Here is a 57671-nt window from a genome sequence, read left to right as displayed (position 1 = left end):
GAGTATTTTACCGGTAGGCAGCACGACCGCATTCACGTTTGTCCGGCCGAAGTTCATATCCGCGATGCGCGCCCAGGCCGATCCCGCGATGCCACCGCTGAATTCGATTACTTCTCCCGTAGCATTATTGCGTGCGGTGGGAGGGCCGGACACGCCGCCGCCGAAGACATAGAGGCGCGTGTGTTCGGGACTCACTGTGGTGTCGATCATGAGAAGGCTCATGCCTTCCTGGCGATCGTAAAACTGTTGCTGCCCATAATCGGTCCAGCTCCCGCTGGCGGCGCCGGTCATGGTCAGATAAGCGGTCTGTGTTCCGGTCGCGCCGGCCCAGCCGGCGCGGGTGTAGAAAATTTCCCCCGAGGGGAGGAGATGCATGCCGGGATACAGCTCATCGAATGAACGGTTAGCGCCGGATACCGGCGTCCATGTGCCGCCGTCGAATACCTCCACTTCCGCCGCGATGGGATGTCCGCCGGAAAACGCGAGTATGCGCCCGTCATTCAGGCTCAGTGCTGTCGGATACCAGCGGGCATGCGCCATGCTGGCGGCGGGCGCAAAGGTGCCGCTATCCGGGTTTACCGGATCAGGCGTGAAGATGAAGCAGCGATTATTGGTGTGCCCCGCGCCATTTGTATCGCCGCCAACCACGAGCAGGCGGCCGTCAGCCATGAATATGTGCCCACTGCAGAAAAAGTCTTCCGGCAAAGGAATGACCCCCGGCATGATCTGCTTGGTTGCGGGATCCCAGATTCGGGCTTCGAGCGGATAATTCCTTTCCGCCGCGCCGGAAAAGAGCAATACATGCCCCGTGTTCAATAGTGCGCCATGAACCACGAAAATCGGAGATGGTTCCAGTAATTCCCAACTGTCCTCGCCATCTCCACCGCAAGGATGGTGCTCAACTTCAGGGCACTGGTGCGCGTGCACCGTTGGCAACTGGTAACAAATCTTTTCAAGTTCCTCGTCGCTCAGCTCGACTTCCTGGGTAGCGCGAAGCACCGCGGCCATGCCTTCCATCATGTGCATCTCCACATGGCAGTGAATCAGGAAGTCGCCTTGCAACTGGTATTTCCTGCATTTTTTCTTCGACCGGCCAGGGTAGGGATCGGACTCGTCTTTTGAATGCTCATGTTTACTCTCCGGCTTCGGTGACCCGACGGATGTACCAGGCATGGAGGCATGGAGAGTGTGCGCGTGCGCAACAGAGCCGGACGCACGCGTTTCAGGTTCCTCGCGAGGCCGCCCGTGCGAACCGTGCTCATCCTCATTCTCGTCCCCCTGCATCGGATCATGACCTTCATGCCCATCGCGAGGTTCGCAACCGCACTCAAGCGGCAAGGGTTGCAGAATAACGGGCGGCACGACGGTATCGGCGACAAACGATTCGGCCGGCCCGAGGGAGCGCGTGTCGACCCACTCATTGCCCCACCGCCAGCGTTGCCCATGCAGGTGAAAGTTATGCCATACCATGCTCAAGTCCAGGTTGAAAACGTACCAGCGCACCCGAGTGCCGGACTCGGCCACGATAGTTGGCGTGTTGCCCACGAAGGTGCGCCCATTGATGGCGAATGACTCCAGCCCGGCACCGCTGCGCTCGGTCACGGTATGCGGCTGGTTGCCGGCGTGGTTCCAGGTAACCACCGCGCCGACGCCTACCGTGATATCGTCGAGCTCGAAGCGAGCGGGGGTATCCAGGATATTGATGGTCGCGGTGAGAGGCCCCGCCGCCGTCACGCGCACGCGTCCCTGCATGGGATGAAAACGGCAGTAGTATTCGAAGGTGCCTTCCTCGTTGAAGGTAAAATCAAACAGGTCGCCCGCATTGAGCGAGCCGCTGTCAAAAAGCGCGGCGCCGACCTTTGCCGTAAGACGATGGAAGAAGATGGGTATCTCAAGGCCCGGCTTGTCGCAGTGCGGATCGCGAACCACGATGCCGCCGAAGAGTCCGCGTTTCACGACTTCTTCGATATGCATATGGTGATCGTGGAAAGGCCATGCACCGACGGTGTCCTCCCTGACGTCGAAGACGTAGCACCACTGGTCCCCCGGACAAATCGCATCGCTGCGATTCGGCCCATCATATTCCTGCACGCCAAAAGGCCATGACCCGTCCGAGTCGATACCGTAGTGCAGGCCGTGCACATGGAAGCTGTGCGGTTCATTGTCACCGTTCAATACGTGAATATAAAGCCGCTCGTCCGGTTGGGTGTAAATAACCGTTCCCGGAATTCGCCGCTCCACCCGGGGCTCGTTGATGTCCGCGGCAATGAGGGGAGTGTTGTTCAGGACAGTGTAGGCGGCGTCCAGGTACTCGCGATAGACCAAGGCATCCAGCGAACGCCGGTCGACTTCCGATTGCGGAATGGTCGCGTCCGCATGATCCATGTTTCTCATGCAGTCAAGACGGTGTTTATGATGTTCGGCATCGTCGGGGGCCACAGGGCTGTAATTTGGCACCGCCTCAATTTTCAGGTAGATATGTCTCACTTGCATGATGCCGTCCTCCTCTTCGCTTAAAGACATGCAAACACAGTCGCTTTAAGATATGGATAGCAAAAATTCGCGCGAATGCAAGAAGCGATAAATTTCGTCATTCCGGGCTTGACCCCGAATCCAGTCCGGCGGTATCGATCCGTACGCAAAACATGCGGCTGGGCAGCGAACGCGGAGCTGAAACCGCCTTTCACTGGCAGACGTTCGCGCCATTTCGCTCACCCGAATCAAAATAGCAGCGTGAAAAATAGAATGACTTGTCTTTTCCGTTTCATGGACTATAAATAATAAGAATGTGGGAACTATTGCGCGCGTGACGTACGCAAACCCATCGCGAAATCCCGGAGGATCAGCCATGAAGAAAATTCTGGAAGTTACCGAAGTCGAGCTTGCGGTTCTGGAGAGTTTCCCGCCCCAACTGAGAATCGACGCGTCGGGCACAGTGCCTACCGGAGGCTGGTCCAATCCGCGGCTGGTGCCTTACATCTATATTCAGCCGCCCCCGGACGGAATTTTTGATTTCGATTTCGTTGCCGATCCCCCCGAAGGCATTGCAACCCAGGTCATTTCTCCCATTGATGCGATTTATGTATGGAAAGATTTTCCGGAAAAATTCAGGGGAGTGCGCATACATGCTTCCCAGAATGCAAAAACAGCGCTGCTGGAAGCAGGTGAACCCGAGCCTGAGCTGCCGGACAGGCAACCAAATCGCTTCACCTTGAGCGGCTGCGACGACTCCACGCATATCGTATTTTTTCCGCAGGTTTTCATGCCGCTGGGAGCAAGCGAAACCCCGCCGGATTCCCAGCTTGAATACGACGGCGCTGAAGGCCATCTGGTCTTCCGGGGAAATGATATCAGCCAGGAACAATCCATCCTGGGATTGATTGTCTCGGTGATTCTGCAACCCAATGCCGACGCGGGCGGATTGGATTTTGCGCTGATTCTGCCGCCGGTGAATCTGGGAGATGAGGCCCAGCAGGAATTCGAAACCATAGGGGTCAAGATACGAAGCAGGGGGCGCGTGGTCGATCCCGCCGGTGCGGAACTCACTTATGAAGTATTGAAGCTGAAAGGCGTTGCTGAAGATATTCCTATTCTTTGAGCTGACTTGCAAGAAGGAGTCGGAGGAGGAGGCCGGATCAGCGCAACGATTACCCGGCGGCTTCGCGACGAAAGGCTACGGTAGCAATGGAGAAATACAAGGATGATCATTTCTTCTTTCTGAATTTTTGTGGAGGAACTATTTATGGAAGACAAGAATGCTCCCGGTGCCGGGGGCAAAAAACCAGACGAGCCAATCAGGACGCCGGACACCTCCGTGCTTGAGCGTTATTCGCCAACCGGGGGCGCTCAATCCCATCCCGATTGGGTCAAGAAAAAATTTCCCACGTATATCGCTTCCCATGGCGGAGCTCACGGCGGTGGGCATGAGGCGACAAGCGTGCGGCAGCTCACGCACAAGGGGCATGATATCAAAATCATCACTACCTACCGCATCGAGGTCGATGGAAAACCGGCCGGCATGCATCTTTCGGTAGACCAGGACGGGCAGGTCTACACGCACGCCACACCGTTCGTGACATACGCTTCGGCGGTCGACCTGATGAAACAAGTGATGGATGCTTATCCGGATGCTTTCTCCGATTCCGCTCCGCATGCCGCTCACGATGCTCACGACAACGGCGATAATCATGACCACGAAGGAGGCCGCTCATGATTCGCCGCAATTTTCTCACTGACGCCGCCGCTGCCCGGATGTATATCGAGGGAGTGAAAAGGCTTAAAGATCCGGCGCAGTTCCCGTGGCCCGGGCGGGACGATTTGTCGATGTACGACATGTTCGTCTTCTGGCATCACCAGTCGATGATGATGATGACTCCGCCCGATCAGAATGATCGCAATGCGGCGCATTCCGGTCCGGCATTTTTGCCCTGGCACCGGTATTTCCTGATAACCCTGGAAGGATTCCTGCGGCAGGCGGTCAATAATACGAATTTCAGAATTCCATACTGGGACTGGGCAGCCGATGCGGAGTTGGATGAACCTGCCACATCCCCGATCTGGAGCAACCAGAACCTTGGCCAGTTTGCCCGTGCGGATTGGCGCGTACGCCTGGAAATGAGCTTGAGGACAGGTGACCTGCAAATCGTCGACCGGTCACTGGACCGCGCTCTCGGGGGCGGAAGGCTGCCGACCCGAAATGAGGTACGTGCAGTCATCCGCGACCAGACCGCGTACGACGCGCCGCCGTTCAATTCGTTTTCGTCGAGCGGCGTCAGGAATTATGTGGAGGGATGGGTCGGGAGCGAAGCCATTCACAACAGCGTGCATATCTGGATAGGCGGAGATATGTCTTTATCATCATCCCCGAACGACCCGGTCTTCTTCCTGCATCACTGTAACGTGGATCGCATCTGGGCGGCATGGCAGGAAAGAAATGCGGGCTCTGCCTACGTACCCGATATGAGCGCGCCGGATACGCTCCAGTTTCACCGGATCGACGACCCGCTATATAGCGTCTTCGAGGATACTGTTACACCGGGTGATATGGTCGATTACAAGCGGTATTACGAATACGACACCATATCCGACCTCGCGGACTTGCAGACTTGATGGGTGCAAGGTTTTATGACACTCCGGCTCGAACGAACCCAAGTACTGACAACCTTTACCGCTAGATCAAAAGACGGATGTCATTTTATAGGAGATGAAACGCTGCCGGAGTGCCTGCTTTATCTGCATAAAAAGGGGGTCCCGCCAACGAGGACCAGGACGCTTACGCCGGCTCATCGATCTACTCAGCCGGGGATAGCACACACAACCTCGCAGATGCTGACAGGCTACCGGGTTGCGTTACAACACCGCCCCGGCCAAGGGGCGATTCGACGGATCACATACTATTTTTTATCGCGGATACGATCAGCCTTGTCTTCCAACTTGTCGGCGCGGGATTCAGAGGTGTCGCGCACAGCCTCGGCGGCGCGGTCGGTGGAGGGGGCATCCATTCCGGGATCTTGCCTTTCAATCCGGTCGGCCGCCCTCTCTCCGCTTTCGCGCACGTTTTCCGCTTTCTTTTCCGTCATATCAGCCTTGTTTTCCAGTACATTTTCCCGGCGCTCTTCCTGCTTCGATTCGCAAGCAGTCAGCGCAAATGCCAATGTTACCGCGGTGAGGACAGGTTTCAAGTAACGCATAATAAGTCTCCTCCAGTCGTTGTTGAAAGTGGTGAGAAGGGCGCTTAAGTTCCACTCCCCCCGGCGAGTCTTGTTTTCACCAAGTGAGTACGTAGCATAAACGCCGCGATGGCCAATTTCTGTACGTTGCCGCACCGAGTCGCACAAAAAGCCGAGCCTGTTATTCATTTATTGCGGCGCCGCGCCATGAAGCCGACAAGGCCGAGACCGGCAAGCAACAGGGCATAGGACTCAGGTTCGGGAACAGCGGAAATGTACGAAGCGCCGACTGAAGGGCGTGAATCTGCTATAAAAAAGTGAGGTTAAGGTGCTGCGCGGCTGGTCTTTCGGAAAACTTCTGGAAAATAAATGGAAGAATCAGCTTTGGGTCACTTGTTCGTTTCCTGCAAGCATTATTTATCCATCAGCAAAATACGATGAATTTCATCATTTTCGTCATTCCGGGCTTTGACCCGGCATCCTATCTTGAACGAATCAGTCTTGACCAACATGAGTAGCGTGCATTGCTCACCTCCGAGTAGGGTAGTGGCTTCGGCTGGGAGCTCGATATCGGCATTCGCCGGTTTGGTTATAACACCGCCTGCTGGAACGTTGGGCCGGCTGCCGCTCTCCTGGCTATTTATCTCTTGGCTATTTAAAGGAGGGAAATTCCGATGCGTTGCCTGATCGTAACGATGGTGATGTTCACGCTATTTGCTTATTTCCCCCAAACCGCCGCGCAGGAGGCGCCCAGCGAAATTTCATCTGCCTCCCAGCCCCATGATCCCGCAGTAACGAATGAGATCCAGGATATTCAAAAAGGCCGGCTTTTTATCGTGGGTAAAAATGAAGGAAAAAACAAGGAAGACTTTCTTTTTAAAATGGGCGAAAGGGTGCACATCAAGGCTACCGGCCAGGTTGCCAGGAAGCTGAAATCGGAACTTGAGCAGACCGGCGCGACCCGAACACCCATTCTGCTGTTTGATGGGATAAGGATGGCCAACCTGCCGTCGGCCATATCCCAGCTCGATGACGGAAATACCTTGCGCTTCAGCTTTTATCTCGACCGCAATTCAGCGCTCAAAGATTCGCGCGAAGCATGGGATATGCTCTTCAAAAGCAAGAATGAGTACGTCATGCCAATCGAAGTGACCCTTGCGGTGAGCAATGAGTTGCCTTTGGTAGTGCAATCTGCCCATCCGTTCTGTTTTTATGTCGCGCCAACGTCGGAAATATTGTCCATTATCGCTGGCGCCTTGTTGATTCTATTTGTCTCCTACTATCTGATAGCCAATAAAACGAACATGTTGAGGGACCAGGATACTGGCTATTACAGCCTGGGAAAAAGCCAGATGGCATTCTGGGGATTGCTGGTGGTGCTGGCATTTGTCGGCGTCTGGATACTGACCGGCACGATGGAATACATTCCCCAACAGGCGCTTATCCTGCTGGGCATCAGCGGCGCCACCGGACTGAGCGCCATATTGATTGGCAACAGCAAAAAATCCGGGACCCAGGACGGCACCGTCAAGGAAATCACGGCGCTTCGCCAGGAAGAACAGAATCTCAAGGAGCAAAAGGAAAAAAATCCCGCGGCCATTGCCCAAGATAACGAGAGTCAATTAACCGCTATCTCGCAAAAGATTGCCGAATTGTCCTTACAGCAGGGAAATCCGCCTCAACCAGTACAATCAAGGGGATTCTGGCGGGATATATGCGACGACGGCAACGGCATAAGTTTCCATCGACTCCAAGTCGTCATATGGACGCTTGTCCTGGGAACGGTGTTCATCGGCTATGTCGCGGACGGCATGTCGATCCCGGAGTTTCCCGAAACTTTGCTCATTTTAATGGGGATCAGCAACCTGACTTACTTGGGATTCAAAATTCCCGAGAAATTGTAGGCAGGTTTTACCGGGCAGTATGACGATGGATAGATTGATCCCCTTTCATGAGGTAACAGCCCTGGCGCCTTTATCCTATCCTCCATCTACCGGGGCCGCTCCATCAACAAGCAATCTTCGCCTTAAAAACCCTTTTTGGGCCAATGGAAAGAAGCCGGGCGATGCTACGTTCGGTAGCGCACCGAACGACTCAGGGAGGAGTATTTATTATCGGTGCAACATGACAATTAGCCGGCCGCAAACAAAGCAACCCGGTCATCGGCAACGGCATTACTACTGCTACCGTACTGCTTTTTAATAGCTGCCAGGGAGACCCAAGGAATAACGCGCTATGCTTCCGACGGAATTAGTTAAGCTTCCTGCCTTGATGGAACGCACCAGCGGCATCCCTGAAGTCAGGATCGGACTGATTGATGGGCCTGTTGCGATACAGCATCCCGGCTTGGCGGCGGAACATGTGCGCGAGATTCCCGGCAATAACGGCACCGGCTGTACTCAGGCCAATAGCACGGCGTGCCTTCACGGAACTTTTATCACCGGGATCTTATCCGCAAAACGGAATTCCACCGCGCCTGCTATCTGCCCCAACTGTACCCTCCTCATACGACCAATTTTTACCGAGACAACCTCGGGGCGCGAACACATGCCCAGCGCGACACCGCAGGAATTGGCAGCCGCAATCCTCCAATGCATCAACGCAGGCGCACGGGTCATCAATCTCAGTCTTGCCCTGGCACAACCTTCCACCAGGGGCGAACACGTGCTGGAAGAGGTGCTCACTCTGGCCCTCAAACGCGGCGTATTGATTGTCGCGGCAGCGGGCAATCAGGGCACCCTGGGGAGCTCAGCCATTACCCGCCATTCCTGGGTCATTCCGGTCGTAGCCTGCGACCTGAATGGCCGGCCGAGCAACGAATCGAACCTGGGCAGTTCGATTGGTATGCGGGGGTTAAGCGCACCGGGCGACAACATTACCAGTTTAGGTTCGGAAGGCAAATCGCTTACGCTCGGAGGCACGAGCGTTGCCGTGCCTTTTGTAACCGGTGCCATTGCGCTGCTGTGGTCGGAATTTCCCACAGCGACGGCGGCGCAGATCAAACTCGCGCTTATCCCCGGGGCACGACGAGCCTCGGTGGTTCCTCCTCTGCTGGACGCGAGTGCCGCCTACCAAATTCTGATGATATCGAATGCGAAGAGGCGAATAGCATGACCAGGGCAAGGAAAAGAGACGAACCGGGGGAAATGAGCGAAACGAACAGCTCGCCAGGCAAAGGAGAACAACCCCACCGGGTGCGCCTGCCCGGATTTATCACCGGTGATGAGATCGGGCTTGGCGACGTGGTTAAGCGAACAAGCTCCTATCTCGGAATAAAGCCTTGTGGAGGCTGTGAACGCCGGGCAGCCAAACTCAACCGCTGGCTGGCTTTCACTGGCCGGCGGTCAAGATAGGAAAGTTCGGCTGGAATAGCATGGCAAGGGCCGGCAAAAAAAGGCCAAGCAAACTAAATGGGACGAAATGGACGAAGTGGGCAAAACGAATAACCTTACACTTAGGGAGCAACAATATGACTGAACAAATTGAAACGACCGAACAATCGTCTAATCAGGCAAGTAGTGTAAATGACGTGCGAGCAGCGATGCCTTATTCCGAGGTTCCTTCAAACATGGCAATTTCGCCGCAGGCTGGAGCGGGAAGCTGTAGTAGTTGTGGAGGAGGCGAGGGGATGAGTCCCAATGGTATGGGAACAATCTCGTTTGTCTATGCTATCGGCCGGGTCGAGGCGCGTTTCCCGAACCTTGCGGCGGAAAAGGAATTTGCCCAGGCGACCGGGCGGACAGAAACCACCGGGAAAACCGACCAGCAAGCCTTTCATGCAGTTCTGTCCCAGCGGCAGAACCGCTACCTGGTCCGCCAATTATGCTGGGTGCTGACCATACAAGGCCTGGAAACCTATCTCCTGCAGCCGCGCGATCCGGCGGATACCGACCTGCTGGTGGATGCAATTCGCCCTGCGCCTGCTCCCAGCGACATTGATGTCGTCATCGGTTTGCGCGGCCCTATCGCGCCCCCGCAGATGTGTAATGGATTAATGGTGCCGATCGTGGTCTTCGACCAGATCTACTCTTTCGGCCGCGACGCACTCATCAAGGCTATTCCGAAGCCGGAGAAAATTAATGACAAGCAGTTTGGCCCGGCAGCCGAGGAGTTGTTCGACAGGATTATGCAAATGACGGATAACGCAGGAGCGACAGATGAGCACCGGGCACTGAATTACCTGGCCATGCGTTATCCCGCCATTTATACCAAGGCGGCCGAGAAATACGGTGACGATTATTCAATGACCGGGGTGGAAGTCGTCCCGTCATCACTGAGCAGCACCCGGAAAATCCTTAAAGTCATTTTCTCTTATACCAACCGTAACACTGATTTCGTCGAGAAGTTCTTTGTGCGTGTCGATGTGACTGAGGAATTTCCATTCCTCGTCACCAAGATGTCTCCGTACTACGACCGCTAAATCCAACGGAATCCCCACAAACCCAACGAACTGAAAGGAGATGCGAAATGAATACCATGAATATACCTGGATTTACAGCTGATGCCGCACTACGTCACGCCAGCGACTGCCATTATCTTGCAGCGGGCGCGACTGATGCACCGAGCAGAGGATCAGTTATTCCCCAGCGTATAAAGCTGCGGGACTGGACATGCGAATGCGATGCAGCGACGGATATATGTGTCTGTACATCGGGAGGCGCCATGCGGGTGATTCATGCAGTATTAGGTGAAGTTTAAGGAAATATCTGCATTATACGATCGCCGAAACCATTATTCCCGGACAGTAGTATCTGGTTAAAAGTCTAACAATTTTTTGATTTCAAACCGGCATCAAAATTATTTGCTTGAGAACTCACGCCAGAGCTCGGTCTCTTTGCATTCATTGCTGTTTTAACCGGAGACTGCTGCTTTGGAATATTTAATCAGGAGGATTTTGAAATGAACATCCCACAGTTTAATGCAGAGGCATCACTTGGCCCAACCATGGGCATATACCGGGGAAGGGCCGCTTCCGGCGGAGTTCCTTCAGTCGGCATCGGAGGAGTTATGCCGCAATTTGGTTTCCGGTCGGCTTTTCAGTCGGACCCGGATCTGGGCGCGTACTTGAGATGCAGGGCGAATGGGGGAAGCGAACTCGTATGCCGTTTCTTTGGCGGGCTTCCTCCCTTCACAATCGGTGGCCTCCTGTTTGCCCAGTAAAGACGGCAAATTGAACGTTGCGACACTCGTTTGCCGCAACTTCGCAGGCCACTCCCGGTGCGTGCGGAAATTTATTTGATCGGCATTTCCTTAACGAAATGCCGCCATGTGAGATCATCGAAGCCATTATTTCCGGAGGCAATTAAAATGAATATGCCCAGTTTCACCGCGGAGGCCTCGCTTTATAAAACGGGTGGAAACTACCGTATGCGCGCGGTTTCCGGCTCCCTTGAGAAGGGACTGCAAATGCAGGCATTGGCCGGAATCAGATTTGGACCGACCCTTGAACCATCTGCATGCCAAGTCATATGCGAGAGATTTTTTGAAAATGGAGTCAGTTTTGAACGATGCAGAATTGAATGCCCGACTGTGGAGGACGGTGGTGGTGACGATTCAGATTGCCGGACCCGTTGCAGGAATATGGGCAATTCGGAGCAGTTTTGCATGCGGCTGTGCCTGTTGGGGTGAATGCGGGATAGGTGCATGCCGAGGGAGCGCTGATAAGACGCTGGCGAGATGTTAAACCGGTAACACTAACTAAAAATCATAAATAACGCGCGAGGTAAGCAACCATTCGGTTTTGCTCGTCTCATTCAATTGTGAGGGTCCCCCTCCCAGCTGGATTGATACGCCTTTACCGGCAACGTACTGAATTTGGGGGGTTAAACGATAACGCCAGTCATGCTTTCCGATTTCGGTATTCAATTCGACCCCGAGTATAAAATGCTCCGAATAACTGTAAAACAAGCTGTTATTCATCAAGCCGATAATATCGCCGGATTTGCCGAGCGCGGTATGCCTGGCGCCAACCATATTCATCGTGCTCCACCGATTGGAAAATCGATAATCGTTTAAATAGAGGAGTTCCGCCGCATACACTTTTTCCTCTATCTTCCGGCGGCCGATGGCCTGCCAGCCATGAAGCATCCGCCCTTTTGCCAAATGGCCAAAAGTGCCTTGTAAGGAAACCTTATATTCTTTTCGCGTTGTATTCTCAAGCGGCAGCTCAAATTCGATCGCATGCCCTTTCGCGAACGAATATTCAACTTCCGGCGACCATTCAACCTGGCCTGAGCGCGGCGAATAATCCAGCAAAGTATTGACCTCGAGTTTGCCTTTCGGCGCGCCGAGCGGGTCAACCAAGTCGAAGACCATGGGCTCGGGTCTATTGCCTTGGCTGCCGGGCGCCCTCTCGCCTTTTTCACTGTAAGCATCGTGCGTGAAGCCAAGCCCGGCGACGATAGCCGACATGCTTGCAAGACCGCGAATATGGCCGGGCGTCCATGCGTACTTTCGAAGCCGTAGGAAAAAGCCCATGACTTCACGACCTATGGCCTTGGTTCATGGAGGGCCTTTATTGTTTTTGAGGGAATAAGGAGATAGACAGGGGATTTCCTGTCTATTACACATTTTCAGGACTTACAACCTTGCCGGCTCTTTTGCGGGGCAGGGGTCGCCATTATCAGATTGCTGGGGAACCGCTTGGGCCGCCCTTATTGTATATGGCTGAGTATGAACGCTGCAATTCCTGTTCTCTGTACGTTGCCGCACTTATGATAGCTTGGGCCGAGCCAGGAATCACTGAATGACTACGGCTTGAGATAAGTCAAATCTTTATTTTTTTACCCTTTTTATGGGGTAGCACCAGCAGTGTATCATCGGCTACCATCTGAATCAGTCGGTGCCGTCAAAGTCGGCAGGCTTTCCAGGCACATTCGGTCTTCTGCCAAGGATTACACGCGGCGTCTAGGCTGCGCGCCGGACCCCTCATTCCGGGTGAGTATGCGTTGTGGCGAACGGAGGACTCAACCTCTCCATTCGGAAAGCGACGCACCATGAAGGTGGCGCACTCCAGCACCTGGGGTGGGAACATCCTGCATCGCCGGTTGTCTCCGCCGAGCGCGACATGAACAGGATACTTTGGGAGTGATTTACTGCCGATCGGCAGGCGGGGGCAGTTCCGGCAGACGTGGCCTACGACGAGCTATGAACCCAAGTAGGGATTGTAAGCCGGAACCCTCGGAATTTTGAAGTCCGTTTAATACATGGGTTATTCCAATGTTACGTTGCCCAGCATTGCCTCAGATCCGTCTCGTTAGCTTTTAGAGCCTCAGACAATGGCATACCGGAAATAGCAAAACAATCCTATTGAGACAAAAAAAGCGTCTCATTATGGTGACCCGCTTGGGTATACCCATCTGGGAGCGCGTCAACCCGTATGGTATGAAGCTGTTGTTTTCAAATCGGCCCCAAAATAATTTGCTTGAGAACCCGCGTTAGCGCTTGATCTTTGCGCATGCGTTACTGGTTTAACTATAAACCGGACACTACTGATGTAAGATAGTGAATCTACTTATATCTAATTGCAAATACTGCTCGGGGATAGGGCCACTCAAGTCATGCAGGCAATCGATCACCATGTACAAAGCTTCTTTGTGCAAGCCCTGCAACTTGATGTCACCACCTTGAGGCTGGAAGCCAGGTGAATCAAGTCTTTCAAGGGTGTTCTTGCGGTAGAATGAACTCCGAAACGTTAGTAAAGAAGAACTCTTTAATATACTGGTAGTGTTCTCGGTTCAACACGAACAGGTGAGGAGGGGGAATGACAGTTTTTCAATTTTGTACGTTAAATTCTTGCCGGTTTTGACGTAAATTGGAAAATTCGGATTAATGCATCTTTCTGGGACATATTAACGATATTGATTTAATTCATTTTTGGAGGGCTTAAATATGTCATTAGCATTTTCACCGGGAGTGAGAGCGTTCGAACATCCATCCGGTCTGAGTGTAGTGAGAGGCGCGGTATCGAACCGGCTTCTTGCTATAGGTATGGCAAGAATGGGCCCGGTCGGCGAACCGGTAAGTATTCGAAGTTACAACCAATTCACCGAGCGCTTCGGAGAAGACCTGTCCTATGGCGAATTAGCAGTGCAGATGCGCCAATTCTTTACCGCAGGCGGCAGCGATGCCGTAGTCATACGATCCGCGCGAAATGCGGTGCCTTCGAATCTTGCTTTACGCACCGAATTTGGTTTGGGCCCCGTGCTGACGATAACCGCACGAGATGAAGGTATTCTTGGCAACATGATCCGGACCGTGGTCGACTACAACACGGCCAACCCGGAATTGACCTTCAACCTCACGGTCTATCGTGAAACGGTTGATACACAAGGCCGACTTGGTCGTGAAGACGAAGAGATCTTCTCGAACCTTTCGATGGACCCGGCTTCCTCGAACTACATTGAGAACGTTGTGAATGGAGCGTCCGCGCTGGTGAGCATCGAGGTTGAGACGGCGACGGTGTTACCCATACCGAACGTCAACAATGATGCGTTCAGCCAATCCGGTATCTATTTTGACGATGAAAATGCGTTCCTGACAACGGTCTATGCCCTTACCGATCCGACGATCGTGGTTGAGATCGACGGCGTCCATCAGGCCAACGTCAATCTTGGGCTTGGCATTACCACCCCCGGTGATACTACGGCTACGCTGGCTGGCATTGCCTCCCGCATTAATAATGCGCTGATCGCGCAAAGCCTGTCCGCCCGGGTGAATGTCACTCTTGTGGGTAATGGAACCGATGGAACCTCACCTGGAACCCCAGTCGCCCTGCGCATCGCAGTTAACAGCACTGAAGGGACGCGAATGATCCGTATCCTTCCTGCCCTCAGTAATGATGCGACCGGTGTGTTGGGTCTTGGTGCAGCACGTGGAGGTTTCGAAACCGGGTACTACTCGCAGTTCCGTCCCGCAATGAATGGATTCTACACAAAACCGTTTGCCGCCAGCGGCGACCTCTCCAATATCCATGGTTTACTAACCTTGGTCCCGGGAGCCCCGGGAGTCCCACCCTATACCCTCGATTTTTCAGATGGCACCACCGGTGGTTCAGCCACAGATATCGCTTGGGGAATGGAGGGCGCAGAGGGTCTTCTGGACGATGCCAACCCGGCGACACCTCAGTCAATTGCCAATCTTCAGGCAAATCTCGACAGTCTCGTGGCTGCCATGAATGCTTCGATCGGAACGCACTGGCGATTCTCGCGCATCGGCGTTCGAATCCAGGGGTTCCGCCTTGATGGTGCTGTTGGCGCATCCAATGCGGCCGGTCTGGTCAATATCTCTGCGCCAGTGGCAGCTTACTTCGGCGGAGCCACAGCAAACCGTCCAAGTGGTGCGCTTGGCCAGGACGGTGGTACGCCAGGGTCTGATGGCATTGCGCCTCAATTGGATGATTACAACGACATCTTCCAGACAGTGTCGCGACAAGTCGAAATTTACAACATGCTGATCCTCACCCGCGGCCACAACCAAACCGATGACGACCGATCACTGATTTGGGGGGCGGCAAGCAATGCGGCACGCGATAGCAATGCTTTGCTGATAGTGGATCCGCGCAGCGATAACCATGCCTGGTCGAATGTCGATGAGATAATAGCCGATTTGGCCGACTTCAAAACCGGCATTGTGCCCGAGGTTTCGTGTACGTTCTGGCCACGAACTACCACGGCTATTGGTGCAAGTGAAAGAAATGTCGACCCTTGCGGAACGATTGCCGGTGTGATTGCAGGTACCATTGCACGTTCTGGCGTGTGGCGTGCGGCCGCAGGTCTTTCAGCTCCACTTATTGGTGCCACCGGTTTGGAATATCCGATGTCTAATGCCGATAACGGTGTGATCAATCCGCGGGCTATCAACGCGTTACGCATCAAGTCGACAGGTGCCGTGTGTTGGGGCGCCCGCACATTGGCGGGCGACGACGCCTTCAGCAACCGTGATTTCGCCTACATCAATGTGCGCATGACGACTGATTTCATCAAGAATTCTGTCACGCGCGCGCTCGATGGCTATGTGTTCCAGAACAACAATGCCACCACCTGGGCCAATATCGAGTTGATGGGGAAATCGTTCATGCAGGGGCTATACGAAAAAGGTGCATTCCGCGGCACGACCGCCGACGAGGCCTACGACGTTCAATGTAATGAGTTCACAACATCGCTTGCCGATATCCAGCTTGGTATTTTGAACGTCTGGGTCAAGTTCGCGCCAAATTTCCCGGCAGAATTCATTCATTTGCATATTCAACACAAATTCCAGCAGCCATCAGCATAACAGGAGGCTCACATGGCAATTGTACCAGTTACCGTCCGTTCGGTCCCGCTCACCAATGCTTACTTCGAGATGTACCTTGATCAAGCTCTTGTGGCCGCGATCACGTCGATCGGCGCGATCAAAAGCACCGTTGCGGCGAACCCTTCGAAAAGCGGAACCCAACTTCATTCAGTTTTTAGCCCCGGTGCAGTTACTTATGAGGCATGCGAGATCAAGCAGGCCCAGATCTTGGATGTCGCCCTGATCAACTGGTTTGGATTCGTCCACGACCCAATCAGTGCGGGGAAGGTGTCGATCGACGAGATGAAGAAGAACATTATTATCTACGTGAATGACAGCCAGATGCGTCGACGGATCAAGCACGAGCTTTTTTACTGTCTGCCTACCTCCATTGCCTGGGATGCACTCGATTCCAATGCCGAGGCAAACACGTTTTTGTCGTTCACTATACAGCATGAATACGCGATAACGACGTATCTCGAACCGAAGTGACATAAATGAAGACGGTACGCGGACGGTGCATCTACGGTGCCGATGGGCGTTCGGACTATACGCTGGCACCATTGAACGAGCACCTGCTTTTTGAATTTGGTGCTGACCCCGACCGGGCTCTGGAGGCTGCGGTGCAACCGGGCGTTGGCCTCATCGGGCCCGAGGATCTTGGCGCATTGCCAATTGTCGATTTCGAACTGATGCTTGCGCATTTTTGCATAGGGAATTTTGGCGACGTGGTTGGTCACAACATTACTTGCGGATCTTGCCGGAAGATTTTCGGTGTCGAGTTTTCGCTCCGCACTTTTATCAGCGCACTGACCGCCGAGATTGTGAAACACGACTCACCGGATTTCAACGGCGCACCTTTGGCGCTGCCCACGCGAGACATGATTCGGAATGCGAATGAGAAATCCGATCTCGTGGGTTTGGTCTGGAAGAACGCGATGCCCGAGCCAGGGGATCTGTCCACGCTTGAGAAGTATCTTGAACGGGCTTGCCCAGTCCTGGAAGAAAACATCAGGGCTGCTTGCCCTGCTTGCACCACCGAGCAAAGTTTTCACTTCGCGCTACGCGATTGGATCACCGCGAAGCTCAAAGCGCGGGTCAAGGTACTTCTGGCTCAAATTCATATTCTGGCATCAAGCTATCACTGGCGCTTTGATGAGATTCTCGCGCTTTCACGGCAAACGCGGTCAGCCTTAATCGAAACAATCCGAAACCAGGGCACCCGGTCAATGCCTGGCTGGCGCGAATGAGGTTCTTCGGTATGCAAGGCTATTTTGAGAAACTGATTGAAAACTATGGAGCCCAGGAAAGTTCTTTCCCAGCCGAGATGCCCTTGACGCATGAAGTTGAAGCACCCGAGTCTCCGGTCGCGGCTGCCCAACCGGCAGTTGACACCAAAACGCCTCAATCGCATACCGGGGTCAAGGAAGCTCCAGCGGCAATTGTTTCGCCTGATATCAATCCATCCACGGAGGAATTTGATCAAGATTTATTTATCCCTGACCCTCTCGAAAAAAGTACGCCAGAACGCATTGAGCGCCTTACCGAACGGGTGATAGAACAGGTCCCGGCCAAAGTTGCACAGGCCAAACAAACGAAAATCACTGATGAGCCTGTTATTCAGAAGGCCCAATTCGAACCGGCGCCAGTTAGTGTGACGCATCAGCATGAACACATCCATGTTCACGAAGCATCACCGCCTATACCCGGACCAGTAGCTGAGGGCGTCGAACCCTCAGCCCCGCTCGCGGCTCCTGACAGCCCCGATCCGTTACCCCTGCCGGAATTACATGACCGTAGCGCACTGGTGGATCTTGAAGCACATCTGGCGAAGGCGCTTTCACAAATTCATGGTGTGGAAAAGGATGAGTCCGTGCCACGTATCACAGCCGCGGACTTCGAGCCCGCCGATGAAGGTGCTCCTTTGCTATTGGAATCCGAAACGGTACGTGAAGTCACGCGTGAGGTCGTCAAAGAGATCCATCGTCACCACCACGAAACGCGTATCGAGCAGGTAGCGTTGCGCGCTCCACGCAGTGCCGAAGAAGCGTCGCAAATCGGTCGGATCCGGTTTGCCTCGGTCTGGGACCGGCAGGGAGGGAGGTGATGGCGGTTACGAACCTCTCCGATGTCACCAGCAGCCTGGAAACGCTTTTGAAGGAAAACATTGAGCGGCGGCTCGGCAATATGGTGACAGTGAACACGAGTTCCGTGTCGCCCCTCGACGTGTCGCCGATGGGGCATATGGTGAATGTGTTCCTTTTTCATTTTCATCCCGAGGGAAAGCAGTCTATCCACGAAAACAGTGCGATTGACCCGCCGGTCCCGGCGAGCTTTTCCAAACCGGTTACGCTCTACTACCATTTGACGGCGCATCACAACGCGAGCAACGAACCGCACCTGATCGAACAAGACCTGCTTGGCCACGCGCTCGCCACATTATTGGACTATCCGCAACTCAACGATGAGCGTTTCATCGGCGGCACCCAGGTTTTCGAAACCAACCTGACCGATGAAGGTAACGAATTCGAGCTTGAGGTTGTTGTGAAATCTGACAACGAAGCACTTACGGTGTGGGCCGGGTACGAGGGTGGTGCGATCCGCCCAAGCCTATATTTCAAAGTGAAGAACGTGAAGCTGCAGCCGGAAATGCCCACCTCCCTGGCGAGCCCGATCCTAACTATCGGAAAACTCGTGGTGCCCAACATGGGCCCGAAACTGTTTTCGATGCAAAGCACCGTGACCGCGAGTTTCCCGAGTGTCGATGGCCCGATCGATCGCCAGTTCAAAAAGAGCCCTGCCGAGCTCTATCTCGGGGCAGCGCCCACCGACCTCGACTTCACCCTGAAGGGCGCGTCCATTGACCAATTTGTTGGCGTTGATCTCTCGGTCCCGGTCGGTAATACGACTGAGACACTGCGTGTAGACTTCACTGACAATGCACCACATGGCTGGGCAATACGCACGGAGCGTACCGGCGTTGTGATCACATTCGCCAGCTCGGTTGAGCGCCTGGTCTCCGGCGTGCCAACATTGCTGGCCCTCGAACCGGGACCGGCACAGCTTGGTGTTACAAAGACCGAGTATCTGGAGCGCGAGGGTGCACAGGTGCCGGTTGAGATCCCGTCTAACAGGATTGCATTTACGCTCAATCCGCATATCGCATCGATCACGCCAACGGTACCGCGACGGTTCCGAATCGATCTTGATGGTGACTACGATCTGAACGCGATGGCGCCGCCCGGCGCGCATAGTGCCTTCATTCGCCTCGCTGTTGGCGGTACCGTAATTGAAGTGGTCGATAATCTGGGCGCGCTCACCGACGGGCAATGCGCGATTTCCGGTGCCCGAAGTCTCGATTTTATTCTGCCAACCGCCACCGACGACACAACGCTTGCATACGTTCAGCTCTGGGTCCGTGACAGCGTCAGCCAACCGTTCTGGATCGGAAGCGTATGAGTAATAAATTCTCCTCTGTCTTCCAGCATGATGTCGCCGCGATCATGAGCACGGTCGAAGGCGCCCTGGCCGAAGACAGGCAGGAACAAGCGCGGCCAACTGACAGCTGCGACTCGAGGTTCGTTAAACTTTGCGAGGTGTTTCGGCTGACGGACGCAGAGATCGACATGCTCCGCTGCCTGATCGCGCAATCCCTCGACCCGACGCTATCAGATAAATTCGAAGACCGGACCGGCTTCGCATACGTTTCGGAGCTGCTGCTTCGGCAGGGTTTCGGACACGGTATCGAGCCGATCTATACCAGCGATAGCGCACTCAATATATGGCGTCTCGCCCACGCGCGTGATATGGGACCCAGTCAGCCCATAGCGTTCGAACTTGATCTCGCTGTGCTGGAGTGGCTCGCCGGCAAATCGGGGCTTGAGCCCCGGCTCTTGCGCCGGCTCATCCGTGGAGGCAAGGCAAGCAAGGCGTTTTCCGGCTTGTATGACAGGGAGCTGGATCGGCTGACTACCGCGCTGCAAACAGGCCTTGCGCAAATCGTACTGCTGAATGCTGATGAAGGCGCCGACATTCCGGATTTCCTCGCTACGCTTTCGACCAGGCTCAGCTTGCCTGTCTTGACCGTACGGCCACCCCAATCAGCCTTGAGCGATCAGGACATTCAGAAACTGCACCGTTTCGCCAAGGTTCAGAATGCCATTCTTTTTTGGGCCGCACCCACGCTTGATATGCTCGTACCCGCGCTGGCACCTGCAACGCACATCCAGTGCGTGATGGCAAAACGCGGGCTGGGGTTAAGTGCCTATACCGATCTTCCGCGCCTTACGCTCCATGTGCCAGGCCCCGGACGTGACCGGCTCTCATATATGCTGAAATCCCGGTTCCCCGAAGCAACAGAAAAGTCGATTGCAAAAACCGTGAACATTAAAGGGCTTACTCCAAACAAGATTATGGATCCATCGGTCGAAAATCTGGGCGAACTTATCGCCCGACAGGAAGCCATCAACGCCGAGGCTTTGACCGATTGGGCGGTGCCGCTTAAAACCAACATGCGCTTTGACGACCTTGTGCTTGAGCCGGGCCTAAAAAAAGAGCTCCGCCAACTGGTTGGCGAGATCGAAGCTCATACCGAACTCTGGCAAAATCCAGAGATTGCACGGGTCTATTCTCAGGAACGTGCGCTAACCGTGTTGTTGCAGGGACCGCCGGGCACAGGCAAAACTCTGACCGCACGTGTCCTCGCCGGTGAAGCCGGGTTGCCGCTTTTCCGCGTCGATGCAGCCAGCCTGACAAGCAAGTACATAGGTGAAACGGCCGAAAATATGCGCTCGCTTTTCCGAGCAGCCAACAAATCGGGCACGATGCTCTTCATCGATGAGTTTGAAGCGATTGTTGGCAAACGGACCGAAACGCGCAATGAAATTGCCCGCTCCTACAATCACGACACCGCATATTTTCTGCAACTTATCGAAACGCAATTCGAAGGGGTCGTCGTCTTCGCCTCCAACCGCCCGATGGAAATCGACGAAGCCATGCATCGGCGTATTCGCAAGGTGTTTGACTTCAAGCTGCCCGACAAGGGCGAGCGCAAAGAACTCTGGCGCCTAGCCCTGGTACCCTTTGGTGTGTCCAGCGAAGTGTTACAGTTTGCTGACCTGCTGGCAGAAAGCTTTTCACTTTCCGGGTCGCGGATTAAAGCCGTAGTACTCAATGCACATGCACTTGGCCAGTTCCGTCAGTCTGGTCCCGATATTTGCAGTCTGCGTCAGGCCGTACTCAGCGAGGCAAGGAGCAATGGCCGTTTACCTTCGGCCCGTGAACTCCAACGGATCGAGAGCCTAGTTATGGAACCACGTATGGGGGCAAGCTCATGAGCCTGTCGGAACTACCGGAAAAAAGTGTCCAGGGCGCGCTTATCCAGCTGTTCCCGGGTTCCGGGATTACGGGTATCGCCAATGCGATTCCCAACATCGTTCAGTTCGATATAAACCCCGACGAGCTGACCCGTAACTTCACTCCGTGGAAGGTGGATACGGAGAACAACGCACCCGCACCGGGTGCAGGTATTCAGCCGATTACGGTGCCGGAAACATTCGCGGACTTCAAGATCATCCTTGACCCATACGCTGTGAAGAACTCTGCAATCCCGATCAACATCCTGAGCGTGGAAGCGCGTCTGGCGGCACTTCGCAAAATGATTGAACCTTCAAAAGGTCTTCTGGGCGACCTGGTCAGTTCGTTCTCTGACCTCGCGAATATCGAGCAGGATTACACTCCACCCGAGATCGCACCGGTGATCCTCTGGCTCGGAACCAGGATTATATTGCCCGTTCAGATCGAGACTTTCTCGATCACCGAACACCAGCATGATCGACTTTACTACCCTGTACGTGCAACCGTCACGCTGAGCCTGAAAGTAATGACGCCTGACCAATTCCGCTGCGCCAACTCGGTTGTCGCCGAAATTGCCATCGCAGCCTATGAATATACGCGCCTTCAACAGGACCTGAGTGCGATTGTCAGCGTCGCTGATATCTCACCACTCTGGCGCCTCATCGCCCCAATCTAGGAAACGCTCATGGCCACTTTTACTAAAAACAGCCGCTACTCCAAATACTCCGATGTCTACAAAACGACAGATAGGCGCGGCAATAGGGTGCTGGCCGTTCTACCTGCCAGGATCCCGCTCAAAAAAAATCGTGGTGCTCATACCTCGAAAGAGGGACAACGGCTCGACCACATCGCCTGGCACTACCTCAAGGATGCGGAGGCATTCTGGGTGCTCACCGCTCATAATGCCCGGCTTTTGCCGGATGCTGTTCAATTCCAGTACCGCATCCGCATTCCGGTAAACGAGGACTGACGATACTATCCACTATCAAAATCGTGAGCGGTGCAGGTGGAACGCCCTGGAGCGATAACCAGCGCGCCTGCGTACTTGAAGTGCGCAGCGAGCACAAGTTGAACGACCTAACCAGTTTCAGCATCCTCATGCACGATATTTCCGACCGGCGGGAAGACACCGAACACCGCCTGCTGGCCGTCGGCAACCAGGTGGCCGTTCTGATCCGCGTTGCCGAGGGTGACAACTGGCAAGTCCTGTTTCAAGGCAAAGTCACCGAGATTGAAACACACGAGACACAGGGCGGAATCGGATCCACCATTCTCTACAAAGGCGTCGACATCAGAAGCGTGATGGCGGGACGACATTTTACAGGCTCCTGGTCGGGCCAGGTCGACGATGTGATGGAACAAATCATCAAGCTTGATTTTTCGAACACGGAAGTCGATGCGCCGGTAAACAACACGCTTGACCCGGACGAAAACCCGCTCGCACAAAACTCCAACAATCTCGAATTCGTACGCGACCAGGCCGTGGCCTACGGGTTTAATTTCTGGGTGTCCTATGCGACGATCCCGGAAGATGCGTTGGGGAGCGCGATTGAGGCAGTCACACCGGGCTCACCGGCGGTTACGATTGAACCGACTATACATTGGGGGCAGTCACCCTATCTTCAGGCAAAACTCGGGGAACTCGTGCTCGGCGACCCAGACCTCAGCCTGCCCGTATTGGACAATGGTGACAGCCAAACGCCGATTGATTTCAATGTCCACGTGAACAGCAATTCCTGTCCAAACGTCATGAGTTTCGAAGTCACTAGCGATGGTCAGGAAGTCTCTGTGATGGAAGGTCAGCAAGACGGAGCCGGACTTGGCGCAAGCATTTCCGCAGCAGGCGCGAACCCGTTTGCCGACCCCGGTGACCCGGATGCTCCGGTTGTCTTCTTTGTTCCAAGGGCAGTGCAGAGCAACGAGCAAGACGACGCTGTGAACATCGCACTCGAAACCGCTCGTGGGTTTAACAAGCGCGTAAAGCTCTCGACCACGCTACGAATGATCGAGCGCATTATCCTTCCGCATGATCTCGGTATGCTTCACGGCGTGGCCGACGAGCTTTCGGGCATTCTGTTTCGCGTCAGCGAGACTGTGCACGTCATTCGCCTCGACGATCACTTCATGGACGTGGTCCTGGAAAGCGATGGAGAGGTACCTGCCAGCTCGGATGCGGGCAATCTATTAGAAGGAGTAATTTGATGACGATCCCGGTGCGTGGTCCCACAATCGACGAAATAGTTCGCCCAAGCACGGGCCGCCTTTACGGCAAGTTCCGGGGCGAAGTTACCGATAACGATGACCCGAACAGGCGCGGACGGCTCAGGGTGAGAGTTAACGATCTCACCGATACGGAAGGTAACTGGGCGGAACCTTGCGTGCCCTATGCCGGGGACGGGATCGGTTTTTTCGCTATACCTCCGGTCGGTACCGGCGTTTGGGTCGAGTTTTTGGGCGGCCGGATCGACCGCATGGTCTATGCCGGATTTTTCTGGCGTGACGGAGAACTCGACAAGCAGGATTACGATGTAGAGCGCGTGCACTTTGAAACCAGCTCTCTGCGCATCGACATCAAGGATGCCGAAGACGAAATACATATCCAGATCAAAAGCGGCGGGTCGATCACGATCAAGGGGGGAGAAATCACGCTGAAAGCCGACAGCGTGACGCAGGAGGCGGCGGGCCACAAGGTCGTCCTGGATGCCACTGCCTTCGACGTAAAAAACTCGGCACTCAAGGTACTGTGACCTCATGAGTAACCCCACCGTCACCCAGGCCTCAAGCATCGCCGACAGTACGCAGAGCCGTTCTTCCAGCTTTGTGCCGACAAACCTCAGGGTAACGTCAGGCAACATACCGCTTTCAGTTCAAACCGATGTGCCGATCTTCCCCGGCAGCCCGCCGGTATTCACCGTGACAGGCACTTGGATGATGGCGGGCACAAGGGTCACCGCGAATTCAATAGGCGTAATCAACAGCAGTTCGATCGGTGTTGGATACATCGCTGCTGGCTCTCCATCCGGTCCGCTGCAAATCAATCCGGGAAACCAAAATGTACTTATCAAGTTCTGATCATTTCGATGCGCTTGCCTACCCGCTCCGGTTTGACGGAGAACGGGGACGGTATGCAAAATCGGAAACCTATGAAGACTATGTCAAAGGGCTTGTCTTGCAGACTCTCCTCACCGCGCAGGGCCAGAGGCTCAACCGGCCTGATTTCGGTACAGCGATCTCCCAGCTCCTGTTCGCCCCGATCAGCGACGAACTGACTTCGCTTGTCGAGGCGCAGGTATCGCGCGCACTCAGGAAGTGGCTCGCCAGAGTCATTACGGTCGAGACCATCGAAACACGGCAAATCGAGCTGACGCGCCTTGAAATTCATGTGAGCTACGTCATCCGTGCAACCGGCGCAAGAGTGAAAACCATGGCGGAGGTCACATCATGACGGTTCCGGGCCGCAGGATTCTTCTCGCCGAGCAGAACCCGATCGAGCAGACCGGAATCGACTTTGTCGCTGTGAACAAGACAAATCACGCTGAGGTCTTTGTCTATTTCGTAATCGACCCTACCGAAGTCCCGGTTCCACTCATGGCGACGGATTTCGGGATCGAATGCCAGGGAGTCGAGACACTTGATGAACGCTTTGTCGAGACGCAGGGCTTTCAGGTCCACACTGATGCCCAGGGCCGCAACCGCACCGTCCTGGCGATCACCTTCGACAGCGGTGCGAGTTTTGAAGAGCAAGAGCTTACCGTGAGCGACCTCGCCGGTCAGCGGCTCGACCCGTTTAGCCGGCGCACACGCTTCTCCTTCAAACAGGCCTGCCCGACCGTGTTCGACTGCGCATGCTATGGCGCCCCGGAGCCGCGCGACCTGATCGACTTTCCGGTCGATTATCTGGCCCGTGATTTCAACACCTTCAACCAGGCTTTCAGTGCATTCTCGGCGCTGCGCTACCCCGACTGGCAGATGGACATCATGCCCGATCAAGCCCTGATGCTGAAGGAAGTTACATCCGGCCTGGGCGATGAGTTTGCCCTGATTCAGGATACCTACTCCCTTGAAACGCAGTTTGAGTACCTCAAGGAGCGGCGTTCGTTCGAGCAGCTCACCCGGATTCTCGGCTACAAACTGCGGCCGGAATTGCCTGCTTCGGGCTATGTGATCATGCGCCACTACGACGATATTGAACAGCCGGGCGGACTGGCGAGCCAGGATGTGGAGGTCACGGCCGGCACGCTCATTTATGGATTTGGCGACGACGATGCGGTGATCCCGTTTGAAATCGGCGGCGGCCTTGAGGCCATCAATAACGGAACCACCTATCTCACAAATTCGTTGTGGACCGACAATCCTGCGCATATCGCAAGCGAGACCTGCACCTATATCAGGAAAGGCACACGTACCCTGTCGGTCATCGGAACTGGGCTTATTCACCCGGGCATTTCAGCCGGCAGCACCTTGTTAGTCGAAACCCGGCCCGAAGCACAAGACGAACCGCTGCGCCGATTTTTCGTCACCCTGGATGAAGACCCGGTGCAGGAAACCGACGAATTGATCGGCATTGAAACCACCCGACTTCACTGGCGCACAGAAGATGCGTTGTTATTCAATCTGAACCTCACTCATTGTTTCGTCAGCGCAAATCTGGTGCCGGTTGTGTCAGGCCAGACCTGGTGCACGCGATTTTCGATCGGTGAGGTTTCACCAGACTACGAGCCTGCGATTGAACGCGAGGGACCGAAACCCCTCGACAGCAACGACCGTCCGACGCTTTACCGCCAGCCACTGGGTAAAACCGTAGCCGATGGCTTGAGTTGGACACTTTCTGAACAGTCCACGCCGTGGGACCTGGCTTACAGCGCGCAGGTGTCGCTTGCTGAGATCGACGAAGATGGGACAGTGCTCGAAAACTGGCGCGTGGTCAGCGACATGCTCACGCAAACTGCAACCGACGAAGCGGCAACGATAGAAGCCGGGCATTGGGGGCCGATCTTTTCCTACGTTGAAAACGGCCAACGCAAGGTGCACCGTGATTACATCGGTGATCCGGGCTTTTGCTTGCGTTTCGGCGATGGTGAATTCGGCCTGTTGCCGGCACGCGGCAGCCTGTTCGAGGTCAGATACCGCACCGCCTGGGCTCGAGTCGCCAACCTGCCCGCTAACCGGCTGTTCCTCACCGCGAATGTCACGCCCGACGCGGAAGAGGCACGCGCCAATTGTTTCAACGCACCAGACATGCCGGAAGGGATTCTGACTTGCTGGAACCCGTTCGCGTTCGACAATGCGTTGCTGCCTGAAAATATCGAGCTCGCCAAGCTGACGGTTCCCCATTTCCACAAGGCAAAGAAATTGCGCGCCGTGCGCAATGCCGATTTCCAGGACCTTATAACGGCACGGGACGACATCGACGCAACGCTGGCAACGGAACGCTGGACCGGATGCTGGGTCAGCAATTTTGTTGCCACTGACCCCCACAACCATATCGCGCTCTCCGATGAACTTCGCGCGGAATTGCAGACCTTCATTGAAGAGATCCGTCTCGTGGGACGTCCCGCCTACCTGACCGATACCGCACTGCGTCCGCTCGACCTGCGCATCGCCATTTGCCGCGACACGCGCGTGCCCTTCGGGCATATCGTCGAAGATATTCTGGCAAACTTGGTCAGCGATCAGGACAACGCGCTGTTCCACCCCAACAACCTGAGCTTTGGCAGCAAGATCTATCTTGCGGACCTCGAAACAAGGATAGCGGCGCAACCGGGTGTGACCGAAATCAAAGCCATCCAGTACCGATGGCGCGGCGAGCAGGGCTTCAGCGACTTTGCCCAGTCATTCCTGGAAAGCGCACCGGATCAGATCCCGGTGCTCAAACACGACCCGGTACGCCCAAATCTCGGGAGCGTCGAGATCTTTGAACGGGAGATCCCGGATGGAGAAGCCGCATGAGTGATTTCTACAGCGAATTTGATTGTCTCTGCCCACCGAAGGTCTCGGGCGAGCTCGACGCATTCGGACGCCCGCTTCCAAAGATCTTTTCGGAACTTCGGGTCGACGTGTTCGAGACCTTTGCCAACTACCGTCCCTTCGCTCACTGGCAAACCGGCCAGGGTGATGACATAGGCATGATGCTGCTCGATTGGATCGCCTACCTGTGGGATAACCTTTCTTTCTACAACAATGAATGGATGCGCGAGCAACACCTTCTGACTGCAAGCCGGGAAAGCTCATTGCGCCAACTCGCGTTCCTCACAGGCTACACACCCCGCCCAAACCTTGCCGCGACCGCTCGTCTGGTGGCGATCACCGATGCAAAGACACCCTTCATCGTCGGCGCGTCGCTTGGAATAACGTCTGAAGGTGGTGACACGCACGGTGCGTTGCCGTTCGAAACCATTGGCGACGCGTATATGGATCCGGCACTCAGTTCCATGACTGCGATAATGCCGCGCGAAACCAGTTTTGACCCTGACTTCGTCGCCATCGGCAGTACGCTGCGGAATCTGCGCACCGACGAACCGGTGATGTTCACAAACGGTACGATTTTCGGGGCGGCGATGCTGCAGGAGATCAAGAACGAGAAATTCCCTTCAGGCGAAAGCTATGCAGAACTCGTGCTCGACCGTCCGCTCAATGAGTTCGACGGTAACGCGCTCGACACCATCTCGGTTTTCAGTTTTTCCAACGACCTGACAGCGACATCAAATGGAACGGAAACATGGCAAGACATATTAGGCAAGATATGGACTGTCACCAAGCTGGAAATTCCCGGCATGCAGCCGGGCTACCACAAAGGCCAAACGCTTGTCGTTATTAATGAGGCCACGGGGACACTTTCGCTCACAAACATCGTGGATTCAGTCAAATATATCAATGAAGAGATCGTCTCCGGAGATGCCCCTGTTTTCATGCCGAAAACGGTAATCAGTATCCTAGCCACCCTGAATGCCGCCGATCAGGTCAGAATTTTCTCACGACCGCTACGCGGTGCGCGGCTCATCGGTGCACCGAAAACCTACGCCACGCTAGCCGAGTTCAACGGCAAGATTTCGGTTGTCGAGAAATTTCTGGGCGAAAACACAAGCTATTCGGGTAAGTTCGTCGTTACCGATGCGCAGGAACAGGCGGTGCTAATCAAGGCGAGCCTCGACGTGCATCCGCACAATCAACGGGCCTCACTGAACCTGACCGAAATCGAGGATGATGCGCTTATGCTTAAAGCGCCTCTCACCCTTCACGGTAATTTTCTTGATGTCGATCAGGGCAAAATGGTGGTGGAAACGCTCGGCAACGCAACAGGGCGACGCTATCAGCAATTCCGGCTTGGTCAGAAACCGCTGACCTATCTCCGACAAAATGAGACTGATCCTGCGCCGGCCATCGAGCTCTTCGTCAACAACGTCCCGTGGACCTATGCCCCACATCTTCTGGGAGTGGCAGAAGAGGATAATGTATACACACTGAAACTCACGGAAGACGGCCAGGCAACACTGATCCTGGGCGGTGCGCCCAAGGCGGGACAGAGAAATGTCGTTGTGCGTTACCGCCACAACACGACTGGCGAAAACCCAGGCCCACGGACGATCAAAAAACCTGCCGGCAAGATCAGCGGAGTTTCCAAGGTTTTCAACCCGTTCGCAGCCCTTGGGGGCCTACAGGGTGACACCGTCGAGGACCTGCGTTTTGTTCTTCCTGCACGGATTTCGGCCAATGACCGCTGTGTTTCGGCCGACGATTACAGCTTATACGCCCTGAACTTCGGCGCGCTTTCGGCAAACACCCGTGGCTACTGGAATGCATACCGCAAGCAATGGGCCATCGAGACCATGGTGATTTTCGACGGAGGGCTCGACGCGCAACTGGCTGAACAGCTCAGGGCCTACCTTCTCGCACACGCACCAGAGGCAAGCCTTGTTGGCGTGGTCGAGGCGCTACCCATCAATGGCACGATCGACCTTACAGTACGCGTTGAATACGATGCCGTCGAAGCCGATGTAGAGCGCGCGATCGAGTCGCATTATTTCGACACCTACAAGGGGCAGCTTTCGCTTCGCCAGATCACAATCGGACATGCCTATAACCGCGCCGAACTCCTCGGTCCACTCGATGCGATCCCGGGGCTTTTCCGGGTGGAACGAATGGCGCTGGATGGCAGCGAGTTCACCGATGCCTTCCCGATCACGGCCGGTACATACCTGCGCGCAAGCCTCAATCTGGAGGTTCTCAGATGAACGGACATCTCCCTCAGGATGGGTTTGAAGACTACTTCTTCCACAAGCTCAAATCATGGGTCCCCGAGAACTACTGGACTCAGGATTTCGAAAATGGCAGTCTTGAAAGCCTGATCCGGGGCTTCGCCGACAGTGCGGCCAGGATGCGCCGCGAGATCGATCGTGTTTGGACCGCCTCTTCGATCGAATTGGCGGATGACTGGGCAGTTGATTACCTCGGCGATCTCGTCGGTGCCGAAAAACTCAGTGCTCAGAACCGTCGTGCCAACCGCACAACGGTCGCCAATATGATGAGCTACAATCAGCGCAAAACCACGCGCTATCTGCTCGATCAGTTCATCGGCGACATCTTCTCGACGGAAGGCTATGTACGCGAGATCGAGCGCTGGTTGCTGCGCCCGCCGCATTCGCTCGATATGGCCTTTGGCCGCACCGCACCGCTGTCGCGCGGCCCGGTCGCCGGCTTGCCGAACATCACTACTCCGCGCGCAGATGACGCCGCATTGATAGCATTCGACGAATTCGCGCACCTGCCTGAGTTCGGGCCAAGGCGTGGCCGGGCCGCTTCATTCGACTACGCGACCATTCACCTCAATGTTTTTGCGACAGAGAGCTATCGACTTGATATGGCCGCGCCGTTCTGGCTCGATGATACGCACCTCACGCTCGACCCATCCGGTCGTGACGTACCCTTGTTTCACAGCGCAACATTTGACCATCGGCTCGGCGAGTGGCCGGTGGGCCCGGAAGAGTTTCCAACTGAGATGCGTTGCGCACGTTTCAATGCATCGGAGTTCGAGGTCACGGAAGAAGGTCTCGATGCCATCGGCTCACCTCCCCTGACAACCACGATGGCGCCATGGATCGGAATCCGCTTCACAAGCTTGTTTGACTTCCGTCGAGTGGTCGTCGAATTGCTCTCGGCCGTAGACTTCGGCCTGTTCTGGGGCGCGTTGCTGCGCGAAATGATGGTCAAGGATTGCGCCAAGGTTCGCCAGATCACCGATGATCTCCTGCTTGATATTGGTCCGTTCGCCGACACCCGCACACTCGACAACTATCGGATCGTTGCCGCAAACCTTGCCATCTGGATGCCGCTGGGCAATTGGCCGGAGCTGGCAGGCCTGCTGGTCGATGTTGGCTCGGGCCGTGTCCAGTTTGAAACAGCGCCGGACCCAGATGCAGCAGATCCCGAGATTTTCCATCCCCGCTTCCACCATATCGGAATGGTCCATCGCGTTGGTGCCGGGGCTTTCCCACGAAACAGCAGCGTGCCGATCGGGCCTGCCGTCGTCAACGCGAATATCGACGTGCCGTTTACCCCGCCCGCAGCGGGTACCGAGACCTTCGGCGACAACCGTCGCTATGTCTGGCAATGGGACGCGACACGCCGCCACGATGTCGCTGGCGATCTGCGCTTTAAAGCCGCTGACCAGACCAGGCCCTACGTATTGTCGCAGGCCGAAGACGGGTCGCTTGACTTCACTATTGTTGGCTCAGCTGGTCAAGCCAATACAGTAGTGATCGACGGGCTTTGGCTTGGCGTGCTCGCCAACGCGGCAATCGAGACCGGCCTCGTCAATCCCGATGACCCTTTTCCGTTTGCCAGGGCCCGGCTCATTTTCGACGGCCAGTTCGAGAGCGTGACCCTTCGTCATGTCACGATAGATCCGGGTGGCGAACAGGTGCGACTCGACCCGCTCATCGCGCGCGCGATCCCGATTATCACAACCGAAATCGAAGGCTCGATCCGATCACTGCGTATCGAGAATTCAGTGCTGGGCCCCTTGGTCGAGACCCAGAACGTTGAGCCGCTGTTCAACGCCGGCACAATCCGGATTTCAGATTCCATCGTTGTTTCGATAGATCCGAACGATCCCGCAATCTCGTTCCAGATGAGCAGCCTTTACCTCGAAAACACCACGATCCTAGGCGCCGTCCATGCCAACCTGATCTTTGCAACAAACACCATTTTCGATGGCCCGCTCTACGTCACGAATCTCCAGCAATCCTGCCTGCGGTTCTCGGCCGTTGCCGGATACGAGGCCGTTACAGGTATTTTGCCCTCCCGCCTGCCCCGTCGCTTTGAATGCGTGACGTATCCCGAGACACTGCCGCGGACCACATTCCTGTCGCAACGCTTTGGCGACCCCGATTTTGCCGGGCTTTCGCACCTGGCCGAGGCGACATTCCTGACCGGCGGCGAATACCGGACTGAAATGGGCGTCGGCAACTCAAGATTCTGGAACCAGCGGCGCGAAGACCTCGCTCGATTCGTCGCGAAATTTCTGCCCGTTGGGCAACATTTACAGATTTATGAACAAATAGGAGCTTGAAATGAAAGGTAGGATTACCAGAGACCACGATGCGCGCCAGAATTACGATGGTGTCTACTTTGAAGGTGGTAGCGCAGTCACAGATGCCGATCTGAATGCCGGGTTCGATGCCCAGCGCAACCAGACGGAAACACTTCACAAGGCCTGGATCGCACCAGCAGGCAGCCCCGACGATGGATGGAAAGCCACGAACCTCCGCACCGTCAATGATGGCGGGCAGGACTTTGTCGATTTCGACCTCGAAAGCGGTCATTACGGGCTCGATGGCAACATCCTGAAAAATCCTGCCAGCTATTCCTACTTCGATCAACCATACGCCCAGTCAGCATCACTGACAGACCTTGATCGCCTCCCGATGCCAACGCTGGCGGAAGTGACTGCTGCGCCCGGCAAGGAACTGTTCGACGCAGTGATTCTGGATGCAATCAAAGTCCCGGTAAGGGTTAACGAAGACAGTGAACTGGACGAGGTTGCCATACGCAGCGACCCGGCCACGCGCACGAAGTTCTCACCCAAGATCCGGACGATGCGCGATGTGCCGGGAACTTGTGCCGAGGCGCGGAGCCTGGTACTGGATGCGCTCGCGACCCCGAATGGGTCGATCGGCGCACCGTCGCCAAAATTCAACTCTGGCGCCCGGCTCAGAGTGCATCTTGGCGCAGTGCCGAGCCCTGACAATCCTTGTGCACCCGTGCTAGCCACGGGGTATTTCGGCAGGCTCAACCACACGATCAAGGTGATGCTGGCCGACGAAGAGCAATTCGTCTGGAGTTTCCACAACGCCGAAGGGCTCTCACGCGCTACGCTGGTCGACCCGACGACGTTGCGACTGATGACGCCGTTTGACGATAGCTCGCTGTTCCCGGTGGCCGGCCAGATCGTTGAACTGTGCCCCTGGGACATGGAGCTACCTAACGGCGAGATGACGGCCGTGCCGCTAGGACAGTTCCACGCCATCAACAAAGGCTATGATCCGCACAACGAAATGATCGTTCTCGACACGCCCGTCGCTACCGATTTACAGGATTGGTACGATGCACGCTTAGCAGCAGGCGATGCACCCTTCCTGTTCCTGCGTTTCTGGCAACCTGCTTCGGTGCCGATGGCAACGTCTGACGCAATCGGTCTTAACATTCCGCTGGCCCACACGGGCGTTTTCCTGAACTTCCTCACACCCGGAATGCCGAGTGATCAGTGGACGTTCAGCGTGCGCGTTAATGCAAACGATACGGTGTTCCCGAAACGCATGCTTGAGCTGCAGGGCCAGCCTCCAATGGGGCTTGAGCGGTACGCCGATCTGATCGGGCTTATTCACTGGACGATTGACAGCGGTCAGGTGGCCGGGCACTTGCATGATTGCCGCCGCCGCATTCGTCCACTCTGGCAACAGCAGGATTGCTGCACCTTCAAGGTCGGCGATGGCGTAGCGAGTTTTGGCGATTTCAACAGCATTCATGAGGCGATCACTTCACTTCCGCATAAGGGCGGCAAGATCTGTTTGCTACCCGGGCGCCACCAAGGAGGTACTGAGCTCAGGAACAGAGAAAGTGTTGTGATCGAAGGCTGCGGGAGACAATCGGTGATCGTGCAACACCCATCCGAAACCCCGCTGTTCACCATCGAGGACTGCGTCGATGTACGACTCAAGGACATCTATTTCGAAGATGGGCAGGTCCTGGCCATTGCCGGCGCTCGTAACCGGGGACTGGAAATCCTCGGGGTTCGCACACATGGGCGCGGCTCTGCCATCGCATTAGTGCGCAACCAGGGGCTTCGCGTCAATGACTGCCGATTCTTCGCTGAGGCCGAGCCGGCTATCATCCCCGCCGCGGACTTCCCGACGCTGCGTCCGCTCGCCTTTTTCGGCGGCAGCACTCTCGAGATCCGCAACAACGGGTTTATATGCGAGGCATCCGACTTGTCTCTGCAATCTCTGGGAGGTGTGCAGATCGCATCCAACAGCGACCATGTCTGGTTCGAGAACAACGTGATCTCGGGTGGGCTGGGCCACGGATTGACTCTTGGGAACCTGATCCGGGTCGACGTTCAGGGTCTGCGATACGGCGATATCGAAATACTACAATCCTCACTGGGGGAAATGGCAATCGCAGCCGAGAGCAATGCCGTCTGGCAACGGAACGGACGAACATCCGCCTTTACGGCGGACGACATGGCCGGGGCGGCCATAACGCTGGCCGACCGTGACGAAATCCTGAACAATCTGGGCGATGCGGCATTCCAGCTCAACGAAAATCCGTTCGGAATCCTCAACATCGCGATCCAGGGTTGCATCGCGATTGACCCGTCGCCGACCCTGCCCGACCCGGGTGAGGATGACGAGGATTGGGAAGTTTACTTCGTTGCGGGCGAGGTTTCTCATATCCACATCGTCGACAACGAGTTTGCCAATCTTGGCGGGTCAGGGATATCCTCCCTGGTCTGGAACCTGTCAACGCGTGCGCAATTCGGAACCATGGTTGTGCGCGAACTCATCGTAGACAGGAACCACATTCACAATTGCTGCCTGGTAGCCATCGCGACCACGCTCGAAGCAGACGAAATCCAGGAGATCGGATTTGGCGGTATCGCGCTTGAATATGTTGCCGGAGGTAAGGTTTCGAATAACCTGATCGAGAATATCGGGCTGGAAGTGCGCACGCCGAGTTCCGGTATACACTTCCGCGAAATCGTGCACGCTCACATCCATGACAATGTCATTCGCGCGATCGGGCGGGTCGAACGCCGCGAAAACCTCAACATCTCGGGTATTGCCGGCGGCATCATCATTGATCAGTGCTGGCCGGAATACGGCAACCCTACCGTCCTGCCCGGCGCGGGTGTAGGTGTGCCGATCGGCCATACAAAAATGGACGCCGCTCTCACTAGAGGCAGGTTTCTGAGGGCAGCGAAAAGTGAAACCCGCCTGCCGCGCGGCGAATCGCTCCGCATCCAGAACAACTCGGTCATGGTGAATTTCGGCATGTCGCTCGATGTGCGGGGCTCAGGCTCAATGCACATCGCCGACAACCATTTCACCGGCCTCTCGTACCGGTTCAACCCGGCCCGGGCGCGCCTAGCGATAAATGTGAGTGTCGTTAATACCGAGCTGCCTGGCATTGAACTGATAACTGCTTTCATCGCGTTGCTGGATCTATTGGCCGAATTCGGTATCGGAGGTTTTACTTCCAAGAATTTTTCTTATACCGAGTTGCTCCTCCTGTATGCCGCACTCCTGATTTACTACCTGTCGCTGAACAAGTTCTTCGATATCATCCAGTTCCAGAACAATCAGACCTACTACGAGAATTTCGACACTAGCAACGACGTTATTTCGTTGAATGCGGTCATTTCGCCCTACGATGTCCAGATCTCGAACAACGCGATGAAGAGTCTGCACGCCGACTTTGGCGCCTGGTACCATCTCTTGTCGGCAGGGTATTATTCGCACCAGGGTTTTGCCAACCGCTTCGAAACCCGTCCGATCAACGGCGTTTTCCGCGCCGCGCTCACCATCGGGGTTGGGAATTCCACTTATCTCAATCATGCCAGTCAGTCCATCGACACGGTCAAACTCGTTTCCGTGAGTTTCTCCGGTGATGGCAACCTGACACCGTAACACGAGGTCCACTATGGCGAAAAAACCGACAAACTTGATGCCGCAGAATCTGCTACTGGATCGTTTCGCGACCATCGAAACGGCCTTCAACGAAACACGTGCGGCCGAGTTAAGAAAACGTGAAGCCGCGCTGCAGGCCAATCGCGCCGCTGCCGGATGGGCCGGATTCGCGCAATCTGCCGACTACCAAGCCCGGCTTGCGATCCGCGAGACCCACCTGACGAAAGAGCTTGAAACACTCGCCACGCCCGAAGTCGACGAGTCGCTCGCCTCGATGAAGAATGTCACCACGCCCCCCCAAACCGGTGACACCCGGGTCTTTGGCCAGATTTCGGAGGGCGATGCCACCGGCATGAGTGTTGCACTGATCAAGGACGGCGGCAGCGTTTTGGCAAGCGCGAACCCAAACAGGCTCGGCCAATACGTGATCGACACGCCCTGCGTTGAAAAACAGGTCACACTGGAAATCCACGATGCCAATGGTCGGCTTCTGCTGCATGACCGCAAACCAATTGAGTTGCGCGAAGGACAGGCAGTCTTGCGCAACTACTCACTCACCCGCTGCGGAGACCTTGTGCCTGAACCGGGGGATGACGGGCAGCCGACGCTGCGCATGCCCGAGCTGATTGACAAACCCGTTGACATTGCCGCCGCAACAGTAAAGGAACTCGGTAATCTGAAACTGAAAATCACCGAGGTTTTCGACGATACGCCAAAGGGTCTTGTCATCGCGCAATCCCCCGATGCCGGCACGGTACTTTCTCAGGGTGATGCCGTTACATTGAGCGCGTCGCTCGGCCCGGAACCTTCAGATCGCATGCCGGATCTGGTCAGCAAACCCATCAACGCCGCCCGCGGTAAGCTTGCCAATTTCAGCTTCGCCGCCCTGACAATCGACTATGTCGATGCGCCCAATGATGTCGGCAATGTCGTTAAGCAGGAGCCGGCAGCCGACGCGCCTCTTGGCGCAGACACCAGGGTCCTGCTCTGCATCGGCCAAGCACCGAAGACAATGCCGGATCTCATCGGTCTGACTGAACCCGTTGCACGCGTCAGGGTCATACCAGCCCTCGCCGACAAGATCGATATCACTTACATTGATTTGGACGCACAGCCTGGAATCGTGGTCGGGCAATCTCCCGACGCAGGAGCAATCCTTGCGGCCGGCATTGGCATCTCCGTCAAGGTTTCCAGACCAGTGGATGGGCCAGGAAAATTGGTCATGCCGGAGCTGAAAGGTTTGCCCGCCGATACGGCCGACGCGCGCCTGCGGGAGCTTGGTAATTTCACTGTCAGGATAAAAACTGTAGTAGACCTGCAGCAGAAAGGGGTGGTTGTAGCACAAAACCCGAAAGTAGGTGATGAACTGAGGCCGCGCCAGGTCGTGGGTTTGACGGTGTCTGCAGGTCCCGCGCCCGACCTGCTTATGCCTGACCTGATCGGTGTGTCGGAACGTCAGGCGAAAAATGCGTTGGTCCCGAAATACGCCGAAGAAATCTCGATCATATATATCGAGTCCGACAAAAAGGCCGGCACGGTGATCAAACAGCTCCCCAAGGATGGGACGGTGATCAAAGCTGGCCGAAAGATTATACTCGAAATCGCAAAGCCCAAACCAGAAGAGGCACACGTCCGCATGCCGGACCTGAAAGGTCTCACCGCAGCCCAGGCCAAAAAGGTTCTGTCAGATATCGGCATCACCAGGGTCGACTACGACGAGACTGAATCAAGGCTGCGCGGCTACCGTGTGACCCGCCAAAGTCCCGGGGCAGGACGGGTATTGAAAGGTAACGAAACGGTTACGCTTGTATTCGGCGAGACGACCTGACCCCATGGCAGAGCGTGCGGTGAAACAGCAGGAAACGAGGGCCGAGCCTGTTCAGGCGCAGGCCGCTGATCTCTCCGCACGCCAGACCTACCAGCCCGTGTATGTCGAGTCACGGCGCAGCAAATATGAAGGCGAGGCACGCCGGGCGGCAGCCAATTTCGACAGAGCACCGATCGACTTTCAACCTAGCCCACTTGGCGCTGCCGGTCAACGCACCAGACTGGGACCCGATTTGTCTCGCAAACTCACCCGCGAACTCGACAAAGGTGGTGAACCTCTCCCGAGTGGCACGCGTGCCCGGATGGAACGGCATTTTCACCGCAAGCTTGGCGGTGTCCGCGTGGTCAACAATGCGGTCTCCGATGAATTGACCCAGGCAGTTGAAACCCATGCCTTCACGGTGGGCCAAATGGTGTTCTTCGGCTCAGGCGTGTTCTCACCAGGTGACCCGGGCTCCGAACGCATCCTTGCCCACGAAATGACCCACGCGCTGCAGCAAGAAAGCGGTTTCTCCGACGACATCGTCATTCAGCGAGATGATCCGAACCAGGAAAAAAAAGGCGATGTCTGGGAAGGTGAAGGGGCGAATCGTGGATACATTCTGGATTTTGAGCAGAACAAGTACACGATGCCGGAGCTCAAGCTCCCCAAGATCAATAACAAGATCAAGGGCAAATCGCCGCTTGAGGGCATTACCGCCACGCTGATCAGCGGGCCGTTCGAATACCAGACCCGCGATCAGCCTCGCGACACCGCCCAGCGTCAACTATGGATCGATCATATCCAGGCAAACAACACCCAGATCGCCGGGTTTATCGACAATCTCGCGGCCAATCCGGGCTCCGATAATGACACCCATCCGTTCTATTACCTCAAGATTCGCTCAAGCAATCAGATCGTTTCCGGTACCAAGGAACAGTTGCTTGAGAGACAGGAGTTCATGATTCCGAGTTGGAATAAAAGCGGCGCACCCAGCTTCTATGATGTGGACCATTACCGCGAACATCAACTGCGCGGTGAAGATGCCATCGAGAATGTCTGGCTTTTACAGAACTCGGCCAACCGCTCGGCGGGCTCGAAGATCCGCAACACGGTTCTCTCCGAAATCAACGAGCTCTACCGTCGCGCGCGAGCAGACAAGTTCTTTGTCGGGCACAACGCCAACCGCGACACCCTGCGGTTTCCTCGCACGCCGCTGGGGCAAGACCTTAAATTCACCTGCGTTCGTGCCGGCGACAATCTGGGCAACGACGTTGATGTCTGGACGGCCGACGACATCATCGCCGCCAAGCAATTCCGTTTTGGCGACCGGGTGCTGGTCCGTGCGCTGACCATCGACGAACTGCGCGAACTTGGGCTTACCGCCGGCCCGAATGGTCCACCGACGACAGTACTGTGGTTTCTCGGCAAAGACAGCTCCTTTTACCGGCGTGTCGATATCGCCGATCTTGCCAGCCCGAAATATAACGGCAGCCCGATAGGGTCGAGCAACGACGATTTTATCAAGAACTTTAAGGTAGATTCCGTCTCGATCACACCCGGGTTTGATCCCGAAACCGCCACCGAGGATCAGCAGATGGGGTCACTGACCGGGCACGTACGCGGTGGCGTTGGTACCTATTACAGCCGTGACAAGGGGCAAAAAGTCACCGGTGATCGCATCGAGGTGCAGGCCGAGATCACTATGCCCCTTCTTTATGATCCACGCTACGGCTATGGTTCTTACATTGATCGAACCGGCGTTCGCCAAGCGCTGATGGCCGCACGGGCAGCTGAGGCGAAAGGCACCAGCCCGCTTGCGATCACCGAGGCCGGGCTCAGTGATGAATGGGCAATGGAGTTTTCCGCTACGCTCACATCGACCCACCCGCTGTTCGAAGGGTTTGAGGCCACGTTGGGCCTAACCTCCTATGGGATCCAGCTTGATGTGGCCATTCCAACTGAACGGCTGGACTTTGGGTTTTTCCGCGTCACCGAGGCCGATCTTTCGGTCGCTTACGGCGACGAGGGCCTGTTATTTGGTGGCTCCGCCGCATTCGAACTCCGCCAAGTTGGCACAGGCGCGATTGCCGCTATGGGGGAGGTCTTCGAAGGCGAGTTCAATTTTGATTTCGACTTCGTCAACCCGGCCATGATTAGCGTCCGCTATGAGAACGAGTCCTGGGCCTTCGGTGGCGAACTCGGGATCACCGAAGGTGTTATCCCCGGCCTGAATTCCGGCCTGATCACGGTCGGCATCGACGAAGAAGGCGAGTTCACCTTCACCGGCACTGCCGAAGTGCAGCTACCCGGCCAAACCAACCCCGTCGAGATCGAGGTCGGTTACAGCGAGGAAGAAGGCCTTTCAATCGGTGGCACAGTGGATTTTGACACTTCCGCCTGGCCCATGGTCGAGAACGCCACGGTGACCGTGGACCTTGGGTACGACACCGAAACCGGAGTCTGGAGCCTCGGTGGTACGGGTACCGCCAGCTTCGCCTTCCCGGGAGTAACCGGCACCTTGAGCGCGACCTACAACGACGGCGGGATCATTTTCAGTGGCAACGGTGATGTGGCCATCGGTAACGCGACCGGCGAATTCTCATTCGCGATCGGCAACTATCCAGTGAACGACCAAGGCGAATTCGACACCAGTGTCGACCCTCTGGAAGAGTTCGATGCGTGGGGCAGCGGATCGGTCTCGATCGAGTTCGGCTCTTATCTCACGGGAACAGCAGGCATCGCATATACGCCGGAAGACGAGATTGTTATCTCTGGCGGGATCGCGCTGCCACCTTCAATAGAGCTATTCGAAGCGCGGGAATATGAGCGCGAGCTCCTCCCCTTCCCGCGCGTCGAATTCCCGATTTTCGGCGTGACCATTCCGGTTGTTGGCTCGATCGGCGTATTCGGGTTCATCGGCGGCGCGCTCCGAGGCTTTGCCACCATCGGCCCGGCAACGCTCGACGACACGGCCGTAGATGTGACCTACACGCTCGGCGAACCGGAATCGGCCGAGATACACGGCGAAAGCCATCTGAATTTCGGCGTGGAAGCCGGGCTTGAACTGGATGTCTCCGGCGGACTTGGCCTTGGCGTCGCCGTAGCCGACGTGACAGGCGAGGTTGGCATCACCGCTGCGCTTGTCCTGAACGTCGACGCCGGAGCCGATCTTGATGTGGACTGGACGCCCGTTGCCGGGCTTTCCATCGACATGGCATTGCGCGGCTCGGCATCGCCAAGTTTCCGTGTCGGTGTGTTCGGGCAGGTTGCTGCCAGTGTGGCTGTGTACGGTGAAGTGTGGAGCGAACGGTGGGATGAGACTCTCGCGGAATTTGGCTCCGGCCTGGAAATATCCATCGTACAACCCGCGACATGGGACGAGGAAAACGGTCTCGACCTCGACTTCGCGAATGCCGAATTTACCTATCCGGATATCGACCTAGAAGAAATCTCCAGCGAGATCATGGACCGTATGGTCGGCTAGCACGATTGCAACCCGAGTTTGAGGCCGCAGCCAGTTGGCAGTTGTTTCTAGATGCTGCATCTGTTCTGGAGCAATATAATGAATGCTCAAATGCCTTACCGTAAACGTCTAGTGAACCACATATTTTAGTCTGGGTCATGATTAGATAAGGTGAATTCCTTTTTTAACGGAGAAATGTCATGTCCAAACAAATTCATCGCGGTGCGGAGCAATGGTATGGCTTTATAGAGAACCAAAATCAAAGCGAATTGAAAATTGCGGAATTTTGTCGCTAACGTAACTTACAATCTTCAGAGGGAATATTACGACATTTGTTGCAAGTGGAAGTTGAAGACCGGCATATTGCTCCATTCGCTACCAACTTGAGAGGATTCTGTCGCATTAACTACAAAAAAGCATATTTCTGGCAAGCAAGAATGCCAGTCTGAGTCGCCCCGGATTTTCCGGAGACATGTTTTCTTGAGTCAAGCTGCATCAACTGACTCTTCCTGTTGGGGGTTATAAGCCGGAACCGCCGAAATTTCCGTCGGCTGCAAATGGAGGCTTGAGGTGCAATGGAACGGCAAGATAGCTGAGTCATTGTCATGCGCATTGAGGGCGGCAGTTTTCGGTCACTTTGATTTTTCCCCAACGATCTTACGAATGGCATCGAGGCGGCCATTACCACCAATTACGCGCGGCTATCACCCAGGTTGGCGGCAAAAAGGAGCTGACCGGCAGGACCGACATCGAAATCGAGATCAGCAACCAGTGTGCACGACTGATTGCGAATGCAATCATCTATTACAATTCTGCCATCCTGTCGCACCTGCTGACGAAGTACGAGGCGAGCAGCAAGGCTAAGGGAGGTGAAGACACGATTCGCGCTTTAAAGCACGCTAAGAACCACCAGCTCTTCAATTGTGCGCGTTGGCTAGGCTTGAGTCGCTAAAATGTGTGTTGGCGGCGTCGGCTGCTCTCTGCCAGGTCATGGATAGGCGTAAAGATGCCTTCGTAGATGCGTAAGAGCGCTTGGAAACCCGCATCACGCCAAGATCTCAGACACGACTCCATAGTCGTTGACAAGACACGAAAGGAAATTTACGCACCCTAAGCCATTTTGTTGAGGTAGTTACCACATAGCTGCCAAAAGTGCCATCTTCGCCAGATAGAATATATTAGTTAAATGTAATCAATATATTAACTTCTTCTTGCTTTAGCTAATACTCTGTAAACCGTTGCTTCGCCCACGCCAACTTGGCTGGCAATCTCAGCCTTGGTTAGACCCTCAGCATCCAAACGGATTATTGATGCCTGGCGAGTGGTGTCAATCGGTTTTCGACCCGTATATTTTCCTTCAGCCTTTGCCTTGGCAACCCCTCTCGCTGACGCTCAAGCATCATTTCACGTTCGAATTGCGCAATGCCACCCAGAATAGTCAACATTAATTTACCCGTTATAGTTTGGGTATCCATGCCTAAATTCAAAATACGCAAACCGACTTGGCCAACCTGTGGAGCATGAGTTGCGTGAGTTGATCATATCTCGCGGACGTACTGGTTACGTGGCGCTCTATAGCCTGGAGGAAGATCAGGACGCTGTCCTGATTCTAGCGATCTGTCATCAGCGTGAAGCGGGGTATTTGGGGCAGGACGGGGATTGGTTGTTGTGCTCTCTGGTGATTCAGATAGCTGAGAAGCTGTATCGACCTGAGCGTGACAGTGATCGGCTTAAGGAGAGCATGCAAAACCGGGGGAGGCAGTTAGAACCGTTGAAGTAACCGGTAGAGGAGGGACGGAAAACAGGTGTTTTCCGATAGGGCTTGAAACATCAGCCCGATTGAGCTGACCTTCATCGCCCCCTCGGCAGGTTCATCTCCCCGGTTTGCATGCTCTCTATCCAGGACCTGACAGAGAGCAGCCAAAGGCCGCCAGCACCCATTTTCAGCGGACCGCCAAACCGTCCTTGCGAGCCCTAAAGCGTACGGAAAAACCTTATTGTCATGCCCTACCGTGCGGAAACCTGATTTTAATAGTTATCCGTATACCGATTAGCTACATGCGCGTTTCGTCGAACTCCGACCGACAGAGCACAGGCTTGCAGCTCTGTGGTAAGCCAACTTGTGCCTTTACTCAACCGTTTCTATGGCAGCCTCGGGTGCAATGACCATAAAGACCGCGATATGAAAAATAAATCAATAATTGCCTCTCCTTTGCGAAAATTTTATGGTCGCTGCGAGAACTTTCTATCTCATCCTTAGTCGAATCATAGCGGGGGACAAAACCTCGTTTGCAGGTGATACATCTTTGAGATAGTAATAAATGTTTTTTAATATGTTCGGCAGACCGAGAGGTGCGAAAGAGGATATATGGTCATCAAATCGGTCATATTCTTGAAAATCAGCCCTTAATAGGAGCCAATCATGGAACTGACAATTCTCATCGTGGGTGTAGCCGCTGTCGGTCTTTGGTATTTTTTATCAAAGGACGGACGGCAACAATAAAGTAAAACCCTGAATTGGGCGACAGCGAGTCTGAGTATCTGCGTTGCCTGTCGTTCATTCATTCAGTTCAAGGCTGCTATCGGGAACCGTTGCATTTTCCGATAGCAGCCATTGATTGTTAGTGTAGTGAATCAGGGATATCGTTACATAACCGATTCAATGGATAAACTGCAAGGAATGTTAAAAATGACTAGATTGTTGTCAGACAAGGCGCGAGGAGGCGCATAGTTATTCATATGCAACGACGAACAACGCAGTATGGCGACAATCCAGTCATTTTTAAGTAACGATATCCTTGACTCACTACACTCCAGCGGTCGCATCGCTTCTCGCAAAAAATTCTTCCACTTCTGTTAGATTCCGCGTGCGCTTCATCGGTGGCAGGCTTCGCCAGATTTTTTTGCCGTAGGATTTGGTAATCAGCCGGGGGTCGCAGATCATCAGTACGCCACGGTCGGTCTCGTCGCGGATCAACCTTCCCGCTCCCTGCTTGAGATTAATGACGGCACGCGGCAATTGATATTCCATGAAGGCATTGCGTCCTTCCTTGTTGATTTTTTCGATCCGCGCCGAGAGCACCGGGTCATCGGGTGGCGCAAACGGCAGCTTGTCGATCACTACCAGAGACAATGCCTCGCCGCGCACATCCACGCCTTCCCAGAAGGATTGGCTGCCGATCAGCACGGCATTGCCCATTTTACGAAAACGCTCCAGCATATGGGAGCGCGAACCCTGGCCTTGCAGCAGGATGGGAAATTCCAGTTCTTCCCGTGCAAATGCGATCAGCAGCAATTCATGCACCCGCTGCATCGCGCGCAGGCTGGTGCATAGGAAAAATGCACGGCCGCCGCTGGCTTTCAATACCGGCAGGGCGGCCTTCACCACTTCTTCCGTGTATTCGCGGCTACTCGGTTCGGACATGCCCGTCGGCACATAGAGCAGGGCCTGGTTGGCGAAATCGAACGGACTGTCCCAGCAGGCCGACCGGGATGCATTCGGTCCGGCATTCAATCCCATCTCGCTGTTGTAATGCGAGAAATCTCCTTTCACGGACAACGTGGCGGATGTGAATACCCATGCGCGTGGAGAGCCGCTCAACTGCTTGTTGAATATTTCCGCGATGGACAACGGCGTGGCATTGAGTTGCAGCGCGTGGCTGAACACTTCCACCCAGCGCACGAATCCTTCGGCCTCCGCCTCGTCGCGCCAGCGTTTTATGCCACCGGTCATTTCACGCGTGCGTTGCCAGCAGTTTTCCAGGCCCTCGGAGCGCTCGGCCTGGCTTTCCAGCATCGCCGCCAGCGCGTCGAGCCGAGCCAGCAATTCATCCAGGGCGCTGCCGAATCCCGCATTTTTCATCACGGCAGCCAGCGGCATGCGCATATTCTCGCCTTCGATCGTCAGGCGCAAATCCCGCGCCGCTTTTTCCATTGCGGCAATAGCGAGGGGGAGGGCGGCGAAATCCTTAGCGCCCAGCAACGCTTCGGCCTGGATGTCGCGAGCAAGGTCCAGCAATTGGCTGGTGCTTACCGACTCGCCGAAAAACAGGCTCGCGGTTTCCGGCAACTGGTGGGCTTCGTCGAATATCACTGTGTTGCAGGCGGGAAGGAGTTCGGACAAACCTTCATCGCGCAGCATCACATCCGCGAAAAATAAATGGTGGTTGACGACCACGATATCCGCCGCGAGGGCCTGTTTTCGCGCTTCCATGACAAAGCAGCTCTTGTGGTGGGGGCAATCGGAGCCGAGGCAATTTTCGCGGGTGGAAGTCACCTGTTGCCAGAGCGCCGCGTTTTCCGGCACTTCGCTCAAGCCGCTCTTATCGCCGCTTTTGCTCACACCCGCATAGCGCTCGATCATTTTCAGATACTTCACCTCCTCACGGCTGGCAAAGCTGGCGCGTCCGTCCTGCACTGTGCGTTCCAGATGATAATGGCAAACATAATTGGCGCGACCCTTCAACAGCGCCACGGTAACCGGTGCCTTGAGCGCAGCCCGCACGGTCGGAATATCGCGATTGAAAAGCTGGTCTTGCAGCGTTTTGGTGCCGGTGGAAATAATCACCTTCCCGCCGGCCAGCAATGCCGGAACCAGATAGGCAAATGTCTTGCCTGTGCCGGTTCCCGCCTCGGCTACTAACACGGCATTTGAGGCAATAGTGCCTGCGATGGCCTGCGCCATTTCCAGCTGTTGCGCACGTGCGGTATAACCAGGCACAGCTCGTGCAAGAGGGCCGTCGGAAGAAAAGAAAGAATCGATGTCAGGCATGCAGGAGGTTGGTGGAATGCACCATGATAACGCAGCGCTTCAGATAAATCGATTCGCTTTATCGTTTATAAACCGCTTGCCCCGCTAAGGAAAAGTCACTTATACTGAAATCAATCATGCAGACTGGACGAAAGTTTATCCTGGTTTTAATCATGTTGTGGCTCCCGCTGCAAGGCGCGATTGCCGCAATCATGCCGCTATGCGTGCAAGCCAAGGAAATGGGCGCCAGCCTTGATATTCCGGCCGTCACTGTTGCCTGCGACCTTCATCACGACGACGATATCGACAAAACGGCGACCAGCAATGCGACCGATGACGCGGCATTCAGCCTCCCGTGCGAGAGTGTCCATTGCTTTACGAGTTTCAGCACCTTGCTTCCTTCAGCGTACGCCGCACCGATTCTTGCCAGCAATTCTTCTTACGCCCTCTCTTTCAACCCCCGCTTTACTTCGCCCGTTCTGCAGCAACCGCAACGCCCCCCTCTCGCTTAATCCCTCGACACCGAAAATCCGCCTGTAGCAAGGGCAAACAATCGTTTTATCGGTTCATCCCGTAACCCTGCGCGCCTGACACCTCGCACTTTGCCGGTTGCCCGGTTGCAAGCTGTTACCGCGATCACGGGCGATGAACCGCTATCGCGCGGTCACAACCTTAAGGAGATCATAATGACTATGTCTTTCTCTGCTGCGCTGCAACTGGCGCTGATAATGGCTTCAGTGCCGGCCTTGGCATTTGCAGGCGAAGTCTTTCCTGACATGCCTGGCACAAAAATAGCTGCCGCCACAACTGCCATTCCCGCGACGGGCGTGGTGCTGAAGGTGGACCGGGACAACGCCATGGTGAAGATAAATCACGACCCTATTCCCGTCCTGGATTGGCCGAGAATGACAATGCCTTTTCATCTGAAGGAGCGTGCGCTAGCCGATCAAGTGAAGGAAGGCGACACGGTGGAATTCTTCCTGGAGAAATTCGGTTCCGATTACATCATCGTGAAATTCGGCAAGCCAACTTCCACTAAGGCGTCGCCCTGATGCGCGGCGTTATCGCAGCAGTGCTGGCCGGCGCCATGTTTCCGGTGAATGTCCTAGGAGAAATCTCAAGCTGGGCCGGCACGGTCGGGCCCGCGGTACCTGCGCAGTCCGCCCCAAAGGTGTCTCCGGATGCTTCTGCAACAACGCAGGGCAATAACTACTTCGTCGGCCTGCCTGCCTTGATTGCGGAAGCCCTGAAAAACAACCCCGAGATTCAGGCCGCGCAACGCGAACAGGAGGCCGCCAGCCAGAGAATAGCGCCTGCGGAAGCACTCGATGATCCGGTACTCGAAGCGGGCATCATTAACACTCCGTTGGCATCATCGCCACTCAACCGCGAGGACATGACCATGAAAATGATCGGTTTGTCCCAGCGCTTGCCATTCCCGGGTAAACGAGGCTTGCGCAAGGACGTCGCCGCGCAGGATGCGCAGAGCGTCAGCCATGGTTTCCAGGAAACCGTAAATCGCGTGGTGCGGGATATCAAGCTCGCCTATTTCGATCTGGGTCTCACCCTCGAGATGACCCGGCTGGCCGAAAAAAACAAGTTGATCCTGGAGGATTTTCTCCACCTCGCCGAGAGGCACTATGGCGTAGGGCTGGGAAGCCAGGCCGATGCACTGAAGGCACAGACGCAGGTATCCAGAATGCTGGACGAATTGCTCAGGCTGGCGCGGGAGCGCCCGACGATCGAAGCTGAGATCATCCGCGCGCTGGGCGGCACCCCAACCGCTACACCGCCAGTACCGGAACCGCCGCAATTGGGGGAAGAAATCTTGAGCCTGGAAACGTTGCGTGAGATAGCCCTAAGGCAGCGTCCGCAATTGCTGGCCCTGCAAAGTATTATTGCGCGCAACGAAAAAGCGCTGGATCTGGCGCGCAAAAACTACTACCCCGACTTCGATGTACGCCTGGCATACGGGCAGCGCGACAACATGCTGGATGGCAGCAGCCGCCCCGACATGGTAACCCTGACTTTGGCGGTCAACCTGCCAGTTTGGCGCGAAAACAAGCTCACGCCACGCGTCGCGGAGGCATTGGCACTGCGCGACCAGGCCCGGAGCCTGTATGAGGCACAGCGCAATGAAGTAGCCGCAAATCTGCGCCAGCAAATGGCGTTGGCCGAGCAAAACCTGAAATCGGCGCGGCTCTACCAGACCGCCATCCTGCCGCAGGCGCGGCTTACGGTTGAATCGGCGCTGGCCGCATACCGGGTCAATCGGGTGGACTTCCTCACGCTGCTCGATAGCCAGATGACAGTGTTCAACTATGAAGTCGGTTTAGCGGCAGCCATGGCCAGCTACAACAAGGCGCTTGCGGAAATCGATCTGCTCGTCGGCAAGCCGGTGTCGCCGGTTAATCCGTCCGCATCCGCGGAACCGCTGTGAAAACCATCGCCATATGGGTAGGAATTATCGCCCTGGCCGCTGTCATCCTGGCGGTGGGGTATTGGTGGGGCAGTGCTCAACAGGTAATTTCTGACACCTCTGGGGCCCGCTTATCTCAGCCGCCAGGAGCTCAGGTAACCCCGCCGCGGGACAAGGCACAGGACCGGATTCTCTATTACCGCAACCCGATGGGCCACCCCGATACTTCGCCGGTACCGAAGAAAGACTCGATGGGGATGGACTACCTGCCGGTGTATGAGGGCGAGGAATCCGCGTTTGATAGCTCAGTGGTAAAAATCAGCACCGAAAAAATACAAAAACTGGGAGTAAGAACCGAGGTTGCCGCGCTGCGGGAAATGACACGCAGCGTGCGGGCCGTGGCGACGGTGGAGACAGACGAGCGTCGGCTGCACACCATCGCGCCCAAGTTCGAGGGCTGGATCCATCGGCTCTACGTCAATACCACCGGGCAGGCCGTAAAAGAAGGCCAAGCATTGATGGATGTGTATAGTCCCGAGCTGATCACCGCACAACACGAGTATCTTATCGCCAAAAAAGGGATGAAATCGGTCGAGGGCGGGAGCTTCGAGGTGAGGGCAGGCATGCAGCGGCTGGCTGAGAGCGCCTTGCAGAGGCTGCGCAACTGGGATATTCCGGAATCCGATCTGCAAACACTGCAGCACGAAGGCCGGATCAGGCAGTATGTCCCCTTCCGTTCCGGAGCGAACGGCGTGGTGTTGGAAAAACCGGCCATTGCGGGCCAACGCTTCATGCCGGGAGAAATACTGTACCAGATCGCCGATCTATCCACGGTATGGATGCTGGCAGACGTGTTCGAACAGGATCTGGCCAGTGTGCATCGAGGTCAGGGTGCTACGATCAGCATGGCTGCGTATCCGGGTAAAGTATTTAACGGCGAGGTGACGTTCATTTACCCCACGGTAAATCCCGAGACCCGGACCGCCAAGGTGCGCATCGAGCTCCAGAACAAGGAAGAACTCCTCAAACCCGCCATGTATGGAAGCGTAGCGTTCGCTCCGTTCCGTGGCAAAGACAAGGTATTGGCCGTGCCGCGCTCGGCGGTGCTCGACACAGGCATACGGCAATTGGTGCTGGTTGATCTCGGCGAGGGCAGGTTCGAACCACGCACGGTAAAACTCGGCCGGCACGCCGACGACCATGCTGAGGTGCTGGAAGGATTGGTGGCCGGAGAAGTAGTGGTGGTTCGCGCGAACTTTTTGATTGACGCCGAGAGCAATCTCAAAGCGGCGCTGGGCGGGTTCAGCCATTCCAGCCCTGGTTCCATACCCGGCGAAAATGATCAGATCAAGTCCGGTGCAGCGGCGGCAATACCGCCGCCGGCGAGCCATCGCGGCGTAGGCAGCGTAGAAGCGCTGGATTGGACACAGGCGACGGTTACGATTGCCCATGATCCGATTGCCAGCCTCGGTTGGCCAGCGATGACCATGGACTTTCGCGCCACCGATCCGGCATTGCTGCGCTCGCTGAAACCCGGTCAGAAGATTGACTTCGAGATCGTCGAGGAGTCCGCCGGCGAATATGTCATCGTTCGCATACAACCGCTGACACTCGGCCCTGCCGCCAGCAATCGCGGCAGTCACTGACATGCTGGGCCGAATTATCGAATGGTCCGCACGAAACGTGTTCCTGGTGTTGCTGGGGACCATGTTTGTGATCGGCCTCGGTATCTACGCGGTGATCCGCACACCGCTGGATGCGATTCCCGATCTCTCGGACGTGCAGGTAATCATCTATACCGAATACCCGGGGCAGGCGCCGCAGGTAGTGGAGGACCAGGTCACTTATCCCTTGAGCACGGCCATGCTGGCGGTCCCGAAATCCAAGGTGGTGCGAGGCCTGTCCGTGTTCGGCGCCTCCTTTATCTATGTGATTTTCGAGGACGATACCGATATTTATTGGGCCCGAACCCGCGTACTCGAATACCTGAATTCCGCATCGTCGCGCATGCCGCGTGGCGTTATACCGGCATTGGGACCCGATGCGACCGGCGTGGGCTGGGTATATCAGTATGCTGTGGTTGCCGCGCAGCATACGCTCGCGGAACTGCGCACCATACAGGACTGGTTCGTACGTTATCAGCTTACAACAGTCCAAGGCGTGGCAGAGGTGGCAAGCGTAGGCGGGTTTGTCAAAACCTACCAGGTTACAGTCGATCCCCGCAAGTTGCAGGCTTACGGAATTCCTCTCAACCAGGTCGCCGCCGTAATTCGCGCCAGCAACCGCGACGTGGGAGGCGGGGTGATTGAGATGGCGGAAACGGAATACGTGGTGCGCGGCCGCGGCTACCTGCATGGCATCTCCGACATCGGAAATCTCGTGGTCAAGGCGGAACAGGGCACGCCCGTGCTGATCCGTGACGTCGCGCGTGTCGAACTGGCGCCGGACCAACGGCGCGGGATCGCGGAATTGAACGGCGAAGGCGAGGTGGTCGCCGGAATTGCCGTGGCACGTTACGGGCAGAATGCGCTGGATGTTATCGACAACCTGAAAAGCAAGTTCGGGGAAATCGCCAGCGGCCTGCCCGAGGGCGTGTCGTTGCAGACTGTTTATGACCGCTCGGACCTGATCCATCGCGCCATCGACAATCTGAAGCGGGTCCTGATCGAGGAAAGCATTATCGTGGGCGTGGTCTGCATTGTATTTCTCATGCATGCCAGGAGCGCGCTGGTCGCTATTGTCATGCTGCCCATCGGCATACTCATTGCGCTCACCGCCATGTATTTGCTGGGGCTCAATTCCAACATCATGAGCCTGGGCGGCATCGCCATTGCCATCGGGGCCATGGTGGATGCTGCAATCGTCATGATCGAGAATGCGCACAAGCACCTGGAACGGGCGCCACCGGAGGCCTCCCGTCTGCAAATCATGATCCATGCCTGCCGCGAAGTGGGGCCGGCGCTGTTCTTCAGCCTGCTCATCATTACCGTTTCATTCGTGCCGGTGTTCACTTTGGAGGCGCAGGAAGGGCGCATGTTCGCGCCGCTCGCCTATACCAAGACTTTCGCCATGGCGGGCGCGGCGATACTTTCCATCACGCTGGTTCCGGTGCTGATGCTCCTCTTCATCCGCGGCAAGATCATGCCAGAGCAAAAAAACCCGGTTAACCGCTTCCTGATATGGACTTACCGTCCCATCATCGCCTGGGTGATGCGCTGGAAGAAGCTCACCATTATCATGGCCGTGGTTGCGCTCGCGATGTCGGCATTCCCAGCCATGAAGCTGGGTAGTGAATTCATGCCGGTATTGAACGAGGGGAGCCTGCTGTACATGCCGATCACCTTGCCGGCATTGTCGGTCACGAAAGCCGCGGAGTTGTTGCAGACCCAGGACAAGATCATCAAAACCTTCCCTGAGGTGGCGTCAGTATTCGGCAAGGCCGGGCGCGCCAATACCGCCACCGATCCGGCTCCGCTGGAGATGGCGGAGACCGTCATCAACCTGAAGCCAGAAAGCGAATGGCGGGCCGGTATGACTATCGACAAATTGATTGCCGAACTGGACCGAGCGCTTCAGATACCGGGGGTCAGCAATGCCTGGACCATGCCGATCAAGAACAGGATAGACATGCTCGCTACCGGCATCCGCACGCCGATCGGCATCAAGGTATTTGGCAAGGACCTGGGTGAAATGGAGGAGCTTGCCAAGCATATCGAGGTTGTCGTAAAAACAGTGCCCGGAACCACCAGTGCCTACGCGGAGCGAACCACCGGCGGGTATTACCTCGATATCGAACCAGATCGCATGGCGCTCGCGCGCCACGGATTGGCTGTCGGCGATCTGCTGGAAGTTATCTCGGTGGCACTCGGTGGTGAAACATTGACGACCACCGTGGAGGGCCGCGAGCGCTTCGGCGTCACTGTGCGCTATCCGCGTGAGCTGAGGCAGGATCCTTCGGCCATCGCAACCCAGGTCCTGGTACCCGTACCAAACGGCGGGATGATCCCGCTGGGGCAAATAGCGAGTGTCAAGACGGTCAAAGGACCTCCCAGCATTCGCACCGAGAACGCGCTGCTATCGGCATACATCTTCATCGATATTCGCGACCGCGACATCGGAGGCTATGTGGCGGAGGCGCAAAATGCGGTGAGCGAACAGGTGAAATTCCCGCCGGGATACTACGCAACCTGGAGCGGGCAATTCGAGTATATGGAGCGGGCCAGGCAGAAGCTGAAGGTGGTCGTGCCGCTTACCCTGGCGATTATTTTCCTGCTTCTCTACCTCAATTTCAGACGGTTTACCGAAACCCTCATTGTCATGCTGTCGGTGCCTTTTTCACTGGTGGGCGGCATCTGGCTGATATGGCTGCTCGGCTACAACCTCAGCGTCGCGGTAGTCGTGGGCTTCATCGCACTTGCCGGCGTCGCAGCGGAAACGGGAGTGATAATGCTGATCTATCTCGACCACGCGTGGGACGCCGTCAAGGCAAGACGCGCCCTGACAGGCGGACAACCGACCATGGCCGACCTGTATGCGGCAGTGATGGAGGGCGCAGTCGAGCGCGTGCGGCCGAAGATCATGACAGTGGTGGCGATCATGGCAGGGCTGTTGCCGATCATGTGGGGCAGCGGCGCGGGTTCGGAAGTGATGCGGCGCATTGCCGCCCCCATGATCGGAGGCATGGTGTCCTCGACGGTACTGACCTTGATGGTGATTCCCGCTATCTATGCGCTGGTGAAGGAACGGAGCATACGCAAGCAGAAAGAAATATGACGCGTAGGCGCGGTGAATTAACTTTTTTGATACCTATAAACCACGTCGAGCTTCACAATCAACAATATTTTCCGATTTTTCCGCAGCATGCAGGAAGCGCATAGAGCAATGAACTGTGTCGAGGACTTCTACCTTAGAAGGAATGGGGCAAATCAGCTCTCATGAGGTATGACTGGCGGGAACAGACCGACTTCCAATATACTTGTTTGGAATTGGACAATATATACAGTAACGGCTTTTATTACCTTCAAAGCGGCCAGCCCAGCCAAATTACACCTCTGTATGATGGATTTACGGAAAACTTGAAGCACTTGCGGCTCGGGGGCGTATCCGCTGTCGCCATGAAGTGAAGACGCGATTCGCCTTTAAAGCACGCTTGGCCTTTCTTATATACCCAATTGCGGCAAGAACGAAGCGCGTCAGGCCAAAGGCATATCGGGAGATACCGCATGCCATTACCGTTATTGACATTACTTAAACATTTTTCATCTAATTAATATGCTCAATTGGCTCGACAAGAATAAAGAATGGTTTTTCCAAGGCGCGGGAATCGCGATACTTAGCGCAGCAACTGGGATTGCAGGATATTTGTGGAATGAATTTACCAAGACGGCCACTCAATCGGAAACCCTTACTCTAGCCATTTTGTTGTTTATATGCATAGCAATACTCGGAATATTTCTAATTTGCTTTACCAGGCTTTTCAAACACACTTGAGTAAAAAAATTTTAACGGAGCGGATCAATTCACTTGACTCCACTCTATTGGAACGTCTGGGTTCAATGGAAAAAATAATAAGAAGCTTAGAAACGCCAAGAAGATTTGAGGATTGGTATAAAGTGCAACCGGAAATTCAGAGACTTATTCTCAGTAGCTTTGAAAACAATGAATCAACAAAAATCCACTGCCTCGGCGTGGGCCCTCCATGTCTCATGGAAAACAGTTCGTGAATGCGTCGAGCAATATCAAAAGATTAATGGCAGGTTCCCAAAGACAACTATTCATCTGAAGGTCATTTCTCCTCAATGGAAATCCTGGAATACGCTCGGCAGTGCGTGGCACCGGCGCAACGAAGCCTTACATGAAAGCGTTACCGAATTTCTCCAAATTATTCGAGGAAATCCAGACGTTCAAGTAATCCTATGTGACTATGAATACCTTCCGAACTGGCACGGTGTACTCATCAACGAACGACATCTATTTCGTTCTAGCTGCCTGTATCGTAATAATGAGTTTACCGTCCATAAAAACCCCTACGTTTATTTTCGCCACGAAGAAAATTATTATTCTGATATGCAAATATCGGAATTCCAATATTGGTTTAACCATGAGGCACGACCCAGGACATTAATTGACCTGTTAAATAGATCAACAAACTAGATTTCAATATACATCATGGTTGAGGAAGGCTGTCGTCGCGGCTCAAGCGCCCCAAGCGCAACAAGTCGGTGCGATTGCGTCAGCCCCAAGCACTTTGTTCCGGCGATTAATCCATAGTGGTCTAATTTCCACAGGCACCTTGATAAGTGGATTATTCACTTATGGAGGTATTTATGATGATGAAACGCAGGTCCCAGGGAGTTTGACGCGGGGCCTCAAATTAGAGGTTGTGCGCATGGTGCAGGATCAGGGATTGCCCATAGCCGATTTTGCAACATGGATTTGGGAGAAACGGTAGTACGGCGTTGGATTAAGCAATATAAGGCTGCGCTAACTAGTCAGTCAGGTATTGGCAAACCGCTTACGGGGGAACAGCGGCGCATGCGGCAACTGGAAACCGAGAATCGGCAACTCCGGATAGATAACGATCCATTGAATACAGGTCAGCCTTCTTTGCTCGCAAACTGAACAGAAGTGACCGACCGGCTGGTTCGTGAATTACAACAGAAGGCTATCTCCGGAAACACCAGCATGCCGGGTATTGGAAGGTCAGCCGTGCCGGCTATTATCAGCACCGGCAGCACGCTTTTGCCCCGATGCATATACCATTTTATGCCCACGTCTTACCTGACACGCTGTTGCCCGGAGTTCTTTTCCGCCGATTCATGTATCGCCAGAAACGTTTCCCATAAACGGCTCCAGGTATGCCAGTCATGCCCTCCGGAAGTGGTAAACCAGTGCTCTTTCGGAAGTGTTTCCGCGAGTAAGCGGTTGGCGGGTGCGAACTTATCACGATCGCCATAGCCAAGGTAGATGAGCGGCAATTCAGGTCTTTCCAAGGCATGACGCTTGACCCACCGCCACAGCTTGCGCTGGTAATCGTCCTCGGCGATGTCGCCCGGCTCCCACATTGCTACTCCACCCGCGTTCGCGACCTCTCCCACAATGGCCTCCTCTCCTAGAAACGGCGCCAGGAGCATAAGACCCCTGATATCTTCCGAGTGTTCGACCGCATACAGCATCGCGCCCAGTCCCCCGAGTGAAATTCCGACAAGCCAGATCTTGTCGTAGCCCTGGGTTTTGGCCGGGAGGATCACATCCTTCCTCAGTCTTTCCAGCATGGCGCGCCGCAAATAGTAGCCGAAATGCAGATCGACCACGATCATATCGATAGCCGGCCGGCTTTGCCTCACCGCCTCAATGAATCCCTGGGATTTGTAATCTTCCGGAAAATCACCGAGGCCCGGCAGGAAGACCATCACCTCGTCACGAGATTTCGCTCTCGGAGATTCGTACCGGTGAACGATCAGCGGTACGCTTGCCGGCAGAAGCGCCGCGCATTGTTTCGGAAACCGCAGAGCAAACGAGCAGAACACAGCTCTTTGAAGTTTCTTAAAACGATGTCCAACCATTCTTCTCATCGTACGTACCACCAGTTGCGGAGTGCCTACCCTCGTTAAAGCGATTGCACCTGATAACTCCCCTGTATTTCTGTAATAAAAATCGAGTTGATCCAGGCTGATCGGCGGCTTGCATCGGATAGCGTGATTTCATTTTGCATATAGATCAAAGTAATAAAGGACGAAGAAAAATTTCTTATTTAAAGTTGCAGAAAGGGTTTCATCACACGCACAAATTCGAGAGGGGCTGAATAATTGGCGGTATGTGGACAACCAGGAATGACGATAAGTTGTCCCTTTGGCAATAGCCTCGTTACTTCCTCTGCCCATCGCTGGGGGACGAGCGGATCCTTTGCGCCGCGCACGATGAGCGTCGATGCCTGTATATGCGGCAGCTTTACTTCAATTTTGTCCGCCAAGGCGAGTTTCATTGTCTCCCACGCTCGCCGCAGACCTGCTGCCCGATAATCCTTTATCGATAGCCGGCCCAGGGAGCGGAGCTCCAAGCGACGATTGCGCCACAGCCGGAAGAGCTGTTGGGCGAGTGTCCGGGCTTCAGGATCGACGGTAGGGCCTTGAAGGACGATCCGGTCTATGCGGTCCGGATGGAGCAGGGCAAACTCGGCGATGATCTGGCATCCAAACGAGTTCCCGACCAAATGCGCCCTGGAAACACCGATAGCATCCATCCAGGCCGCCAAAGCGCTGGCCAGTTGCGGCAAGAGAAGAATCGGCCAGGGCTTGTAGCTTTGACCGTAGCCGGGCAGGTCCGGCGCATAAACCCGGCAGAGCGAAGCGAGCCGCTGGGCAGTGGGAACCATGTAGCTGCTGGATATCACCATGCCATGCACTAGCACGACGACTGGCGCGTCCGGGGGCGGTGAATAGAGATTGGTGCGCGAGTGCATCGTGCCGCCGGGCACCCTCGTCCACTCGCTCCTGAGCGGCATCGGCTGGATATGCATAAAAGGATTGAAAACAGTTTGACTCCTAGCGGCTGGAAAGACGCGTCGGCTGCCCAGGTAGCGGGTGGAGCCCTGCTCGGCCGGGAGCACCCGGCTGCTTCGAAGAGCTACGCGCAATCAGCCACCCCACCGCGATGCCGAGCGCCACTGTACCGATAATCGTCCTTCCGGAAAATTTCCCATTACTTTGGCGCGTTCTCCACCCCCCGCTCACGGTCTCGTATTCCTCCATGGGCTTAAATAAGTTGCCCTCGCTTTCCGGGGCCGGGCGATCCTGGAAGTGGTCTTTCGAAACCTGCCTGGCAAACATCCATTCCATTAAACCGGGAGCAACGGTGTGCATGAACGCCTCCATTCTTCCGGCATTCCCGACCATCATCTCTCGACGCGGGTGGCGGGCGAGATGGACAATAGCGTTGGCAACCTGCTCGGCACTGTAAACGGGTTCCAACGGCTTGATTGCTCTGCCCATGTAATTCGCCGCATGTTGAAAAAGCGGGGTGTCGATCGATGCGGGCAGCACAGTGCAGACGTGGATGCCGGGTGCGTCTTGCAGCTCCATGCGCAAGCTTTTAGAAAAGCCGACAATCCCGAACTTGCTCGTCGTATAAGCACTGACATAGGGCGATGCGATTTTTCCCACGACCGAGGAAACGTTGATCAGCGTGCCGCTCCCCTGTTCCCTGAAATAGGGCAGCACCGCGCGTGCACCGTGGATATTGCCGAGAAGATTGGTCTCGATCACCCTGCGATAAGCCTCGTAAGGTGCTTCTTCAACCCTTGCGAACAATGTCACCGCAGCATTGTTCACCCACACATCGATTCGGCCGAAGGTCTCGATAGCCTGGCGGGCGACTGACTTTAGCGCCTCCTGGTCGGTAACATCAGCTGGAATGGCAAGCGCTCTTCCGCCGAGCCTTTCACACTCTTCCGCGAGTTTACGCAACACTTGTTCACGGCGTCCGTTCACGACAACGGTTGCTTTTTCTCGCGCGAATTGCAAGGCTGCCGCGCGGCCGATGCCTGTCGATGCGCCGGTGATGACGATAACGGAATTTGCGATGCTTCTGGCCATGAGATTTCTCCTCTCTATATACAACGTCCTGCTTGCAGGGCCTGCCTGATTTAGCGAGCCCGGGTTGCAGCGTTACCCAGCGCCTTAACGCAAATTCCCGGCGCGCATAAAGGCTGGAGCAGCCAAAGTCACCCTTCCGGTTCGGCAAACTCGC

41 protein-coding genes and 2 pseudogenes (1 of these 43 only partly in view) are annotated in these 57671 nt (G+C 55.3%); 33 read left to right on the top strand and 10 right to left on the bottom strand.

The features are described from left to right. Positions 1-2523: the 5' portion of a galactose oxidase-like domain-containing protein gene (locus BLP45_RS03985; protein WP_090369964.1), read on the bottom strand. It extends 543 nt beyond the left edge of the window; 2523 of the gene's 3066 nt are visible here — the first part of the coding sequence; it begins with the start codon at positions 2521-2523; the stop codon falls past the left edge of the window. A 325-nt stretch (positions 2524-2848) separates the two neighbouring features. On the opposite strand from BLP45_RS03985, the gene BLP45_RS03975 reads away from it, so the two are divergent. From BLP45_RS03975 to BLP45_RS03965, 3 genes are all read left to right on the top strand, one after another. Continuing rightward, complete coding sequence (locus BLP45_RS03975) at positions 2849-3598, top strand: hypothetical protein (protein WP_090369961.1); 750 nt, start codon at positions 2849-2851, stop codon at positions 3596-3598. Positions 3599-3742: 144 nt separating this feature from the next. Next, positions 3743-4213 (top strand): hypothetical protein, encoded by a 471-nt coding sequence (locus tag BLP45_RS03970; RefSeq protein WP_090369958.1) that lies wholly within the window; start codon positions 3743-3745, stop codon positions 4211-4213. Next, a complete protein-coding gene (locus tag BLP45_RS03965; RefSeq protein ID WP_090369956.1) occupies positions 4210-5109 on the top strand; it encodes a tyrosinase family protein in 900 nt (299 codons plus the stop codon). Before BLP45_RS03970 ends, BLP45_RS03965 begins: the two co-directional genes overlap by 4 nt. Positions 5110-5393: 284 nt before the next feature. Here BLP45_RS03965 and BLP45_RS03960 read toward each other — a convergent pair whose 3' ends face one another. After that, the gene (locus BLP45_RS03960) at positions 5394-5690 is read right to left on the bottom strand and encodes a hypothetical protein (protein ID WP_090369954.1); all 297 of its coding nucleotides are present in this window, start codon (positions 5688-5690) and stop codon (positions 5394-5396) included. A 164-nt stretch (positions 5691-5854) separates the two neighbouring features. Next, positions 5855-5944 (bottom strand): annotated as a pseudogene (locus BLP45_RS03955) (PEP-CTERM sorting domain-containing protein); the annotation flags it as partial. A gap of 399 nt (positions 5945-6343) precedes the next feature. Here BLP45_RS03955 and BLP45_RS03950 point away from each other — a divergent pair. The 5 genes from BLP45_RS03950 to BLP45_RS03930 all read left to right on the top strand — a co-directional run bounded on the left by BLP45_RS03950 (position 6344) and on the right by BLP45_RS03930 (position 10367). Further along, on the top strand, positions 6344-7573 hold the full coding sequence (locus BLP45_RS03950; protein WP_090369952.1) for a hypothetical protein: 1230 nt from the start codon (positions 6344-6346) through the stop codon (positions 7571-7573). A gap of 331 nt (positions 7574-7904) precedes the next feature. Beyond that, positions 7905-8783 (top strand): S8 family peptidase, encoded by an 879-nt coding sequence (locus tag BLP45_RS03945; protein WP_090369950.1) that lies wholly within the window; start codon positions 7905-7907, stop codon positions 8781-8783. Then, positions 8780-9022, top strand: coding sequence for a hypothetical protein (locus BLP45_RS03940; protein ID WP_090369948.1), 243 nt, complete (start codon positions 8780-8782; stop codon positions 9020-9022). Before BLP45_RS03945 ends, BLP45_RS03940 begins: the two co-directional genes overlap by 4 nt. A 116-nt stretch (positions 9023-9138) precedes the next feature. After that, on the top strand, positions 9139-10089 hold the full coding sequence (locus BLP45_RS03935) for a cyanobactin maturation protease PatG family protein (protein WP_090369946.1): 951 nt from the start codon (positions 9139-9141) through the stop codon (positions 10087-10089). 47 nt (positions 10090-10136) lie between these two features. After that, the gene (locus BLP45_RS03930) at positions 10137-10367 is read left to right on the top strand and encodes a hypothetical protein (RefSeq protein ID WP_090369944.1); all 231 of its coding nucleotides are present in this window, start codon (positions 10137-10139) and stop codon (positions 10365-10367) included. 999 nt (positions 10368-11366) lie between these two features. On the opposite strand, the gene BLP45_RS03915 is transcribed toward BLP45_RS03930, so the two are convergent. Then, positions 11367-12146 (bottom strand): hypothetical protein, encoded by a 780-nt coding sequence (locus BLP45_RS03915; RefSeq protein WP_176754651.1) that lies wholly within the window; start codon positions 12144-12146, stop codon positions 11367-11369. 1521 nt (positions 12147-13667) lie between these two features. On the opposite strand from BLP45_RS03915, the gene BLP45_RS03905 reads away from it, so the two are divergent. The 19 genes and pseudogenes from BLP45_RS03905 to BLP45_RS15070 form a co-directional block, all read left to right on the top strand. Next, positions 13668-15944: a phage tail sheath C-terminal domain-containing protein gene (locus BLP45_RS03905; protein WP_176754650.1), complete on the top strand. Its 2277-nt coding sequence runs from the start codon at positions 13668-13670 to the stop codon at positions 15942-15944. Positions 15945-15956: 12 nt separating this feature from the next. Then, positions 15957-16436, top strand: coding sequence for a phage tail protein (locus BLP45_RS03900; protein ID WP_090369936.1), 480 nt, complete (start codon positions 15957-15959; stop codon positions 16434-16436). Between the two features lie 5 nt (positions 16437-16441). After that, positions 16442-17194 (top strand): hypothetical protein, encoded by a 753-nt coding sequence (locus BLP45_RS03895; protein ID WP_090369934.1) that lies wholly within the window; start codon positions 16442-16444, stop codon positions 17192-17194. 11 nt (positions 17195-17205) lie between these two features. Beyond that, positions 17206-18051: a hypothetical protein gene (locus tag BLP45_RS03890; protein ID WP_143002389.1), complete on the top strand. Its 846-nt coding sequence runs from the start codon at positions 17206-17208 to the stop codon at positions 18049-18051. Then, positions 18051-19403 (top strand): Pvc16 family protein, encoded by a 1353-nt coding sequence (locus tag BLP45_RS03885; RefSeq protein WP_090369930.1) that lies wholly within the window; start codon positions 18051-18053, stop codon positions 19401-19403. Before BLP45_RS03890 ends, BLP45_RS03885 begins: the two co-directional genes overlap by 1 nt. Further along, positions 19400-21280 (top strand): ATP-binding protein, encoded by a 1881-nt coding sequence (locus BLP45_RS03880; RefSeq protein WP_090369928.1) that lies wholly within the window; start codon positions 19400-19402, stop codon positions 21278-21280. Before BLP45_RS03885 ends, BLP45_RS03880 begins: the two co-directional genes overlap by 4 nt. Next, positions 21277-21975, top strand: coding sequence for a hypothetical protein (locus BLP45_RS03875; RefSeq protein WP_090369926.1), 699 nt, complete (start codon positions 21277-21279; stop codon positions 21973-21975). The genes BLP45_RS03880 and BLP45_RS03875 overlap by 4 nt, the downstream gene beginning before the upstream one ends. A 9-nt stretch (positions 21976-21984) precedes the next feature. Beyond that, positions 21985-22269 carry a hypothetical protein gene (locus BLP45_RS03870; protein ID WP_090369923.1) on the top strand — a complete coding sequence of 95 codons (285 nt, stop codon included), beginning with the start codon at positions 21985-21987 and terminating at the stop codon, positions 22267-22269. 23 nt (positions 22270-22292) lie between these two features. Next, complete coding sequence (locus tag BLP45_RS03865) at positions 22293-23501, top strand: hypothetical protein (protein WP_143002388.1); 1209 nt, start codon at positions 22293-22295, stop codon at positions 23499-23501. Beyond that, the gene (locus BLP45_RS03860; RefSeq protein WP_090369919.1) at positions 23501-24046 is read left to right on the top strand and encodes a phage baseplate assembly protein V; all 546 of its coding nucleotides are present in this window, start codon (positions 23501-23503) and stop codon (positions 24044-24046) included. The genes BLP45_RS03865 and BLP45_RS03860 overlap by 1 nt, the downstream gene beginning before the upstream one ends. 4 nt (positions 24047-24050) lie before the next feature. Continuing rightward, positions 24051-24371 (top strand): hypothetical protein, encoded by a 321-nt coding sequence (locus tag BLP45_RS14310; protein WP_143002387.1) that lies wholly within the window; start codon positions 24051-24053, stop codon positions 24369-24371. Further along, the gene (locus BLP45_RS03855; protein ID WP_090369917.1) at positions 24352-24744 is read left to right on the top strand and encodes a GPW/gp25 family protein; all 393 of its coding nucleotides are present in this window, start codon (positions 24352-24354) and stop codon (positions 24742-24744) included. The genes BLP45_RS14310 and BLP45_RS03855 overlap by 20 nt, the downstream gene beginning before the upstream one ends. Then, positions 24741-27248 (top strand): baseplate J/gp47 family protein, encoded by a 2508-nt coding sequence (locus BLP45_RS03850; protein WP_090369915.1) that lies wholly within the window; start codon positions 24741-24743, stop codon positions 27246-27248. Before BLP45_RS03855 ends, BLP45_RS03850 begins: the two co-directional genes overlap by 4 nt. Beyond that, positions 27245-29530 (top strand): baseplate J/gp47 family protein, encoded by a 2286-nt coding sequence (locus BLP45_RS03845; protein WP_090369913.1) that lies wholly within the window; start codon positions 27245-27247, stop codon positions 29528-29530. Before BLP45_RS03850 ends, BLP45_RS03845 begins: the two co-directional genes overlap by 4 nt. Next, a complete protein-coding gene (locus BLP45_RS03840) occupies positions 29527-31866 on the top strand; it encodes a hypothetical protein (protein WP_090369911.1) in 2340 nt (779 codons plus the stop codon). The genes BLP45_RS03845 and BLP45_RS03840 overlap by 4 nt, the downstream gene beginning before the upstream one ends. Before the next feature lies 1 nt (position 31867). After that, positions 31868-35482 carry a right-handed parallel beta-helix repeat-containing protein gene (locus BLP45_RS03835; protein ID WP_090369909.1) on the top strand — a complete coding sequence of 1205 codons (3615 nt, stop codon included), beginning with the start codon at positions 31868-31870 and terminating at the stop codon, positions 35480-35482. 13 nt (positions 35483-35495) lie between these two features. Then, positions 35496-37310 carry a PASTA domain-containing protein gene (locus tag BLP45_RS03830; RefSeq protein ID WP_090369907.1) on the top strand — a complete coding sequence of 605 codons (1815 nt, stop codon included), beginning with the start codon at positions 35496-35498 and terminating at the stop codon, positions 37308-37310. A 4-nt stretch (positions 37311-37314) separates the two neighbouring features. Continuing rightward, positions 37315-40776, top strand: a complete 3462-nt coding sequence (locus tag BLP45_RS03825; RefSeq protein ID WP_090369906.1) for an eCIS core domain-containing protein — start codon at positions 37315-37317, stop codon at positions 40774-40776. Positions 40777-41401: 625 nt separating this feature from the next. Continuing rightward, positions 41402-41677 (top strand): annotated as a pseudogene (locus tag BLP45_RS15070) (Tn3 family transposase); the annotation flags it as partial. Positions 41678-41955: 278 nt separating this feature from the next. Here the strand turns inward: BLP45_RS15070 and BLP45_RS15065 are convergent. Further along, entirely contained in the window at positions 41956-42054 is a 99-nt protein-coding gene (locus BLP45_RS15065) for a helix-turn-helix domain-containing protein (RefSeq protein ID WP_371128728.1), read from the bottom strand. Positions 42055-42059: 5 nt separating this feature from the next. Next, the gene (locus BLP45_RS14755; RefSeq protein WP_218117942.1) at positions 42060-42230 is read right to left on the bottom strand and encodes a recombinase family protein; all 171 of its coding nucleotides are present in this window, start codon (positions 42228-42230) and stop codon (positions 42060-42062) included. 50 nt (positions 42231-42280) lie between these two features. Here BLP45_RS14755 and BLP45_RS03810 point away from each other — a divergent pair, with 50 nt between their 5' ends. Then, positions 42281-42535: a hypothetical protein gene (locus BLP45_RS03810; protein WP_090369904.1), complete on the top strand. Its 255-nt coding sequence runs from the start codon at positions 42281-42283 to the stop codon at positions 42533-42535. Positions 42536-43561: 1026 nt separating this feature from the next. Here BLP45_RS03810 and BLP45_RS03805 read toward each other — a convergent pair. After that, positions 43562-45526, bottom strand: coding sequence for a DNA repair helicase YoaA (locus BLP45_RS03805; protein WP_090369902.1), 1965 nt, complete (start codon positions 45524-45526; stop codon positions 43562-43564). Between the two features lie 152 nt (positions 45527-45678). Between BLP45_RS03805 and BLP45_RS03800 the strand changes: the two genes are divergently transcribed. From BLP45_RS03800 to BLP45_RS03780, 5 genes are all read left to right on the top strand, one after another. Further along, positions 45679-46017: a hypothetical protein gene (locus tag BLP45_RS03800; RefSeq protein ID WP_143002386.1), complete on the top strand. Its 339-nt coding sequence runs from the start codon at positions 45679-45681 to the stop codon at positions 46015-46017. Between the two features lie 174 nt (positions 46018-46191). Next, positions 46192-46557 carry a copper-binding protein gene (locus tag BLP45_RS03795; RefSeq protein WP_176754649.1) on the top strand — a complete coding sequence of 122 codons (366 nt, stop codon included), beginning with the start codon at positions 46192-46194 and terminating at the stop codon, positions 46555-46557. Further along, complete coding sequence (locus tag BLP45_RS03790) at positions 46557-47945, top strand: TolC family protein (protein WP_090369899.1); 1389 nt, start codon at positions 46557-46559, stop codon at positions 47943-47945. The genes BLP45_RS03795 and BLP45_RS03790 overlap by 1 nt, the downstream gene beginning before the upstream one ends. After that, positions 47942-49570 (top strand): copper-binding protein, encoded by a 1629-nt coding sequence (locus BLP45_RS03785; protein WP_176754648.1) that lies wholly within the window; start codon positions 47942-47944, stop codon positions 49568-49570. The genes BLP45_RS03790 and BLP45_RS03785 overlap by 4 nt, the downstream gene beginning before the upstream one ends. 1 nt (position 49571) lies before the next feature. Next, positions 49572-52697 (top strand): efflux RND transporter permease subunit, encoded by a 3126-nt coding sequence (locus BLP45_RS03780; protein WP_090369897.1) that lies wholly within the window; start codon positions 49572-49574, stop codon positions 52695-52697. A gap of 2003 nt (positions 52698-54700) precedes the next feature. Here the strand turns inward: BLP45_RS03780 and BLP45_RS03760 are convergent. The 3 genes from BLP45_RS03760 to BLP45_RS03750 all read right to left on the bottom strand — a co-directional run bounded on the left by BLP45_RS03760 (position 54701) and on the right by BLP45_RS03750 (position 57517). Continuing rightward, positions 54701-55453, bottom strand: coding sequence for an alpha/beta fold hydrolase (locus tag BLP45_RS03760; RefSeq protein ID WP_176754647.1), 753 nt, complete (start codon positions 55451-55453; stop codon positions 54701-54703). Positions 55454-55677: 224 nt separating this feature from the next. Further along, positions 55678-56442, bottom strand: a complete 765-nt coding sequence (locus BLP45_RS03755) for an alpha/beta fold hydrolase (RefSeq protein ID WP_090369887.1) — start codon at positions 56440-56442, stop codon at positions 55678-55680. Between the two features lie 25 nt (positions 56443-56467). Continuing rightward, complete coding sequence (locus BLP45_RS03750) at positions 56468-57517, bottom strand: SDR family oxidoreductase (RefSeq protein WP_090369885.1); 1050 nt, start codon at positions 57515-57517, stop codon at positions 56468-56470. Between the last annotated feature and the right edge of the window lie 154 nt (positions 57518-57671).

Source organism: Nitrosospira sp. Nl5 (assembly GCF_900102495.1).
GTDB lineage: Bacteria > Pseudomonadota > Gammaproteobacteria > Burkholderiales > Nitrosomonadaceae > Nitrosospira.
This window is presented reverse-complemented; position numbering and strand designations above follow the sequence as displayed.

Excerpts from the sequence above, each read along its gene's own strand:
- BLP45_RS03975 (WP_090369961.1), top strand. The coding sequence starts at position 2,849 with ATGAAGAAAATTCTGGAAGTTACCGAAGTCGAGCTTGCGGTTCTGGAG.
- BLP45_RS03970 (WP_090369958.1), top strand. The coding sequence starts at position 3,743 with ATGGAAGACAAGAATGCTCCCGGTGCCGGGGGCAAAAAACCAGACGAG.
- BLP45_RS03965 (WP_090369956.1), top strand. The coding sequence starts at position 4,210 with ATGATTCGCCGCAATTTTCTCACTGACGCCGCCGCTGCCCGGATGTAT.
- BLP45_RS03960 (WP_090369954.1), bottom strand. The coding sequence starts at position 5,690 with ATGCGTTACTTGAAACCTGTCCTCACCGCGGTAACATTGGCATTTGCG.
- BLP45_RS03950 (WP_090369952.1), top strand. The coding sequence starts at position 6,344 with ATGCGTTGCCTGATCGTAACGATGGTGATGTTCACGCTATTTGCTTAT.
- BLP45_RS03945 (WP_090369950.1), top strand. The coding sequence starts at position 7,905 with ATGCTTCCGACGGAATTAGTTAAGCTTCCTGCCTTGATGGAACGCACC.
- BLP45_RS03940 (WP_090369948.1), top strand. The coding sequence starts at position 8,780 with ATGACCAGGGCAAGGAAAAGAGACGAACCGGGGGAAATGAGCGAAACG.
- BLP45_RS03935 (WP_090369946.1), top strand. The coding sequence starts at position 9,139 with ATGACTGAACAAATTGAAACGACCGAACAATCGTCTAATCAGGCAAGT.
- BLP45_RS03930 (WP_090369944.1), top strand. The coding sequence starts at position 10,137 with ATGAATACCATGAATATACCTGGATTTACAGCTGATGCCGCACTACGT.
- BLP45_RS03915 (WP_176754651.1), bottom strand. The coding sequence starts at position 12,146 with ATGGGCTTTTTCCTACGGCTTCGAAAGTACGCATGGACGCCCGGCCAT.
- BLP45_RS03905 (WP_176754650.1), top strand. The coding sequence starts at position 13,668 with ATGGGCCCGGTCGGCGAACCGGTAAGTATTCGAAGTTACAACCAATTC.
- BLP45_RS03900 (WP_090369936.1), top strand. The coding sequence starts at position 15,957 with ATGGCAATTGTACCAGTTACCGTCCGTTCGGTCCCGCTCACCAATGCT.
- BLP45_RS03895 (WP_090369934.1), top strand. The coding sequence starts at position 16,442 with ATGAAGACGGTACGCGGACGGTGCATCTACGGTGCCGATGGGCGTTCG.
- BLP45_RS03890 (WP_143002389.1), top strand. The coding sequence starts at position 17,206 with ATGCAAGGCTATTTTGAGAAACTGATTGAAAACTATGGAGCCCAGGAA.
- BLP45_RS03885 (WP_090369930.1), top strand. The coding sequence starts at position 18,051 with ATGGCGGTTACGAACCTCTCCGATGTCACCAGCAGCCTGGAAACGCTT.
- BLP45_RS03880 (WP_090369928.1), top strand. The coding sequence starts at position 19,400 with ATGAGTAATAAATTCTCCTCTGTCTTCCAGCATGATGTCGCCGCGATC.
- BLP45_RS03875 (WP_090369926.1), top strand. The coding sequence starts at position 21,277 with ATGAGCCTGTCGGAACTACCGGAAAAAAGTGTCCAGGGCGCGCTTATC.
- BLP45_RS03870 (WP_090369923.1), top strand. The coding sequence starts at position 21,985 with ATGGCCACTTTTACTAAAAACAGCCGCTACTCCAAATACTCCGATGTC.
- BLP45_RS03860 (WP_090369919.1), top strand. The coding sequence starts at position 23,501 with ATGACGATCCCGGTGCGTGGTCCCACAATCGACGAAATAGTTCGCCCA.
- BLP45_RS14310 (WP_143002387.1), top strand. The coding sequence starts at position 24,051 with ATGAGTAACCCCACCGTCACCCAGGCCTCAAGCATCGCCGACAGTACG.
- BLP45_RS03855 (WP_090369917.1), top strand. The coding sequence starts at position 24,352 with ATGTACTTATCAAGTTCTGATCATTTCGATGCGCTTGCCTACCCGCTC.
- BLP45_RS03850 (WP_090369915.1), top strand. The coding sequence starts at position 24,741 with ATGACGGTTCCGGGCCGCAGGATTCTTCTCGCCGAGCAGAACCCGATC.
- BLP45_RS03845 (WP_090369913.1), top strand. The coding sequence starts at position 27,245 with ATGAGTGATTTCTACAGCGAATTTGATTGTCTCTGCCCACCGAAGGTC.
- BLP45_RS03840 (WP_090369911.1), top strand. The coding sequence starts at position 29,527 with ATGAACGGACATCTCCCTCAGGATGGGTTTGAAGACTACTTCTTCCAC.
- BLP45_RS03835 (WP_090369909.1), top strand. The coding sequence starts at position 31,868 with ATGAAAGGTAGGATTACCAGAGACCACGATGCGCGCCAGAATTACGAT.
- BLP45_RS03830 (WP_090369907.1), top strand. The coding sequence starts at position 35,496 with ATGGCGAAAAAACCGACAAACTTGATGCCGCAGAATCTGCTACTGGAT.
- BLP45_RS03825 (WP_090369906.1), top strand. The coding sequence starts at position 37,315 with ATGGCAGAGCGTGCGGTGAAACAGCAGGAAACGAGGGCCGAGCCTGTT.
- BLP45_RS14755 (WP_218117942.1), bottom strand. The coding sequence starts at position 42,230 with ATGGATACCCAAACTATAACGGGTAAATTAATGTTGACTATTCTGGGT.
- BLP45_RS03805 (WP_090369902.1), bottom strand. The coding sequence starts at position 45,526 with ATGCCTGACATCGATTCTTTCTTTTCTTCCGACGGCCCTCTTGCACGA.
- BLP45_RS03800 (WP_143002386.1), top strand. The coding sequence starts at position 45,679 with ATGTTGTGGCTCCCGCTGCAAGGCGCGATTGCCGCAATCATGCCGCTA.
- BLP45_RS03795 (WP_176754649.1), top strand. The coding sequence starts at position 46,192 with ATGACTATGTCTTTCTCTGCTGCGCTGCAACTGGCGCTGATAATGGCT.
- BLP45_RS03790 (WP_090369899.1), top strand. The coding sequence starts at position 46,557 with ATGCGCGGCGTTATCGCAGCAGTGCTGGCCGGCGCCATGTTTCCGGTG.
- BLP45_RS03780 (WP_090369897.1), top strand. The coding sequence starts at position 49,572 with ATGCTGGGCCGAATTATCGAATGGTCCGCACGAAACGTGTTCCTGGTG.
- BLP45_RS03755 (WP_090369887.1), bottom strand. The coding sequence starts at position 56,442 with ATGCATATCCAGCCGATGCCGCTCAGGAGCGAGTGGACGAGGGTGCCC.
- BLP45_RS03750 (WP_090369885.1), bottom strand. The coding sequence starts at position 57,517 with ATGGCCAGAAGCATCGCAAATTCCGTTATCGTCATCACCGGCGCATCG.